Source organism: Streptomyces zaehneri (assembly GCF_032248645.1).
Taxonomy (GTDB): Bacteria; Actinomycetota; Actinomycetes; order Streptomycetales; family Streptomycetaceae; genus Streptomyces; species Streptomyces coriariae.
Map to the genome: position 1 here is coordinate 288,358 of NZ_JASTTJ010000004.1, position 57,671 is coordinate 346,028.

General features: G+C 74.4%; 32 protein-coding genes, 1 pseudogene and 1 riboswitch (2 of these 34 only partly in view). Of the genes and pseudogenes, 17 read left to right on the top strand and 16 right to left on the bottom strand.

The window, feature by feature from the left end; genetic code table 11:
- The 4 genes from QQM72_RS09635 to QQM72_RS09650 all read right to left on the bottom strand — a co-directional run.
- Positions 1-2,036, bottom strand: partial view of a DEAD/DEAH box helicase gene (locus QQM72_RS09635; protein WP_314220482.1) — the 5' portion only. Its footprint begins 799 nt before the window's first position; 2,036 of the gene's 2,835 nt are visible here — the first part of the coding sequence; it begins with the start codon at positions 2,034-2,036; its stop codon lies off the left edge, out of view.
- A 148-nt stretch (positions 2,037-2,184) separates the two neighbouring features.
- The gene (locus QQM72_RS09640) at positions 2,185-2,778 is read right to left on the bottom strand and encodes a sugar kinase (RefSeq protein ID WP_314220382.1); all 594 of its coding nucleotides are present in this window, start codon (positions 2,776-2,778) and stop codon (positions 2,185-2,187) included.
- A 72-nt stretch (positions 2,779-2,850) separates the two neighbouring features.
- Positions 2,851-3,999: an ROK family glucokinase gene (locus QQM72_RS09645; protein ID WP_314220383.1), complete on the bottom strand. Its 1,149-nt coding sequence runs from the start codon at positions 3,997-3,999 to the stop codon at positions 2,851-2,853.
- Positions 4,000-4,255: 256 nt separating this feature from the next.
- Complete coding sequence (locus tag QQM72_RS09650; RefSeq protein ID WP_199876132.1) at positions 4,256-4,993, bottom strand: GntR family transcriptional regulator; 738 nt, start codon at positions 4,991-4,993, stop codon at positions 4,256-4,258.
- A 128-nt stretch (positions 4,994-5,121) separates the two neighbouring features.
- Between QQM72_RS09650 and QQM72_RS09655 the strand changes: the two genes are divergently transcribed.
- Positions 5,122-6,138: a Gfo/Idh/MocA family protein gene (locus QQM72_RS09655; RefSeq protein ID WP_314220384.1), complete on the top strand. Its 1,017-nt coding sequence runs from the start codon at positions 5,122-5,124 to the stop codon at positions 6,136-6,138.
- A 406-nt stretch (positions 6,139-6,544) separates the two neighbouring features.
- Positions 6,545-6,931, top strand: a complete 387-nt coding sequence (locus QQM72_RS09660; RefSeq protein ID WP_057606037.1) for a ribonuclease domain-containing protein — start codon at positions 6,545-6,547, stop codon at positions 6,929-6,931.
- 183 nt (positions 6,932-7,114) lie between these two features.
- On the opposite strand, the pseudogene QQM72_RS09665 reads toward QQM72_RS09660, so the two are convergent.
- Positions 7,115-7,341, bottom strand: a pseudogene (locus tag QQM72_RS09665) (AIM24 family protein); the annotation flags it as partial.
- 216 nt (positions 7,342-7,557) lie between these two features.
- On the opposite strand from QQM72_RS09665, the gene QQM72_RS09670 reads away from it, so the two are divergent.
- Complete coding sequence (locus QQM72_RS09670) at positions 7,558-8,304, top strand: 3-oxoacyl-ACP reductase family protein (protein ID WP_314220385.1); 747 nt, start codon at positions 7,558-7,560, stop codon at positions 8,302-8,304.
- A gap of 474 nt (positions 8,305-8,778) precedes the next feature.
- Here QQM72_RS09670 and alc read toward each other — a convergent pair whose 3' ends face one another.
- Together alc and allB are read right to left on the bottom strand one after the other, a co-directional pair.
- A complete protein-coding gene (alc, locus tag QQM72_RS09675; RefSeq protein ID WP_314220386.1) occupies positions 8,779-9,894 on the bottom strand; it encodes an allantoicase in 1,116 nt (371 codons plus the stop codon).
- Between the two features lie 77 nt (positions 9,895-9,971).
- A complete protein-coding gene (gene allB, locus QQM72_RS09680) occupies positions 9,972-11,309 on the bottom strand; it encodes an allantoinase AllB (RefSeq protein ID WP_314220387.1) in 1,338 nt (445 codons plus the stop codon).
- A 267-nt stretch (positions 11,310-11,576) separates the two neighbouring features.
- On the opposite strand from allB, the gene QQM72_RS09685 reads away from it, so the two are divergent.
- The gene (locus tag QQM72_RS09685) at positions 11,577-12,386 is read left to right on the top strand and encodes an IclR family transcriptional regulator (RefSeq protein WP_314220388.1); all 810 of its coding nucleotides are present in this window, start codon (positions 11,577-11,579) and stop codon (positions 12,384-12,386) included.
- Between the two features lie 29 nt (positions 12,387-12,415).
- Here the strand turns inward: QQM72_RS09685 and QQM72_RS09690 are convergent, their stop codons facing one another.
- The gene (locus QQM72_RS09690; protein WP_314220389.1) at positions 12,416-12,730 is read right to left on the bottom strand and encodes a DUF5955 family protein; all 315 of its coding nucleotides are present in this window, start codon (positions 12,728-12,730) and stop codon (positions 12,416-12,418) included.
- A 192-nt stretch (positions 12,731-12,922) separates the two neighbouring features.
- On the opposite strand from QQM72_RS09690, the gene QQM72_RS09695 reads away from it, so the two are divergent.
- Positions 12,923-13,534, top strand: a complete 612-nt coding sequence (locus QQM72_RS09695; protein ID WP_314220390.1) for a nucleotidyltransferase family protein — start codon at positions 12,923-12,925, stop codon at positions 13,532-13,534.
- A gap of 183 nt (positions 13,535-13,717) precedes the next feature.
- Positions 13,718-15,352, top strand: coding sequence for a malate synthase A (gene aceB / locus QQM72_RS09700; protein WP_314220391.1), 1,635 nt, complete (start codon positions 13,718-13,720; stop codon positions 15,350-15,352).
- 22 nt (positions 15,353-15,374) lie between these two features.
- Here the strand turns inward: aceB and QQM72_RS09705 are convergent, their stop codons facing one another.
- Complete coding sequence (locus QQM72_RS09705) at positions 15,375-15,662, bottom strand: SelT/SelW/SelH family protein (RefSeq protein WP_314220392.1); 288 nt, start codon at positions 15,660-15,662, stop codon at positions 15,375-15,377.
- On the bottom strand, positions 15,659-16,573 hold the full coding sequence (locus tag QQM72_RS09710) for a HipA family kinase (RefSeq protein ID WP_314220393.1): 915 nt from the start codon (positions 16,571-16,573) through the stop codon (positions 15,659-15,661). Before QQM72_RS09710 ends, QQM72_RS09705 begins: the two co-directional genes overlap by 4 nt.
- 104 nt (positions 16,574-16,677) lie before the next feature.
- A riboswitch (cobalamin riboswitch) is annotated at positions 16,678-16,878 on the top strand.
- 68 nt (positions 16,879-16,946) lie between these two features.
- On the opposite strand from QQM72_RS09710, the gene QQM72_RS09715 reads away from it, so the two are divergent.
- From QQM72_RS09715 to QQM72_RS09725, 3 genes are read left to right on the top strand one after another with little or no spacing between them, the layout of a single operon-like run.
- Positions 16,947-18,017 (top strand): ABC transporter substrate-binding protein, encoded by a 1,071-nt coding sequence (locus QQM72_RS09715; RefSeq protein WP_314220394.1) that lies wholly within the window; start codon positions 16,947-16,949, stop codon positions 18,015-18,017.
- On the top strand, positions 18,014-19,093 hold the full coding sequence (locus tag QQM72_RS09720) for a FecCD family ABC transporter permease (protein WP_314220395.1): 1,080 nt from the start codon (positions 18,014-18,016) through the stop codon (positions 19,091-19,093). The genes QQM72_RS09715 and QQM72_RS09720 overlap by 4 nt, the downstream gene beginning before the upstream one ends.
- Positions 19,090-19,923, top strand: a complete 834-nt coding sequence (locus tag QQM72_RS09725) for an ABC transporter ATP-binding protein (protein WP_314220396.1) — start codon at positions 19,090-19,092, stop codon at positions 19,921-19,923. The genes QQM72_RS09720 and QQM72_RS09725 overlap by 4 nt, the downstream gene beginning before the upstream one ends.
- A 17-nt stretch (positions 19,924-19,940) precedes the next feature.
- Here QQM72_RS09725 and QQM72_RS09730 read toward each other — a convergent pair whose 3' ends face one another.
- Positions 19,941-20,696: a cobalt-precorrin-6A reductase gene (locus QQM72_RS09730; RefSeq protein WP_314220483.1), complete on the bottom strand. Its 756-nt coding sequence runs from the start codon at positions 20,694-20,696 to the stop codon at positions 19,941-19,943.
- A 212-nt stretch (positions 20,697-20,908) separates the two neighbouring features.
- On the opposite strand from QQM72_RS09730, the gene QQM72_RS09735 reads away from it, so the two are divergent.
- From QQM72_RS09735 to QQM72_RS09745, 3 genes are all read left to right on the top strand, one after another.
- Entirely contained in the window at positions 20,909-22,675 is a 1,767-nt protein-coding gene (locus QQM72_RS09735; protein WP_314220397.1) for an ABC transporter ATP-binding protein, read from the top strand.
- A gap of 134 nt (positions 22,676-22,809) precedes the next feature.
- Positions 22,810-24,564: an ABC transporter ATP-binding protein gene (locus QQM72_RS09740; RefSeq protein ID WP_449657427.1), complete on the top strand. Its 1,755-nt coding sequence runs from the start codon at positions 22,810-22,812 to the stop codon at positions 24,562-24,564.
- Between the two features lie 82 nt (positions 24,565-24,646).
- Entirely contained in the window at positions 24,647-25,717 is a 1,071-nt protein-coding gene (locus QQM72_RS09745) for an iron-siderophore ABC transporter substrate-binding protein (RefSeq protein WP_314220398.1), read from the top strand.
- Between the two features lie 92 nt (positions 25,718-25,809).
- On the opposite strand, the gene QQM72_RS09750 is transcribed toward QQM72_RS09745, so the two are convergent.
- Positions 25,810-26,013 carry an MbtH family protein gene (locus tag QQM72_RS09750; RefSeq protein ID WP_314220399.1) on the bottom strand — a complete coding sequence of 68 codons (204 nt, stop codon included), beginning with the start codon at positions 26,011-26,013 and terminating at the stop codon, positions 25,810-25,812.
- Between the two features lie 67 nt (positions 26,014-26,080).
- On the bottom strand, positions 26,081-48,157 hold the full coding sequence (locus QQM72_RS09755; RefSeq protein ID WP_314220400.1) for a non-ribosomal peptide synthase/polyketide synthase: 22,077 nt from the start codon (positions 48,155-48,157) through the stop codon (positions 26,081-26,083).
- Positions 48,158-48,409: 252 nt separating this feature from the next.
- Here QQM72_RS09755 and QQM72_RS09760 point away from each other — a divergent pair, with 252 nt between their 5' ends.
- The 3 genes from QQM72_RS09760 (at position 48,410) to QQM72_RS09770 (ending at position 51,607) form a co-directional block, all read left to right on the top strand.
- Positions 48,410-49,435, top strand: a complete 1,026-nt coding sequence (locus QQM72_RS09760) for a FecCD family ABC transporter permease (RefSeq protein WP_314220401.1) — start codon at positions 48,410-48,412, stop codon at positions 49,433-49,435.
- Between the two features lie 176 nt (positions 49,436-49,611).
- Entirely contained in the window at positions 49,612-50,607 is a 996-nt protein-coding gene (locus QQM72_RS09765; RefSeq protein ID WP_314220485.1) for a FecCD family ABC transporter permease, read from the top strand.
- A gap of 4 nt (positions 50,608-50,611) precedes the next feature.
- Complete coding sequence (locus tag QQM72_RS09770; RefSeq protein WP_314220402.1) at positions 50,612-51,607, top strand: ABC transporter ATP-binding protein; 996 nt, start codon at positions 50,612-50,614, stop codon at positions 51,605-51,607.
- Positions 51,608-51,757: 150 nt separating this feature from the next.
- Here QQM72_RS09770 and QQM72_RS09775 read toward each other — a convergent pair whose 3' ends face one another.
- Positions 51,758-52,711 (bottom strand): methionyl-tRNA formyltransferase, encoded by a 954-nt coding sequence (locus QQM72_RS09775; RefSeq protein ID WP_314220403.1) that lies wholly within the window; start codon positions 52,709-52,711, stop codon positions 51,758-51,760.
- A 96-nt stretch (positions 52,712-52,807) separates the two neighbouring features.
- Here QQM72_RS09775 and QQM72_RS09780 point away from each other — a divergent pair, with 96 nt between their 5' ends.
- Positions 52,808-54,115 (top strand): SidA/IucD/PvdA family monooxygenase, encoded by a 1,308-nt coding sequence (locus QQM72_RS09780; RefSeq protein WP_399076654.1) that lies wholly within the window; start codon positions 52,808-52,810, stop codon positions 54,113-54,115.
- 171 nt (positions 54,116-54,286) lie between these two features.
- Entirely contained in the window at positions 54,287-54,958 is a 672-nt protein-coding gene (locus tag QQM72_RS09785; RefSeq protein ID WP_314220405.1) for a formylglycine-generating enzyme family protein, read from the top strand.
- Between the two features lie 9 nt (positions 54,959-54,967).
- Here QQM72_RS09785 and QQM72_RS09790 read toward each other — a convergent pair whose 3' ends face one another.
- Both QQM72_RS09790 and QQM72_RS09795 read right to left on the bottom strand, forming a co-directional pair.
- The gene (locus QQM72_RS09790) at positions 54,968-56,470 is read right to left on the bottom strand and encodes an amidohydrolase (RefSeq protein ID WP_314220406.1); all 1,503 of its coding nucleotides are present in this window, start codon (positions 56,468-56,470) and stop codon (positions 54,968-54,970) included.
- 118 nt (positions 56,471-56,588) lie between these two features.
- Positions 56,589-57,671, bottom strand: partial view of an IucA/IucC family protein gene (locus QQM72_RS09795; RefSeq protein ID WP_399076588.1) — the 3' portion only. 483 nt of this gene lie beyond the right edge of the window; only the last 1,083 of its 1,566 coding nucleotides appear in the window; the start codon falls outside the window, past its right edge — the gene reads right to left on this strand; it ends in the stop codon at positions 56,589-56,591.

Here is a 57,671-nt window from a genome sequence, read left to right on the forward strand (position 1 = left end):
GGGCGGACCAGCCGGGCCAGGCGCTCCACCGCCTGGTCGTCCTCGCCGTTCTCGACCGCGCGCGCGTGCCGGGCGCGGAAGGACTTCAGGGGGCCGAGGAGTCCGGGTGTCGTCCAGTCGAGCAGGGCCCAGAGCTCGGAGAGGTTGTTCTCGACCGGGGTGCCGGTCAGGGCCACGCGCGCGGAGGTCGGGATCGTGCGCAGGGCCTTCGCCGTCGCCGAGTAGGGGTTCTTCACGTGCTGGGCCTCGTCGGCGACGACCATGCCCCAGGGCTGCCCGGCGAGGGTGGGCGCCGCCGAGCGCATCGTGCCGTACGTGGTGAGGACGAAGCCGCCGCCGAGGTCCGCCAGGCTGCGGTCGGGGCCGTGGAAGCGGCGGACCGGGACGCCGGGCGCGAAGCGGTCGATCTCGCGCTGCCAGTTGCCCAGCAGGGAGGCCGGGCAGACCACCAGGGTCGGTTCGGTGCGGGCCCGCTTCAGGTGCAGGGCGATGACGGTGATCGTCTTGCCGAGGCCCATGTCGTCGGCGAGGCAGCCGCCGAGGCCGAGGGAGGTCATGAGATCCAGCCAGGCCAGTCCGCGCAGCTGGTAGTCGCGCAGGGTGGCGTGCAGACCGGCGGGCGGATCGGCGGGGTGCACGCCGGTGGTGAGGCGGTCGCGCAGGGCGGCCAGCGCCCCGACGGGGACCGCCTCGACGCTCTCGCCGTCGACCTCCGCGGTGCCGCTGAGGGCGACGGACAGGGCGTCGACCGGGTCGAGCAGGCCCAGTTCCCGCCTGCGGGCCTTGCGCACGAGCGCCGGGTCGACCAGGACCCACTGGTCACGGAGCCGGACCACCGGGCGGTGGGCCTCCGCAAGGGTGTCCATCTCGGCCTCGCTGAGCGGATCGCCGCCGAGCGCCAGCTGCCAGCGGAACTGGAGCAGTTCCTCGCTCTCGAAGAAGCCGGTGCCGTCGGTCGCCGAGCCGGGTGCGGTCCTGACCACAGCGGCCGCGCTGAGGTCCTGCGCCAGGTCCCTCGGCCAGTGCACGGCGACCCCGGCCGTCGCGAGCCGGGTGGCCGCCACCCCGAGCAGATCGCTCAGCTCGTCCTCGGACAGGGCCAGGACGTCCGGCGCGTCCTGCTCGGCGAGCCGGGCGAGCGGCGGCCAGACGCGGGCCGCGCGCCGTACGGCGAGGGCGGCGTCCACGCGTGCGCGTGCCCCGAAGGCGGCGTCGGCCTCGCCCGCCCACAGGGACGCGGCGTCGGTCATCAGGGTGGGGTCGGCGAGGCTGTGCACCTGGACGATCGCGGCGCCCGCCCGGCGCGCCCGCTCGCCGTCGTCGAGCCGGTCGAACATGTCGTAGGCGGACAGGTCGAGGCGGAGCGAGATCCGCACGCCCGCGTCCATGCCGGCGGCGACCTCGGCGGCCCAGTCGTGCGCGCCGGGCAGCCGCTGGGGCCGGCGGTCGGCGAAGGGCTTCCCGCACGCGTGCGGCGCGGCCGGGGTGCGGGGCAGGGTGTCCGCCACGGCGTCCAGGAAGGACCGCATCAGGGCCTCGGGCCGCGGCAGCAGGAGCGGCCCGGGGCCGGGGAGCGGCACCGCGTGGCCCTCGTGCGGGAGCGCGGCGGCGACCGCGCGCAGATGGGCGATGTCCTCCGGGTCCAGCGGGCCCGCCCGCCAGGCGTCGTGCCCCGTGGGCGTCAGGCCGGGCAGCAGACGGCCGCGGGCGGTGAGCCGCAGCGCGTGCAGCGCGGCCGCGCCCCAGCAGGCGGTCGCCGGGTGGGCGGCGGGGTCGCGGCGGGCCCGTACGAGCAGCGGGAGCGCCTTGTCGAGCGGCAGGGACAGGGCGGGGGCCTGCCCGCGGCGGATGGCGGAGCCGTGGCGCCGGACGACGGTGAGCTCCGTGTGCTCCGCGTCCGCCGTGGTGGGCAGCGGGCCGTTCGCCGGGTCCCAGAAGGCGACGCGGCCCTCGCGCGGGAGGGCCGCGGGCAGGAAGACTGCGGCGAGCCGCACGGAGACGGAGCCGGGCTCCGCCGCGGCCGTGCCGTCGGCCATGACGCTCATGCCGTGTGTCCACCTCCCGCCCGCATGTCGGATCAGTCGTCTTCGACTCTACGGGCGGGGTCTGACAATCGGTCCCGGCGGCCGGCCGGGTCACGGCCTTGCGGCCCGGTCACGGCCTTGCGGCCGGGGGCGGGACCGGTCAGGGGACCGTGCGGGAGACCACGTAGACGAAGGGGTAGATCGCGTTGCCGGTGTTCACCACCACGTCCAGTGTCGGCATGGGCTTCTTCTGTTCGTGGACGATGCCGAAGTCGTCCCCGGGGCGCGAGCCGGGGCCGGTGAACTTCCAGCCCGTGACCTGCTGGTCGCGGGCGCTGATGGTGATCTCGCCCTTCTTCAGGTCGGCCCTGGTGACGCCGATGCCGGCGAGGAACTCGTCGAGTCCCACCTGTGTGGTCTGGAACTGCGCGTACAGACGGCTGGTCTTCCAGTTGTTCGTCTCGTAGTACGCGACCTGGTTCGACGGGTGCGGGATCGGCACCTGGTACAGGCGGCGCTGGACCTTCGACGGCCAGCCCTCGGTGAGGCCGGTCGCCGAGTACTTCGCCTCTTTGTCCTTGCCGCTGTCGCGGCTCTGGTTGGCGGAGATCACCAGGTAGCCGGCCGGGACGCCGATGAGCAGCACGATGATCAGCAGGGTGAGCGCCCTGCGGCGGATCACGTGCCGGCGGTCCTCCGGCGGGCGGTGCGGCTCGTCGGGGGGCGCGGCCTGGCGGGGCAGCGATGCTGTCATGCGGTGTCCCGGGTCGTGCGGGGCGGTACGGCGGTCATGCGGTGTCCTGGGTGGTGCGGGGCGGTACGGCGCTCACGCCGTGTCCTGGGTACGGCGGGCCGCCTCGGTGAACCGTTCGAAGCGCTCGTAGCGCTCCACGCGGCGGCGCTTCGCGCGCCGGAAGCGGCGGGCGACCAGGCGGGCCAGGTCGGCAGCGCCGACCATACCGGCCTCGGGGCCCAGCTGGGCGCGGACGATACGGGCCTCGGGGCGGTAGCCGCGGCCGGTGAGCTGGCGCTTGAACGCGTCCCGCGCGGGGCCGATCAGCAGGTCGTCGGCGGCCGAGACGCCGCCGCCGATCACGAAGCAGGACGGGTCGAGGGCGGCGGCCAGGTTGGCGATGCCGACGCCGAGCCACTGGCCGATGTCCTGGAGCAGCTCGATGCACATGGCGTCGCCCTCGCGGGCCAGCTCGGTGATCATCGGGCCGGTGATGTCGCCGATGTTGCCCTTGACGTGCTCGATGATCCCGTACGCCACCGGCGAGTCGGCGGCGGCCAGTTCGCGGGCCTCCCGGACCAGCGCGTTGCCCGAGCTGTACTGCTCCCAGCAGCCGCGGTTGCCGCACGGGCAGCGGTGGCCGCCGGGCACGACCTGCATATGGCCGAACTCGCCGGCGACGCCGTACTTGCCGCGCTTGACCTGGCCGTCCTCCAGGATCGCGCCGCCGATGCCGGTACCGAGCGTGATCATGACGAGGTGGTCCTCGCCACGGCCCGCGCCGAAGCGCCACTCCGCCCAGGCGGCGGTGTTGGCGTCGTTGTCCACCAGGACGGGAACCGCGAGACGGCCGGAGAGGCGGTCGCGCAGCGGCTCGTTGCGCCACGACAGGTGGGGCGCGAACAGGACGCGGTTGCGGTCCGCGTCCACCCACCCCGCCGCGCCGACGCCGACCGCGTGCACGTCGTGGCGGTCGGACAGGTCCAGGACCAGCTCGACGATCGTGTCCTCGACGACCTTCGGGCTCTTGGACTTGTCCGGAGTCTCCGCGCGGATCTTCTCCAGGATGTTGCCGTCGGCGTCGACCACCCCCGCCATCACCTTGGTGCCACCGATGTCGATGCCGACCGTCGGCACACGGGGCGCGGTGAGGTGCGATCGGCGCTCCCTCGTGCCCACGGTGCGGAGTGCGGGCGCGCGGCGGGAGCCGATGGGGGCGGTGAAGTTGCCGTAGGTGCTCATCGCCGCCGATTCTGCCTCACCCTCCCGCCGGGCGCCGAGCCGGGCGACGGCGGGGGCGGGCGGCCTGTGGCGTTGCCGGGCGCGTCGTGGCCGGTCTCACCGGGTACGGCCGCGCGTCGGCGCGGTCTCCTCACCGTCGGGACGCAGCACCCCTGCGTCGTGCCGGTGGAGTCCGGCCCATCGCTCACCTTGTCCGGATATCCGGTCACATTGTCTGGACAATGCGACCGAGGTCGGCCGGTCGCACAGACGGGCCTCAGGGGCGGACGAGCAGCTGGAACTCGAAGGAGTAGCGGGTCGGCCGGTAGATGTGGTCGCCGAACTCCACCGCCCGGCCGGTGTCGTCGAAGGTGGTGCGCTGCATCGTCAGCAGGGGGGCGCCCTCCTCCTCGGCGAGCCGCTCGGCCTCGGCGGTGGTGGCGGCGCGGGCGCCGATGGACTGGCGGGCGCTGTGCAGGGTGATCCCGGCGGCCCGCATCAGCCGGTACAGGCCGGTGGCCTGGAGCTGCCCGGTGTCCAGGTCGAGCAGGCCGGAGGGCAGATGGTTGCAGAGGTACGCCATCGGCTCCCCGTGCGCCAGGCGCAGCCGCTCCACCCGGTGCACGTCGCTGCCCTCGGCCACCGCGAGCGCGGCCGCGACCTCGGCGGACGCCGGGACCATGGTGTTGACCAGCACCGTCGTCGCCGGACGCTGCCCGGCGGCCTCCAGGTCGTCGTAGAGGCTGCTGAGCTCCAGCGGACGCTTGACCTGGCTGTGCACGACCTGTGTCCCGACGCCCCTGCGACGGACCAGCAGGCCCTTGTCGACGAGCGACTGGATCGCCTGGCGGACGGTCGGCCGGGACAGGCCGAGCCGGGCGGCGAGCTCGATCTCGTTGCCCAGCAGGCTGCCGGGGGTCAGCGATCCGTGCTCGATCGCGGCCTCCAGCTGCTGGGCGAGCTGGAAGTACAAAGGCACCGGGGAACTTCGGTCCACACGCAGTTCTAGCTGCACGGTCGGGTCCACTTCTGGTTTCGGCACGGCCCGAGCGTAGCCCCGCGACCGGTTGACGGGAAGTTGTGTAGTTCGGTTGTCCGGACATACGCATTGACAGCGCCCGGCCCGCAACGCACCTTTGTCTCATGCGCATCGGGGTCATCGGGACGGGCCGCATAGGCACCATTCATGCGAACACACTCAGCCGTCACCGCGAGGTCGGATCCCTGATCCTGACGGACGCGGACCACGCGCGGGCCCAGGAGCTCGCGCATCGGCTGGGCGAGACGGCCGCCCCAGGGGTGGACGAGATCTTCCGCTGGGGCGTGGACGCCGTGGTGATCACGACGGCCACGTCGGCCCACGCCGAACTGATCGGTCGGGCAGCACGCTCCGGGCTCCCGGTCTTCTGCGAGAAGCCGATCGCCCTGGATCTGGCGGGCACCTTGGCGGCGATCGCCGAGGTCGAGAGCGCCGGAACGATCCTTCACATGGGGTTCCAGCGCCGCTTCGACGCGGGGTACACCGGGGCCCGCGAGGCGGTGCTCTCGGGGCGGCTCGGGCGGCTGCACACCGTGCGGGCGCTGACCTCCGACCAGTCGGCGCCGCCGGCCGCCTGGCTGCCGGTGTCCGGCGGGATCTACCGGGACGCGCTCCTGCACGACTTCGACTGTCTGCGCTGGGTGACCGGCCGCGAGGTGACGGAGGTGTACGCCGCCGGCTCCGACGCCGGGCCCGCGATGTTCCGCGAGGCGGGGGACGTGGACACGGCGGCCGCGGTCCTCACCCTCGACGACGGCACCCTCGCCACGGCGACGGCGACGCGGTTGAACGGGGCGGGCTACGACGTCCGCATGGAACTGGCCGGAGAGCTCGACCAGATCGTCGTGGGTCTGGACGACCGCACCCCGATCGCGTCCACCGAACCCACCGGTCCACCGGCCGCCGACAAGCCGTGGACCGGGTTCCTTGAGCGGTTCGAGCCCGCCTACGCGGCGGAGCTGAACGCCTTCGTGGACGTGGTGCGGGGCGAGCGGGCCAACCCCTGCGACGGCCGTGAGGCACTCGAGGCCCTCCGGATAGCCGAAGCCTGCGAGGTGTCCCGGCGGGACCGCAGGGCGGTGTGGCTCTCGGAGATCCCGGCGACCTCCGCGACGGACTGAGCGGGGCCGGCCTCGCAGACACCGGGGCCCGCCGGCAGGTGGGGTGGCGCTGCCGCCGCGCCGGCAGGTGGGGTGGCGCTGCCGCCGCGCCGGCAGGTGGGGTGGCGCTGCCGCCGCGCCGGCAGGTGGGGTGGCGCTGCCGCCGCGCCGGCAGCGGACCGGGAGGCTGCGCATCCCGCGCGTCAGGGGGCCGGGCAGCCAGTAGCCGGCCGGGCCGTCGAGGGCCGGACGTCGCCGCGGAGCTGTTCATGAGCGTCGCCACCGTCAAGGCCCACGTCCGGCCGGGAACCGGGCTGAGCGCAGCGGGCCGGTCTCCGGTTAACGCCGTGAAAACTTCCCGGACCAGAAGATGAATTCCGCGCCTTGTCATTGACATGACACTATCTACGCGCGTCATCATAAGGCCATGAGATTCCCCCCACGGATCACTCGTACGGTCACGTCGGCGGCTGTCCTGTCCGCCCTCCTCGTCGGCGGCACCGTCTCCGCCACCACGGCCCACGCCGCCGTCGGCAGCGTCTGCTACACGAAACTGCCCTCACAGGCGTACGACACGCTCGACCTGATCGATGCGGGCGGGCCGTTCCCGTACTCGCAGGACGGAGCGGTCTTCCAGAACCGGGAAGGCGTCCTGCCCAGCCAGACGTCCGGCTACTACCACGAGTACACGGTGAAGACCCCGGGCTCCTCGACGCGCGGCGCGCGCCGCATCGTGACCGGGAAGAAGTCCGCCGAGGACTACTACACCGCGGACCACTACGTCACCTTCAACCTGATCAACTACGGCTGCTGACCGACTGCACCGTTCGCCCGTCCGATCGCCAGACCCTCGCCCCGCGGACCCCCCACGTCTCCAGGCCGCGGGGCGAGGCACGTCCGGACGGAGCCGCCCGGCGCGGTGAGCGGGCCGCCGGTGTGCCGGCACCGTTCCTCGAACCGCACCGGCACCACCCCGGCGGCACCCGCAGTCGTCGGCTCAGCCCGCGTTCGTCGAGAACAGTCCGCCGGTCGGCCCCTGCTTGTCGCCGCCCTGGGCCTTCCTCAGGGCGTTGGCGAGACTCTCGATGGTGAGGGACTGGAGGATGACGCGGCCACTGCCCTCCAGGGTGGCCAGGGACAGGCCCTCGCCGCCGAACACCGCGTAATGACGCCCTGGCGGTCGAGACCGCCGACCCACTGGACGCCGTACCGCTTCCGGTCTTCCCGGCTTCCTGCCTTCCGGGCTTCCGGGCTTCCTGCCTCCCCGGCTGCCGGGCTGCCGGGCTGCCGGGCTTCCGGGCTTCCGGGCTTCCGGGCTTCCGGGCTTCCGGGCTTCCGCGGAACGCACGATCCGCGCGTCCGTCACCGTCCTGTCGCCCCGGCGATCTCGACGTCCGTTGGCCGCCAGCGCGCGGGGGCGCCGGCCGCTGGGATGGACCCATGACAACGACCGAGAAACCCCTGAACGGCAAGGTGGCCCTCGTGACCGGCGGCAGCCGCGGCATCGGAGCGGCCACCGCGCTGCGGCTCGCCCGTGAGGGCGCTGACGTGGCGGTGACCTACGTGAACGGCAAGGAGGCGGCCGAGGACGTCGTGGCGGCCGTGGAGGCGCTGGGACGGCGGGCGGTGGCGCTGCGCGCGGACTCCGCGGACCCCGGGGAGGCGTCCGGGGCGGTGGACCGTACGGTCCGGGCGCTGGGCAGCCTCGACGTACTGGTGAACAACGCGGGCGTCGGTGTCCTCGGACCGCTGGAGGGGCTCGGCCTCTCCGACGTCGACCGGGTGCTCGCGGTGAACGTGCGCGGGGTGTTCCTGGCCTCGCAGGCGGCCGCCGGGCGGATGGCGGACGGCGGACGGATCATCACGATCGGCAGTTGCATGGCCCAGCGGGTGCCCGGCCCCGGCGGGACCCTCTACGCGATGAGCAAGTCGGCCCTGATCGGTCTGACCAAGGCCCTCGCCCGGGAGCTGGGCCCGCGCGGGATCACCGCGAACCTCGTCCACCCCGGCCCGATCGACACGGACATGAACCCGGCGGACGGCCCGTACGCGGCCGGTCAGGCGACGACGACCGCGCTGGGCCGCTTCGGCACGGCCCAGGAGGTGGCCGCGACGGTCGCGCACCTGGCGGGGGCCGCGTACGTCACGGGCGCCGAGTTCGCCGTGGACGGCGGGCACGCGGCCTAGGGAACGGGGACCCGGATCGGGACGGGATTCCGCACCGGGTCGGGAACCGCATCGGTACCGGCATCGGGAGCGAGACCGGGACCGGGGACCCGGACCGGGACCGGGGCCAGGGGCCGGGACCGGGGCCAGGGGCCGGGACCGGGACCGGGACCGGGACCGGGACCGGGGACCCGGACCGGGGCCGGGGACCCGGACCGGGGCCGGGGACCCGGACCGGGGCCGGGGACCCGGACCGGGGCCGGGGACCCGGACCGGGGCCGGGAACCCGGACCGGGGCCGGGAACCCGGACCGCGACCGGGGCCGGGGACCCGGACCGCGACCGCGAGGGGCCAGGGGCCGGGCACCCGGACCAGGACCAGGACCAGGACCAGGCAAGGCTGGAACGGGAGGGCGGGGCCGCCAACGCGTCGTCAGCGCCGTGAACACCCCTCTCGTGCGCGGGGTGTTCACGGCGGTGGCGGTCGGTTCAGCCGTCAGCCGCCGAGCTCCTGGTGGCGGGCCGTCAGGGCCGCCGTGCCGGCTTCCGTGAGGGAGCCGAACAGGCGCAGGCGGGAGATGCCGCCGTCGGGATAGATGTCCACGCGCGCGTGCGTGCCGAGCGCCGGGGCCGGCAGGACGAAGCGGTGGTTGGTGTCGGGCTGGAGACGGGTGCGCGGGAGGATCTCCGTCCACTCGCCGCTCTCGCCGTCCCTGACCGACACCGAGGCCCAGCCCGCGCTGTTGCCCTTCAGATAGGCCGTGTCGATCTCCAGCGCGCGGATCCGCGCCTGGGCCGCCAGGCGGTAGCGGATCCAGTCGTGGCCCCGGTCGCGGCGGCGGCGGGTCTCCCAGCCGTCGTCCATCTTGCGGGAGCGGCCCGGCTGGATGGTGTTGCTCGCCGGCGAGTAGAAGAGGTTGGAGGCGTCCTCGGCGCGGCCGCCGTTCTCCAGGGCGACGACGTCGAAGGTGCCGAGCACCGACAGCCACTCGGGATCGGGCACGACCTCCCCGTGCACGCGCAGGCGGGCGATGCCGCCGTCGGGGTGCTGGTTGACCCGCAGGTGGGTGGAGCGCTGCTCCAGCGACACGGAGAAGCCGTTCGCCGCGTGTCCGCCGACCGGCGTGCGCGGGACCAGCGTCGTCCACTTCACATGGTCGCCGAGGAGCTCCTCGGCGGACGGCGAGCCCGGCACCGAGGCGCCCTCGACCGACACCGCCTGCGGGTAGTTGCCGCGGAAGTGCGCGGTGTCGACGACGATGCCCCGGATCACCCCGGGCGCGCCGAGGCGGACGAGCGCCCAGTCGTGGTCCTCGGCGGTCGGCCACGGGTGGTCGGCGCGGGCACCGCGGCGGCGGCGGGTCTCCCAGCCGTCCATGACCTTGCCCTTGTGCCCGAAGTGCTCCGGGTCGAACTCGGCGGGTCCGGGCACCAGCAGGTTCTCGCGCTGGGCGAAGAACTCGTCGTTGGCGGCGACGACCGCGGCTCCGAGCTGCCGGTCGGCGAGGTCGACGAACCGGGTGAAGGGGAAGTCGGCGGTGCGGTAGTCCGCGTACGGGTCGCCGCCGCCGTAGGGGTTCGCGTCGCCGGTGAAGCTCTCTATCGCCGTCACGGTGATCAGGTCTGCCTTTCGGGAGTCGGCCGGTGCGGGTGCGGGTGGGGAACGGGCAGGTCGGACACTCCTTCGGCTCAGGGGGTACGGGTGAGGAGCCGGCCCTTCGGCTCGGTGAACTCCCCGTCCGAGACGATGCGTTCGCCGCGCAGCCAGGTGGACTTCACGACGCCGTACAGGGTCCTCCCGGCGTACGCCGTGACACGGTTGCGGTGCTGGAGCGCCGCCGGGTCGACGGTGAAGGTCTCGTCGGGGGCGAGGACGGCGAAGTCGGCGTCGCGGCCCGCCTCGATCGCGCCCTTGTGGGAGAGGCCCGCCAGGGCGGCCGTGCGTGCGGACATCCAGCGGACGACGTCCTCGAGGCCGTGGCCCCGTCGGCGGGCCTCGGTCCACACGGCCGCCAGGCTCAGCTGGAGGCCCGAGATGCCGCCCCAGGCCGTCGCGAAGTCGTCGGTCTTGAGATCGGCCGTGGACGGGGAGTGGTCGGTGACCACGCAGTCGATCGTGCCGTCCGCCAGGGCCTGCCAGAGCAGATCCTGGTTGGCGGACTCCCGGATGGGCGGGCAGCACTTGAACTCGCTGGCGCCGTCGGGGACTTCCTCGGCGGTCAGGGTCAGGTAGTGCGGGCAGGTCTCGGCCGTGACGCGGACGCCCTCCGCCTTGGCCGCGGCGATCAGCGGCAGCGCGTCGGCGGAGGAGAGGTGCAGCACGTGCACGCGCGCGTGGAGGCGCTTCGCCTGCGCGACGAGGTGCGCGACGGCGGTGTCCTCGGCCTCGCGGGGACGGCTGGCCAGGAAGTCGGCGTACCGGGGGCCGCCCCGCTGCGGTGCGGCGTCGAGGTGGCGCGGGTCCTCGGCGTGCACGATCAGCAGCCCGTCGAATCCGGCGATCTCGGCGAGGGAGCGGGCGAGCCGGTCCTGGTCGAGGTGCGGGAACTCGTCCACGCCCGAAGGGGAGAGGAACGCCTTGAAGCCGAAGACGCCGGACTCGTGCAGCGGGCGCAGGTCCTTGACGTTGTCGGGCAGGGCGCCGCCCCAGAAGCCGACGTCGATGTGCGCCTTGTCGGCGGCGACCTCCCGCTTGACGCGGAGGTGGTCGACCGTGGTGGTCGGCGGCAGGGAGTTGAGGGGCATGTCGACGAGGGTGGTGATGCCGCCGGCCGCCGCCGCGCGGGTGGCGGTCCAGAAGCCCTCCCAGTGAGTGCGGCCGGGGTCGTTGACATGCACATGAGTGTCGACCAGACCGGGCAGCAGCACGTCGTCGCCGAAGTCCTCCAGCCGGGCTCCCTCCGGGACGGGGGCGTCGTACGGCAGTACCGCCGTGATCCGGCCGGCGGCGACCGCGACAGCGGCGGGCCGCGACCCCTCGGGAGTGATGACGCGCGTCGAACGCAGCACCAGTTCAGCCTCGGACACCCGGGCCCCTCTCTTCCGTTCTCCTCCGGTTACGCCGGAGAAACTTCCACGTAACGGAATTCAACGTTCTGTTGAAGGAGTCTTCCCCTCCCGCCCTCGCGCCGTCAAGGGCCACTCCCCCAGAGTGCCCCCACCTCCGGCACTCTGGACGTTTCCACATAATGGAATTATTATTCCGGCCAGCAGAATCTAACTACGCGCAAGCGAGGAGTCAACCGACCGCCGGGTAGGCTTCAGCCCTTCCGCCAGTTTCGAAAGGAACGCGCCGTGCCGACGTCCAGCGCCAGCACCACCGACTCCGCCCGGTCCGCCGGCGGCGGGGTCCAGTCCCTCGAGCGCGCCTTCGATCTCCTCGAGCGGATGGCGGACGCGGGCGGCGAGGTCGGCCTGAGCGAGCTGTCCGCGAGCAGCGGGCTGCCGCTGCCCACCATCCACCGCCTGATGCGCACCCTGGTGGCCTGCGGTTACGTCCGCCAGCAGCCCAACCGCCGCTACGCGCTGGGCCCTCGGCTGATCAGGCTCGGCGAGTCCGCCGCCCGCCTGCTGGGCACCTGGGCCCGCCCCTACCTGGCCCGCCTGGTCGAGGAGACCGGCGAGACGGCCAACATGGCGCTGCTCGACGGCGACGAGATCGTGTACGTGGCGCAGGTGCCGTCCAAGCACTCGATGCGGATGTTCACCGAGGTCGGCCGCCGCGTCCTGCCGCACTCCACGGGGGTCGGCAAGGCGCTGCTCGCGGGCTTCCCGGACGACGAGGTGCGCGCCCTGCTCGCCCGCACCGGCATGCCCGCCGCCACGGACAAGACGATCATCACCCCGGACGGTTTCCTCGCGGCCCTCGCGGAGGTCCGGCGGGCCGGTTACGCGGTCGACGACAACGAGCAGGAGATCGGCGTGCGCTGCCTGGCGGTGCCGGTGCCGGACTCGCCCACCCCCGCGGCCATCTCCATCTCCGGCCCGGCGGGCCGCGTCACGGAACCGGCCACGGAGAGGATCGTGCCGGTACTGCGCCAGGTCGCGGTGGAGCTGTCACAGGCGCTGACGAGCCCCGGCCCCGCGGCCCAGGGCGGGCTGTAGCGGCACCGCGTCCGGCCGCGCCCGCCGGGTCAGGGGCGCGGCGCCTCTCCGAACAGTTCCACGGCGTGCCGTACCTCCGACAGGCTCCGGGCCAGTGCGCTCACCGAGCCGATCGCTCCCGCGATCAGCAGCAACGAGCTTCTCAACCGGGGGAGTTCGGGGATGCCGTAGGTCACCATCGCGGCAAGCGCGGCGAGTTCGTCCTCGGCGATCGCCCGGTCCGGGAACTCGACCGGATACGTGGCGAGTTCGCGGCGCAGCCGGGACACCGCGGTCCGCAGTTCCGCCACCCTCGGATCCTCGTAGCTGCCGGTCACTGCCCTCTGCCTCAAGCTCCGCAACACAGCTCCCCCCACGCGCGCTCCGCCGAGCGCGCGTGCGCGCCCATCCGTCCCGCAGCCCCGCGGTACCGGCACCGGGCACCGAAGGACGCGCGGGTCAGTAAACGCCACCCGGCGCGGCGCGCGCCACTGCGCGCACCGAAATTCAGCCCCGCAAGGCCGCACGGCCGACGCCGCGTCAGGTATGCAGGACGCATGACGCACACGGAAGACCGGGCCACGGACCAGGTGACCGGCCTGCTCCTCGCGGCGGGCGGCGGCCGGCGGCTCGGCGGACGCCCCAAGGCCCTGCTCGAACACCGGGGACGGCCGCTCGTCGAACACGCGGTGGAGGTGCTGCGCACGGCGGGCTGCGTTCGGGTGCACGTGGTGCTCGGGGCCGCCGCCGACACCGTACGGGAGCGGGCGCGGCTCGAGGGGTGTGTGATCGTGCCGAACCCGGCCTGGGAGCAGGGCATGGGCACATCACTGCGGGCCGGGCTCGGCTCGCTCGCCGGGACGGGGGCGCGGGCCGCGCTGGTCTCCCTGGTCGATCAGCCCGGCATCGGACCGCAGGCCGTGGCCCGGGTGCTGGCCGCGTACGAGGACGAGTCCTCGCTGGTCTGCGCCGCCTACGACGGCGTACGCGGCCATCCCGTCCTGTTCGGAGCCGGCCACTGGGCGGACATCGCCGCGACTGCCACCGGCGACCGGGGGGCACGCGCCTATCTGAAGGAGCACGAGGAGGCGATCACGCTCGTCGAGTGCGGGGACGTGGCCCGCCCCTTCGACATCGACACCCCGCAGGATCTCGCGCACCTCGAGTGAGGAGCCTGGCACTGGGCGCCACCTTGCCTCGACGCGGAGAATCTCGACATCAACAAATCATTGAAGTTCCACGATGAGGAAACTAGTATCCACTTTTCAGAAGGACCCGGCCCGTCCGGGGCCCCGCCCGCCGTACTCGGTTCGACTGGCACCCGGTGCCACCGCTGAAGGAAGTGACCGCTCATGTCCGCACCAGCGCCGTCCCCGCTGGCCATCGTCGACGCCGAGCCCCTGCCGCGGCAGGAGGAGGTCCTCACCGAGGCGGCCCTCGCCTTCGTGGCCGAGCTGCACCGGCGGTTCACCCCGCGCCGCGACGAGCTCCTCGCCCGGCGCGCGGAGCGCCGCGCCGAGATCGCCCGCACCTCCACCCTGGACTTCCTCCCGGAGACCGCGGCGATCCGCGCGGACGACTCCTGGCGGGTCGCCCCCTCCCCCGCGGCCCTGGACGACCGCCGGGTCGAGATCACCGGCCCGACCGACCGCAAGATGACCATCAACGCCCTGAACTCGGGCGCCCGGGTCTGGCTCGCCGACTTCGAGGACGCCTCCGCGCCGACCTGGGAGAACGTCGTCCTCGGCCAGATCAACCTGGCCGACGCCTACACCCGCAGCATCGACTTCACCGACCCGGGGTCGGGCAAGTCGTACGCCCTGAAGGACGCGGACGAGCTCGCCACGGTCGTGATGCGCCCGCGCGGCTGGCACCTGAACGAGCGTCACCTCGTCGACGCGGACGGCCGTCAGGTCCCCGGCGCCCTGGTCGACTTCGGCCTCTACTTCTTCCACAACGCCCAGCGTCTGCTCGACCTCGGCAAGGGGCCGTACTTCTACCTGCCGAAGACGGAGTCACACCTGGAGGCCCGCCTCTGGAACGAGGTGTTCGTCTTCGCGCAGGACCACGTCGGCATCCCGCAGGGCAGCGTCCGCGCCACCGTGCTCATCGAGACGATCACCGCCGCGTACGAGATGGACGAGATCCTGTACGAACTGCGCGACCACGCCTCCGGGTTGAACGCCGGCCGCTGGGACTACCTGTTCTCCATCGTCAAGAACTTCCGTGACGGCGGGACCAGGTTCGTCCTCCCGGACCGCAACGCGGTCACGATGACCGCCCCGTTCATGCGGGCGTACACCGAACTCCTCGTCCGCACCTGCCACAAGCGCGGCGCGCACGCCATCGGCGGCATGGCGGCCTTCATCCCGTCCCGCCGCGACGAGGAGGTCAACAAGGTCGCCTTCGAGAAGGTCAAGGCGGACAAGGACCGCGAGGCGAACGACGGTTTCGACGGGTCGTGGGTGGCCCACCCGGACCTGGTGCCGATCGCCATGGCCTCCTTCGACGCGGTGCTCGGCGACCGGCCGAACCAGAAGGACCGGCTGCGCGAGGACGTCGACGTCAAGGCGGGCGACCTGATCGCCGTCGACTCGCTGGAGGCCCGGCCGACCTACCCGGGCCTGGTCAACGCCGTTCAGGTCGGCATCCGTTACATCGAGGCCTGGCTGCGCGGCCTGGGCGCGGTCGCCATCTTCAACCTGATGGAGGACGCGGCCACCGCCGAGATCTCCCGCTCGCAGATCTGGCAGTGGATCAACGCGGGAGTGGAGTTCGAGCGCGACGGGAGCACGGTGAAGGCCACGCCCGAGCTGGCCCGCGAGGTCGCCGCCGCGGAACTGGCCGCGATCCGCGCGGAGATCGGCGAGGAGGCCTTCGCGGCCGGCCACTGGCAGCAGGCGCACGACCTGCTGCTGACCGTCGCCCTCGACGACGACTACGCGGACTTCCTCACCCTGCCGGCGTACGAGCAGCTCAAGGGCTGAGCACCGGCACCGGCCGGAAGGCTCACCTGTCCGAGTGGCCCAGGGACCGTCCCGGGGCCACTCGGTCACGTACGAGCTTCTTCACCGCGGTCGGCTCCGGGAAGCCCTGTTCGCGGCGGTCCCAGATCACCTCGTCGTCCACCCGGACGACGAAGACGCCGCCCCTGCCGGGCTTCAGGGCGAGCTCCGTCAGCTCGGCCTCGAAGGTCGTGAGCAGCTCCTGCGCCAGCCAGGCCGCGCGCGGCAGCCAGCGGCACTGGGTGCAGTACTCGATCTCGACCCGCCCGCCCACGTCGCTCGGTTCGCTCATCCGAGGTGCACCGACCAATCCTGTTCCGCGGCCGGCTTGCCGTGCAGGTCGGGGACCCGCTTGAGCCAGTCGGGCCGTCCTTGCCGTGTCCGCGCCGCACGCCGTGCCTCGTCGGCGGCGAGCTCCTGCGGGCCGGGGAAGTCGGTGGGCAGCCAGGCCGCCGAGGCCCGCACGCGCGCGTGGAGGTAGCGCACGTACGCCTCCCGGACCGCGTCCGGGGTCGCGAACCCCGCTTCGCCGGTCAGCCAGGCGTCCGGTACCTCCGCCACGATCGTGCGCAGCAGCTCCTCGGTCACCCTGGGCGCCAGTTCGGCGTCGGCGGCCCGGGTGTCCGGGGCGCAGCGGCCGAGGGCGTGGTGGCGGAAGTCGTAGCGCTTCTCGGGGTCGGCGCCGTCCCAGCGGTGGTGGAAGACGAGGGCGGCACCGTGGTCGATGAGCCACAGCCGGGGCGCGGCGATGCCGAGGGTCGGCCAGACCATCAGGTTGGAGCTGTGGACCGTCCGGTCGACGTTGACGGTCAGGGCGTCCAGCCAGACGATCCTCCCGGCCTCCAGCGGCTCCACCGGGAAGGCCTCGGCGACCTCCGGCGTGAAGTCCTCCGCACCCGGCAGGAAGTCCATCCCGAGGTTGAGCCCCGCGCTCGCGGCGTGCAGCTCCCGCACCTCCTGGTGCGGTTCCCGCTCCGCGATCGCCGGGTCGAACCGGACCAGGACCAGTTCGGGAAAGCGCAGCCCGAGGGCGCGGGCCAGCTCGCCCACGATCACCTCGGCGACGAGCGCCTTGCGGCCCTGCGCCGAGCCCGTGAACTTCACGACGTAGGTGCCCAGGTCGTCGGCCTCGACGACGGCGGGCACGGAGCCGCCCGCCCGCAGCGGAGCGAGGTAGCGGGTCGCCGTGACCTCGGTCAGCATGGCTCTCTCCCTCTGGCCTGAAGGAGCATAGTAACCAGGCCCGACAGCCGGCGAGAGGGCCCGAGCCGGCGCGCGGAAGGGCCCGCGGGCGGCCTCCGCGGCTGTGGTAGCTTGCCCAGGCCAGTCGAACCCATGTGCGCACGTGAGTGTGTACGGGTCAGGGAATCCGGTGCGAATCCGGAGCTGACGCGCAGCGGTGAGGGCGACGGGCGGGGCAACGGCCACTGGACGGCGTACGCGGTCCGGGAAGGCGCCTCGTCCGGGTGACCCCGAGTCCGAAGACCTGCTGGCCGCCCCCGCCGCCCGCATACGGCCGGGGGAGCACCGTACGACCGGGCTTCGCGCTTGAGCCCTCGACGCCGAAGGAAACCCTGTGCCGCTCGCACGTCCCCTCCGTTCTGCCCGGCCCGCCGTTCTGTTCCTGGCCGGTGCCCTGCTGCTGGCCGGCTGCGGCTCCTCGGGCCCGGCGGGCTCCTCCGGCTCGGCGGGCTCCGGCTCGGCGGGCAGGAGCGGGGCCGCCGACCGTCCGGTCCGGCTCGACAACTGCGGGCGGCGGGTCGTTGTCGACAGCCCTCCGCGGCGGGCCGTCTCGCTCAACCAGGGCACGACCGAGATCATGCTCTCCCTCGGGCTGGCCGACCGCATGGCGGGGACCGCCACCTGGACCGACCCGGTGGCAAAGGGCCTGGAGAAGGCGAACGCGAAGGTGAAGCGCCTCGCCGACAACGCCCCCTCCTTCGAGACGGTGCTGGACACCGAACCCGACTTCGTCGCCGCCTCCTTCGCCTCCACCCTCGGCAAGGGCGGGGTCGCCCCGCGCGAGCAGTTCGAGAAGCTCGGCGTGCCCACGTACCTCTCCCCCTCCGACTGTGTCGGCAAGGACAACAGCGGTGACGGCGACGGCGTCCGCACCGAGCCGCTGACCATGGACGCGGTCTACGGCGAAGTCCGCGACCTGGCCGCGGTCTTCGGCGTCCGGGAGCGCGGCGAGAAGCTCGTCGCCGAACTGAGGAACCGCGTGACCAGGGCCACCGCCGGCCTGGACGCCCGGGGCGTGACCCTCATGTACTGGTTCGCCAACTCCCAGTCCCCGTACCTCGCGGGCTGCTGCGGCGCGCCGGGCGTCGTCACGAACGAGCTCGGCGCGAAGAACGCCTTCGACGACACCGATCAGGAGTGGCCCCAGGTCAACTGGGAGACGGTCGCCGACCGCGACCCGGACCTCCTCGTCATCGGCGACCTGACCCGCAGGCAGCAGACGGCCGAGACCGCCGCCAAGAAGATCGAGTTCCTGGAGTCGAACCCGGTCACCAGGAACATGACCGCGGTGAAGGAGAAGCGGTACGTGCTGCTGTCCGGACAGGCCATGAACCCGACCGTCAGGACCGTCGAGGGCATCGAGAAGCTGGCGGCGGCGCTGCGCGGCCACGGCCTCGCGGGATGACCGGCGCTCCGTCGGCGTCCACGGCGGCTGCCGGGGCGCCGGCGTCCCGGGCGGCGGCAGTGGGCCGGCTGCGCCGGGCGCTGCTGTGGGCGTCCGGTCTCGCGCTGCTGTGCGCCTCGGTCGCCGTGGCCATCACCATCGGCCCGGCGGACATCGCCGTCGGTGACGTGTGGTCCGCGGTCGCGGCCCATCTCGGCTGGGGACAGGCGCAGTTCACTCCGCTGCGGGACGGCATCGTGTGGAACCTGCGGCTGCCGCGCACCCTGCTCGCCGCGGTGTGCGGCGCCGGCCTCGCGGTGTGCGGGGCGGTGATGCAGTCCCTGCTGCGCAATCCGCTCGCCGACCCCTTCGTCCTCGGCGTCTCCTCCGGCGCCTCGACCGGCGCGGTGCTGGTCGTCGTCCTCGGCGCGGGCGGCGGTCTCCTGTCGGTCTCCGCAGGCGCGTTCCTCGGCGCGCTGGTCTCCTTCGCGCTGGTGCTGCTGCTCAGCCACACCCTCGGCGGCACCACGGACCGGGTGGTCCTCGCCGGAGTCGCCGCCATGCAGCTGTTCTCCGCGCTCACCTCCTTCGTCGTGATGACGGCCGCCGACGCGGAGACCACCCGCGGCATCCTGTTCTGGCTGCTCGGCTCGCTCAGCGGCGCCGACTGGACGGACGTGACCGCCGGCGCGGCCGCGCTGGTCGTGGCGCTGACGGTCTGCCTGGGTCACGCCAGGACCCTGGACGCGTTCGCCTTCGGGCAGGACGCGGCCCTCTCCCTCGGCGTCTGCGTGGCCCGCACCCGTCTGGTGCTGCTGTGCACGACCGCGCTGCTCACCGCCGCCCTGGTGAGTTCGGCCGGGGCGATCGGCTTCGTCGGCCTGGTGCTCCCGCACGCCGCACGCGTCCTCACCGGCCCCGGCCACACCCGGCTGCTGCCCGCCACCGCCCTGACCGGCGCGGTGTTCCTGGTCTGGGTCGACACCCTCGCCCGCACCGTGCTCGACCCGCAGGAGGTGCCGGTGGGCGTGGTGACCTCCCTCATCGGCGTCCCGGCCTTCGTCACCGTCCTGTACCGCGCGAGGGGCACCCGATGACCGGCTCGGAGACGGCCGCCTCGAAGACCACCGGCACGAAGACGACCGGTTCCGAGGGGCTGCGTGCCGACCGGGTCGGCCGTGCCGCCGGCGGCACCCTGATCCTCGACGGGGTCAGCCTGACGCCCCGCCCCGGCTCCGTCACCGGCCTGCTCGGCCCGAACGGCTCGGGCAAGTCCACCCTGCTGCGGCTGCTCGCCGGTGTGCTCGCCCCGGACTTCGGCGTCGTCACCCTCGACGACCGCCCGCTGGCCCGGGTGAGCCGCCGCGCCGTCGCCCGGCGCATCGCCGTCGTCGAGCAACAGGCCGACACACAGCTCGCGCTGAGCGTCCACGACGTCGTACGCCTCGGCCGCATCCCGCACCGCCGCGCCTGGGCGGCCGCCACCGCCGCCGACGAGGAGGCCGTCCGGTCCGCGCTGGCGCGCACCGGGCTCGCCGACAAGTCCCACCGGCCCTGGCACTCCCTGTCGGGCGGCGAACGCCAGCGCGTCCAGATCGCCCGCGCCCTCGCCCAGGAACCGCGCGAGCTCCTCCTGGACGAGCCCACCAACCACCTCGACATCCGGCACCAGCTGGCCCTGCTGGCTCTGATCACCGAACTGCGGGTCACCAGCGTCGTCGCGCTGCACGACCTCAACCTGGCCGCGATGTACTGCGACCGGCTCGTCGTCCTCAGGCAGGGGCGCGTGGTGGCCTGCGGCAGCCCGCACGAGGTCCTCACCGAGGCGCTCATCGCCGACGTCTACGGCGTCCGGGCAACAATCACCGCCGACGGCCCCGACGGCCGCCCGCACATACGCTTCCTGGGCGCCGCACCGACTCCCTGACGTGGCGTCAGCGACCTTTACCCTCGTCTCCGTTCGGCGTTCCCGATCCATTCCAGGGCCTGCTCCGGCCCTGCCGCGACCCGGACGCCCGCGGGGACCGGCGGTCGGCGCACCACGACCACGGGGAGTCCCGCCGCACGGGCGGCGGCCAGTTTCGGGGCGGTGGCCGCTCCCCCGCTGTCCTTGGTCACGACGACGTCGATCCGGTGACGGCGCAGCAGTTCGCGCTCCCCGTCGAGCGTGAAGGGCCCGCGGTCGAGCAGCAGCTCCATGCGGGACGGGACCGGCGCCCCGGGTGCGTCGACGGACCGTACGAGGAACCACAGGTCGTCCAGGGCGGCGAAGGCGGCCAGCCCCAGGCGCCCGGTGGTGAGGAACACCCGTCGGCCGAGCGAGGGCAGCAGGTCTGCGGCCTCCGCCAGGGAACCGGTCTCGTGCCAGACGTCGCCCGCCACCGGGACCCAGCCCGGGCGGCGCAGCGCGAGCAGCGGCACACGGGTGCCGGCCGCGGCCTTCGCCGCGTTGAGACTGATGGTCCCGGCGAAGGGGTGGGTGGCGTCGACGAGCGCGTCGACCCCCTGCTCGTCCAGCCACGCGGCGAGCCCCTCGGCCCCGCCGAAGCCGCCCACGCGCACCTCGCCGGGCGGCAGCCGGGGCGCGGCCACCCGTCCGGCCAGGGAGGTCGTCACGCGGAGTCCGGGGCCGGCGTCGGCCGCCAGGAGTTCGGCGAGCCGGCGGGCCTCGGTGGTCCCGCCCAGGATCAGTACGTGCACGGCGGTCCGGTCCCTTCCGGAGAGCGGGGCCCGGGCGGCGCGGCCGGGGATGGTCACGGCGCCCACTGAAGCACACCGGCCGCGGACCGGCCGGGCCGGCGTCGTGTCCCGGGAGCGCGCCACGCGGTGCGCCGGGCCGCCGGGGCATTGACTCGCCCGCCATCACTTAGAGTAGCCTTGCCTAAGTTGAACCGGTTTCCGGAGGGTGGCTGGTGGGATCAGGGGAACAGTCGGGGCGGGACGTCCTGACGCGCTCGGTCAGGGGGCAGGCGCGTCGCGTCGGCCTCGGCGCGGCGCTCGGGTGTGTGCACCAACTGGGGGAAGCCCTGGTACCGGTGCTCATCGGTGTCGTCATCGACCAGGCCGTGGCCGGGCAGGACGCCGGGCGGCTCGCCCTCTGGCTGGTCGTCCTGGCCGTGATGTACGTGGCGCTGTCGTGGAGTTTCCGGCTGGGCGCGCGGGCCGGTGAGCGCGGTGCCGAAGAGGCCGCGCACACCCTTCGCCTGGCGATCGTGCGCCGGGTGCTCGACGCCCGCGGCGGCGCCGAGGAGGGACGGCTGCCCGGCGAGCTGGCCAACGTCGCCACCGAGGACGCCAAGCGCGTCGGCGCGGTGAACATGGCGCTGATGAGCGGGATATGGGCGGTCGCGGGCATCACCGCAGGCGCCGTGTGGCTGCTGCTGACGTCCGTGCCGCTCGGGCTGATCGTGCTGCTGGGCACGCCGGTGCTGCTGTGGCTGGGGCATCTGCTGAGCAAGCCGCTGGAGCGCCGCAGCGAGGCCGAGCAGGACCGGGCCGCCCACGCCTCGGGAGTGGCCGCGGACCTGGTGGCCGGGCTTCGGGTGCTGAAGGGGCTGGGCGCCCAGCAGGCGGCCGTCGAGCGGTACCGCCGCACCAGCCGTGCCTCGCTCGCGGCAACCCTGCGCGCGGCACGGGCCGAGTCCTGGCAGACCGGGCTCGTCCTCGCCCTGACCGGTGGGTTCATCGCGCTGATAGCGCTGGTCGGCGGGCGGCTGGCGCTCGACGGCTCGCTCACGCTGGGGCAGTTGGTGTCGGCGGTGGGTCTCGCGCTGTTCCTGCTGGGGCCGTTGGAGACGTTCGCCTGGGTCAACGCCGAACTGGCGCAGGGCCGGGCCTCGGCCGCCCGGGTCGCGGAGGTCCTCGCCGCGCAGCCCGCCGTGGTGGGCGGCCAGGACCCGGTGGCGGACCCGGTGCGCGGGGAGCTGCGGCTGCGCGGGGTGCGGCTCGGCGGTCCGGACGGCGTCGACCTCGATCTGACGGCCGGGCGGCTGACCGGGATCGCCGTGACGGATCCGGCGTGCGCCGAGGCCCTGTTGCGCTGCCTGGGCCGGGAGACCGACCCGGAGTCGGGTTCGGTCGAACTGGACGGTGTGCCGTTGACCCGACTCGATCCGGCGGGGCTGCGGGCGGCGGTGCTGGTGGCCGCCCATGACGCCGTGCTGTTCGACGGCTCGCTGGCCGCGAACGTGACTCCGCAAGCGGAAGCCGAGGCGCGGAGCGGCCCGGCGCACAACGGTGAGGCGGACGGGGCGGCGGACGGAACGGCGGAGGGCGCGGCGGATCTCCGGACGGAGCGCGCCATGGCCGCCGCCCACGCCGACGAGGTGGCCCGTTCCCTGCCGCACGGCGCCGCGACCGGCGTCGGCGAGGGCGGCCGGTCCCTGTCGGGCGGGCAGCGCCAGCGCGTCCTGCTGGCGCGTGCCCTGCGCGCCGGGCCGCCCGTCCTGGTCGTGCACGATCCGACGACGGCCGTGGACGCGGTCACCGAGGCACGCATCGCCGAGGGGCTGCGCGAGATCCGGCGCGGCCGCACCACGGTCGTGGTGACCAACAGCCCGGCGCTGCTCGCCGTCGCCGACCGGGTGGTCCTCCTCGACGGCGGCCGGGTCGGCGCCGAGGGCACCCACGCCGAACTCGTACAGGCCGACGCGACCTACCGGACGGCGGTGCTGGCGTGACGACGGAACAGACGAGAGCCGCGCAGACGGAAGCCGCGCGGACAGCGGCAGAGCAGACGGAGGCAGGACAGACGGCGGCAGAGCGGACAGCGGCAGAGCGGACAGCGGCCGGGCCGGCGGAAGCCGACCGGACCCTGCTGCCGACGGCGAGTCCCGCCCGCACCCGGGCCGCGGTGCGCGAGTTGTTGCGGCCGCATCGGGGGCTGGCCTGGGCCGGATTCGGGCTGATGGTGCTCGCCACCTCCGTCGGGCTGCTCACCCAGCCCCTGCTCGGTCACATCGTCGACGTGGTCACCGAGCGGCGCTCCCCCGACGCGCTCACCGTGCCCGTCCTCGCGCTGGCCGGGGTCGCCGTGGTGCAGGGCGTCACGACCGCGCTGGGCATGTCACTGGTGTCCCGGCTCGGCGAGACCGTGCTCGCCCGGCTGCGCGAGCTGTTCGTGGAGCGTGCGCTCTCCCTGCCGCTGGGGCGGCTGGAGAAGGCGGGCTCCGGCGACCTCAACGCCCGGGTCACCCGGGACGTGTCCCGGGTCGCCGACGCGGTTCGCGGCGCCCTGCCGGAGCTGGCGCGCTCCGCGCTGTCGATCGTGCTGACCCTGGGCGCCCTCGCCCTGCTGGACTGGCGGTTCCTGCTGGCCGCGCTCGTCGCCCTGCCCGTACAGGCGCACACCGCGCGGTGGTACGTGCGCAACGCCGTGCCCCTGTACGCCAGGGAGCGCATCGCCACCGGGGCCCAGCAGCAGCAGCTGCTGGACACCATCGGCGGGGCGCGGACCGTACGGGCGTACCGGCTCCAGGCCGGCCACACCCGGCGGGTCACCGACCGCTCGCGGGCGTCGGTGGAACTGACGATGCGCGGGGTGCGGCTGGTGCTGCGCTTCTACAGCCGTCTGCACATCGCCGAGTACGCGGGCCTCAGCGCCGTCCTGGTCACCGGGTTCCTGCTGGTGCGCTCCGGCTCCGCCTCGGTCGGCACCGCCACGGCCGCCGCGCTGTACTTCCACAGCCTCTTCGGACCGGTGAACACCGCGCTCGTGCTGCTCGACGACGCCCAGTCGGCGACGGCGGGACTGGCCCGGCTGGTCGGGGTGGTGGACGAGCCGGCGCCCGTGTTCGCCCAGCACGCGCAGGAGCGTTCGAACGCCGCCGGCGCCCCGTCCGTGACACTGACCGCCGTCTCCCACGCGTATGTGCCCGGACGCCCGGTGCTGCACGGCGTCGATCTGGAGATCCGGCCCGAGGAACGCGTCGCGCTGGTCGGGACGACCGGGGCGGGCAAGACGACGCTCGCGAAGCTGGTGGCGGGGCTGCACCGGCCGGAGAGCGGGCGGATCGACGTCGGCGGCGCCGAACCGGACGAGTCCGGCCGCCTGGTGGGGCTCGTCACGCAGGAGGTGCACGTCTTCGCCGGACCCCTCGCCGACGACCTGCGGCTGGCCCGCCCCCGGGCGGACGACGAGGAGCTGCGGGAGGCGCTGGCCACGGTGGGCGCGCTCGGCTGGGCCGAGGCGCTGCCCGAAGGCCTGGAGACCGTCGTCGGCGACGGCGGACACCGGCTCACCGCCGACCGGGCCCAGCAACTCGCTCTGGCCCGGCTTCTGTTGGCCGACCCGCCGGTCGTGGTCCTCGACGAGGCGACCGCCGAGGCGGGCAGCTCGGGCGCCCGCCTGCTCGACGAGGCCGCCGAGCAGGCCCTGCGGGGCCGTACGGCGCTGGTCGTGGCGCACCGGCTCAGCCAGGCCGCCACCGCCGACCGGGTGGTCGTCCTCGGTGACGGCCGGGTCGTGGAGAGCGGCACGCACGACGAACTACTCACCGCCGACGGCGCGTACGCCGCCCTGTGGCACGCCTGGTCCGGCAGCCGCTCCCCCGCCCCGGAAGGCCCCTGACGCGCCCCCTGTCCGCCATCGCCCCGCCCCGGAACCGGCCACCCCCCGCCGAACGCACCGCGACGAACAGAAGGATCATCCGATGCCCCGCGCCCTCAGAGCCTCACGGCTGTCCGGCCTGCTCGCCTCCGTAGTCCTGCTCGCCGTCGCGGCGGTCGGCTGCGGCGACTCCGACTCCGGTTCCTCGTCCTCCGGCGCCAAGGGGCCGGACTCCTCGTCCGCCGCCGGCGCCTTCCCCGTGACCCTCGACCACAAGTACGGCAGCACCACGATCGAGTCCGAGCCGAAGCGGATCGTCACCGTCGGTCTCACCGACCAGGACGCCGTCCTCGCGCTGGGCAAGGTGCCGGTCGGCACGACCGAGTGGCTCGGCGGCTACAAGGGCGCCGTCGGCCCGTGGGCGAAGGACAGGCTGGGCGGCGCGGCGGCGCCGACCGTCCTCACCGACACCGGCACCGGCCCCCAGGTGGAGAGGATCGCCGCGCTCAAGCCCGATCTCATCCTCGCCGTGTACTCGGGCCTGACCAAGGCCCAGTACGAGAGCCTGTCGAAGTTCGCGCCGGTCGTGGCCCAGCCGAAGGCGTACAACGACTACGGCGTGCCGTGGCAGCAGCAGACCGAGGAGATCGGCAAGGCGCTCGGCAAGGAGAGCGAGGCCAAGGCGCTCGTGTCGGGCGTCGAGGAGAAGTTCGCGGCGGCCAGGAAGGCCAACCCCGCCTTCGCCGGGGCGACGGCCGTCATGGCGACCCCGTACGAGGGCACGTTCGTCTACGGCAGCCAGGACACCCGCTCGCGGATCCTGTCCGGCCTCGGCTTCTCGCTGCCGAAGGACCTCGACAAGGTGATCGGGGACGCCTTCGGCGCCAACATCAGCAAGGAGCGCTTCGACCTGCTCGACCAGGACGTCGCCGTGTGGATCGTGCCGGACCTCACCACGGCGGTCACCAAGCTGCACGGCGACAGGATCTACTCCGACCTGGACGTGGTGAAGCAGGGCCGTGAGGTCTTCGTCCAGGAGACCGGCGACTACGGCAACGCGGTGTCGCTGTCGACCGTGCTGAGCCTCCCCTACGTCATCGACCGCCTGGTGCCGCAGCTCGCCGCGGCGGTGGACGGCAGGACCGGCACCAAGGTGGCGCAGCCGGCGTCCTGACCGGTTCCACGGCAGGACGAAGCGGCAGGACGCAACGCGTGACGAAGGGGGCGGCCCGTGCGGGCCGCCCCCTTCGTCATGTCCCGCCGGGCTCAGGCGCCGTCGACGAGGCTCTTGGGCCGCAGGTCGGTCCAGTGGGTCTCGATGTGGTCCAGGCACTCCTGGCGGGCGGCCGGGCCGTGCGCGACGGTCCAGCCGGCCGGGACGTCCACGAAGTCGGGCCACAGGCTGTACTGGCCCTCGTCGTTGACGAGGACGCGGTAGACGCCGTCGGGGTTCTCGAACGGGTTGCTCATGCCGGGGTCCCTGTCTCTCTGGGGGTCTGTCTGATCTGGTCGGTACTCGTGGGCAAGTGCCCTTCGGTCAGGGCTTGTTCAGGGTGGACGCCCGCCGTACCAGCGCCTCCAGCGCCCGGAACCAGGTCCGCGCCAGGTCCCGTACGGCGTCCTCGGTGAGGAGTCCGGCCGCGTACGCCCAGTGGGCGCTCAGCTCCGGCCCCTCGGGACGGTCCTCGGTGAGGGCGTCGAGGGTGAGGGCGTGGGACATCGGCATGCCGGGGTCCGCGTCGAGGTCGGCGGCGTCGTCCTCGGGGGCGTAGGACCAGTCGGCGGCCTCCGGGTACTCGAAGCGGCCCATGTAGTTGAACTCGATCTGCGGCTCGCCGAGTCGGGCCAGTCCGGGGCCGGTCCGGGGGTTGAGCCGGCGCAGCAGGCCGTGTCCGATCCCGGAGGCGGGCAGCGCCGCGAGGTGGGCGCGGATCCGGGCCAGCGCCTCGTCCAGCGCGGGGCCGCCCGTGAAGGCGTCCGTCAGGTCGGCCTCGCCCGGGTCGAGCCGGACGGGCACGACGCTGGTGAACCAGCCGACCGTACGGGACAGGTCGGCGCCGCCCGCGAGTTCCTCCTCGCGGCCGTGGCCCTCCAGGTCGACCAGGACGGGTCCGCCCGGTCCCCGCGCGCCGGGGGTCCGGGCCCGCCAGTCGGCGACCGCGAGGGCGAACGCGGTGAGCAGGACGTCGTTGACGGTGGCGCCGAAGGCGGCCGGGACCCGGCTCAGCAGGGGGCCGGTCAGGTCGGCGGGCAGGGTCAGCGAGAGGTGGCGGGTGGTGGCGACCGTGTCCCGGGCCGGGTCCAGCGGGCGGGCCAGGGGGAGGCCGGCGCCGTCGGCGAGGGCGGAGGTCCACCAGGGCAGCTCGTCCTCGGCCGCCGGATCGCCGGCGCGGGTCCCGAGCAGCCGTGACCAGCGGGCGAACGACAGCTCCACGGGGGCCAGTTCGGCCGGGCGGCCGGTGCGCACGGCGGCCCAGGCGGTGGCGAGGTCGGGCAGCAGGACACGCCAGGAGACGCCGTCGATCACCAGGTGGTGGACGAGGATCAGCAGCCGGCCGGGGTGCCCTGGCCCGGCGTCGAACCAGACCGCCCGCACCATCGCCCCGCCCTCCGGGTCCAGCCCGGCCCGTGCCGTCGCGGCGTGGGCGGAGATGGCGGCGCGCAGTGCGGCCTCGTCCGCGCCGCGCACGTCGGCCCGGGTGAGCCAGGTGCTGACGTCGGTCTCCCGCGCCGGGGGGACCCGCAGGGTCCGCTCCGGTTCGCGGACGAGCCGGGCGCGGAGCATGTCGTGCCGGGCGGCGAGCGCCGTGAGCACGGCCAGCAGTCCGGGCCCGGTCAGGTCGGCCGGGGTGCGGACCAGGGCCGCCTGGTGATAGGCCGCGATGGGGCCGCCGCGTTCGAGCAGGGCGCGCATGACCGGGGTGAGCACGACGGTGCCGGTGCCGTCGTCGTGGGCGGCGTGCCGTTCGTCGGCGCCGAGCGGGACGGCGACGGCGGTGAGCGCGGCGACGGTGCGGTGCCGGAAGACCTGACGGGGGGTGATCCGCAGGCCGCCGGCCCTGGCCCGGGCGACGAGCTGCATGGCGACGATGCTGTCGCCGCCGAAGGTGAAGAAGTCGTCGTCCGTGCCGACCGCCTCGGCGGGCAGCCCGAGGGCGTCCGCGAACAGGTCGCGCAGGGTGCGCTCGGCGTCGCTCGCGGGGGCCCGGCCGCCGCCCCCGGCGGTGAAGTCCGGTGCGGGCAGGGCGGCCCGGTCGAGCTTGCCGTTGGAGAGCAGCGGCAGCCGGTCCAGGGCGACCACGGCGGCCGGGACCATGTAGTCGGGCAGCGCGGCGGCGGCGTGGGCACGCAGGGCGGCCGCGTTCACCGGCGTTCCGTCGCCGTCCGGGACGACGGCGTACGCGATGAGCTGCCGTACGCCCGGCCGGTGTTCGCGGGCCACGACGACCGTCTGCGCGACGGCCGGGTGGGTGTCCAACGCGGCCTCGATCTCGGCGAGTTCGACCCGGAAGCCGCGGATCTTGACCTGGTCGTCGGTGCGGCCGGCGAACTCCAGCAGGCCGTCCTCGGTCCAGCGGGCCAGGTCACCGGTGCGGTACATGCGCTCCCCGGGTGGACCGAACGGGTCGGCCACGAAGCGCTCGGCGGTCAGGTCCGGCCGGCCGAGGTAGCCGCGGGCCAGGCCCGGCCCCGAGAGGTACAGCTCGCCGGTGACGCCGGGCGGGACCGGGCGCAGCGCGGTGTCCAGCACATAGGCGCGCGAGCCGTGGACGGGGCGTCCGACGACCGGGCTCGCGCTGTCGCGGACCCGGCCGACGAGGGCGTCCACGGTGGCCTCGGTGGGGCCGTACAGGTTGACCGCCTCGGTGTCCGGCAGCGCGGCCAGCCGGGCCCACAGCAACGGGGGTACGGCCTCGCCGCCGAAGCCGACCACGGAGAGCGGGCAGTCGCCCTCGGGGCCGATCAGCCCGCTGTCCGCCATCTGGGCCAGCAGCGACGGGGTGACCTCGATGAAGTCGATGCCCCGGTCGCGGACGAAGGCGGTGAGGAGCTCGGGGTCGCGGCGGGTCTCGTCGTCCGCGATGTGCAGGGCGTGCCCGTCCAGCAGCCACAGCTGCGGCTGCCAGGAGGCGTCGAAGGAGAAGGACCAGGCGTGCCCGACGCGCAGGTGCCGGCGTCCGGTGCGGCGCCGGGCCACTTCGTGCAGGTCGTGGCGGTGGCTGTGGAAGAGGTTGGCGATACCGCGCTGGGTGACGACGACACCCTTGGGGCGGCCCGTCGAGCCGGAGGTGTAGATGACGTAGGCGGGGTGGTCGGGAGCGGGAGGGGTGGGATCCGCCTCCGGCAGGGCGTCGGCCGGGGCGTCGAGGAGCAGTACCGGGATCCCGGTGGCGGGCAGCGCGCGGGCGCTCTCCTCGGTGGCCAGGACCAGGACCGGGCGGGCGTCGTCGAGCATGCCGGTGAGCCGCGACCCGGGCAGGTCGGGGTCGAGGGGCAGATAGGCGGCGCCCGACTTCATCACGGCGAGGATCGCGGCGATGTGGTCGGCGGTGCGGGGCAGGGCGAGGGCCACGATCCGCTCGGGGCCTGCGCCGTGTCCGGCGAGGGTGCGCGCCAACCGGTCGGTGCGGGCGTCGAGTTCGGCGAACGTCCAGGTCACCGAGCCATCGGTGACGGCGACCTCGTCCGGTGCGGCGGCCGCCCGGGCGGCGAACAGCGCGGGCACGGTGCCCGGCCGCTCGTCGGCCGGTTCGGGCAGCGCGGTGTCGTTCCAGGTCCGAAGGACGGTGTGCCGGTCGTCGGGGCCCAGCAGGTCGAGTCGTCCGACCGGGCGGTCGGGGTCGGCCGCCATGCCGGTGAGCAGGACGGTCAGGGCGGAGGTGATCCGCCGCACGGTGGCGGGCGTGAACAGCTCGGGGCGGAACTCGGCGGTCAGCCGGAGCCGCTCCGCGGGCTCGACGGCCCAGGCGAACGGATAGTGGGTGGAGTCCTCGTGGTCGCGGACCGTGACGCGCGCTCCGGTGCCTTCCCCGTCCGCCTCGGTCACCGGGTACGACTCGAACACCACGAGGGTGTCGAAGAGTTCGCCGAGTCCGGCGGCCCGCTGGATGTCGGCGAGGCCGAGGTGCTGATGGGCGATGAGCCGGGACTGCTCGTCCTGGAGCCGGGCCAGCAGGCCGGCCGTGCTCTCCCCCGGACGGATCCGCACCCGCACGGGCACGGTGTTGATGAACAGGCCGATCATCGACTCGGACCCGGCCAGCTCGGGCGAGCGGCCGGCGACGGTCGCGCCGAACACCACGTCCTCCCGTCCGGTGAGCCGGCCGAGGAGGACACCCCAGGCGGCCTGGACGAGGGTGTTGAGGGTGACGCCCCGGCGCCGGGCGAACGCCTCCAGCTCCGCCGTGCGGACGGCGTCCAGGGCGACGGTGTGGGTGTGCGGCACCGCGGCGCCGCGGTCGGCGTCGACGGGCGCGAGCCGGGTGGGTTCGGCGAGAGAGCCGAGGGCCTCGGCCCACGCGGCGGCCGAGGCGGCCGGGTCCTGGGCGGCCAGCAGCCGCAGATGCTCGCGGTACGGGGCCGGCGCGACGGGGGTGCGGCCCTCGTAGCGCGCCCACAGCTCGGCGGTGAGCAGCGGCAGTGACCAGCCGTCCAGCAGGAGGTGCTGGTGCGAGAGCACGAGCCGGTGCCGGTCCGGGCCGAGCCGGGCCAGCAGCAGCCTGAGCAACGGCGGGCGTTCGGGATCGAAGCGGCGCCGCTCCTGACCGAGCAGCCGGGTCCACGCGTGCGGGTCGTCGGTCCGGTCGGTGTCCGTGCCGCTGTCCGGGCCGGTGAGGTCGAGCCGGCGCCAGGGCAGTACGGCGGTGCGCGGTACGACGGCGACGGGCCGCCCGGAGCTCAGGTGCCGGAAGCCGCTGCGCAGGTTCTCGTGCGCGTCGAGCACCGCCTGCCCGGCGGCGCGCAGCCGGTCGGCGTCCAGTGGTCCCTCCAGGTCGTAGGAGACCTGGACGGTGTAGACGTCGGGGCCCTCCTCGCCGGAGTCGAGGGCGGCGTGGAAGAGCAGACCGGCCTGGAGCGGGGAGACGGGCAGGACCTCGGTTCCGGCGGGCAGGGCGGCGAGTTCGGCGCGCTCGTCGTCGGTGAGGTCGAGCAGGGGGGCGGTGTCGTGGTCCCCGCCGGCGGGGGCGGGGCCGGTGCCGGCGGCCACGGTGGCCAGGCCCGCGACGGACTTGTGCCGGAACACGTCACGCGGGCTGAACGCGAGCCCGGCGGCGCGGGCGCGGGCGACCAGCTGCATGGCGACGATGCTGTCGCCGCCCAGGGAGAAGAAGTCGTCCTCGACACCGACCCGTTCGAGGCCGAGGACGTCCGCGACGAGCGCGCCGAGGGTCTCCTCCAGCGCCGTGCGCGGCCGGGTGCCGGTCACCTCGGCGGCGAAGTCGGGGGCGGGCAGCGCCCGGCGGTCCAGCTTGCCGTTGGGGGTGAGCGGGAGGGCGTCGAGGGTGACGACGGCGGCCGGGACCATGTGGCCGGGCAGCACGGCGGCGGCGTGGGCGCGCAGCGCGGTCGCGTGCACCGGCGTGCCGTCCCCGGCCGGGACGACGTACGCGATCAGGTGCGCGTCGCGCAGGACGACGGTGGCGTGGTCGACGGACGGGTGCGCGGCGAGGACGGTCTCGATCTCGCCGAGCTCGATCCGCAGGCCGCGCAGCTTGATCTGGTCGTCGGAGCGGCCGAGGTACTCCAGCGTGCCGTCCCGGGTCCAGCGGGCCAGGTCCCCGGTGCGGTACATCCGGGCGCCGGGCCCGTCGGCGTGGGGGTCGGCGACGAACCGCTCGGCGGTCAGGCCGGCGCGGCCCAGGTAGCCGCGGGCCAACTGGACGCCCGCCAGGTACAGTTCGCCGGCCACGCCGGGCGGGACCGGGCGCAGCGCGGCGTCCAGGACGTAGGTGCGGGTGTTCCACACCGGGCGGCCGATCGGCACGGCGGCCGGGTCGGCGGGCACCTCGTGGGCGGTGACGTCGACGGACGCCTCCGTCGGGCCGTACAGGTTGTGCAGGCGGCTGCCCGGCAGGGTCCGGTGGAAGCGGGCGGCCAGCGCGGCGGGCAGCGCCTCACCGCTGCACATCACCTGGCGCAGTCCGGTGCACCCGGCCGCGGCCTGTTCGTCGAGGAAGGCACGCAGCATCGACGGCACGAAGTGGGCCGTGGTGATGTGCTGTCGCCGTATCAGGTCGGCGAGGTAGGCCGGGTCCTGGTGGCCCTCGGGGCGGGCCACGACCAGGGTGGCGCCGGTGACGAGCGGCCAGAAGAACTCCCACACCGACACGTCGAACCCGGCCGGGGTCTTCTGCAGGACCCGGTCACCTGAGTCGAGACGGTAGGTGTGCTGCATCCACAGGAGCCGGTTGGCGATGCCCTCGTGAGGCACCGTGACGCCCTTGGGGCGGCCGGTGGAGCCGGAGGTGTAGATGACGTAGGCGGGGTGGCGGGGGTCGTGGGCGGTGGGCAGCGGGGCGTGCGCCGGGCGGTCGGGGGCGCCGCCGGCGTCCACCGTGAGGGTGGGCACGCCGGTGTCCGGGAGGGTGACCCCTTCGGTGGTGACCAGGCAGACCGGGCGGGCGTCGGTGAGCGTGTACGCGAGCCGCTCGGCCGGGTAACCGGTGTCGAGGGGCAGGTGGGCGGCGCCCGCGCGGTGGACCGCGAGCAGCGCCACCACCAGGGCGAGGGAACGCGGCAGGGCGACGGCCACGATGGCCTCGGCCCGCGCCCCGTGCGCGGCGAGGGTGCGGGCGAGGGACTCCACCCGCAGGTCGAGTTCGGCGTAGGTGAGAGCGCCGTCCTCGAAGACGACCGCGGTGGCCCCGGGGGTGCGGGCGGCCTGCGCGCGGAACAGCTCGGGCAGGGTGAGGGCGGGGACGGGCCGCGCGGTGTCGTTCCACTCGGTGAGGACGAGGGCGCGTTCGTCGTCGCGCAGCACGTCGAGGCTGCCGACACGGCGGCCGGGGTCGGCGGCGACCTGCTCCAGCAGCGCGTCCAGCCGCTCGGCGAGGAGTTCGGCGGTCGACTCGTCGAAGAAGTCGGCGCTGTACTCGATCCAGCACCGCAGCCCTTCCTCGCCCTGCTCGACGAAGTCGAAGCTGAGGTCGAACTTGGCGCCCTGCTGGCCGAGCGGTTCGCGGTGCGCGCTCAGACCGGACAGGGCGGGGGTGGCGCCGGCGTTCTCCAGGTGCACGACCATCACCTGGAACAGCGGGTGCCGGGCCAGTGAGCGGGCCGGGTTGACTGCCTCCACCAGGCGTTCGAAGGGCAGGTCCTGGTGCTCGTAGGCGGCGAGGTCGGTCTCCCGGACGCGGGCGAGCAACTCGGCGAAGGTGGGGTCGCCGGACAGGTCGGTGCGCAGGACGAGCGTGTTGACGAAGAAGCCGACCAGGTCTTCGAGATGTTCGTCGGAGCGCCCCGAGACCGGTGCGCCCAGCGGGATGTCCGTTCCGGCGCCGAGCCGGTGCAGCAGCGCGGCGACGGCCGCCTGGGCGACCATGAACATGCTGACGCCATGACGGCGGGCCAGCGTGCGCAGGTCCCGGGTCCGTCGAGCGTCGACGGTCAGTCCGACGGCGCCACCGCGGTGGCTGCTCTCCGGCGGCCGGGGCCGGTCGGCGGGCAGTGCGAGTTCCTCCGGCAGGCCCGCGAGCGCGCCCTGCCAGTAGGTGAGCTGGCGGGACTGGCGGCTGTCCGGCGCGTCGGCGTCGCCGAGTGCCTCGCGGTGCCAGAGGGCGTAGTCGGCGTACTGCACGGGCAGCGGCGCCCACCCGGGCCGGTGTCCCGCACGGCGGGCCTCGTAGGCGAGGGCCAGGTCGCGCCAGAGGGGGCCGTCGGACCACTGGTCGCCGGCGATGTGGTGCAGCACCAGCAGCAGGACGTGTTCGTCCGGGTTCAGGGCGAACACGTGGGCGCGCAGCGGAAGGTCGCGGTCGAGCTCGAAGCCCCGCGCGGCGGCCTCGGCGAGCCGGCCGGGCAGTTCGCCCTCCGTGACCCGGCCGTGCTCGACGGGGACCGTGACGCGGGACGGGTCGAGCACGACCTGGCGGGCCCGGCCGTCGCTCTCGGGGAAGACGGTGCGCAGGCTCTCGTGGCGTACCGCGACGTCGTTCAGCGCGGCGGCCAGCGCGTCCGGGTCGAGGTGACCGGTCAGCCGCCAGGCCGCCGGGATGTGGTAGGTGGCGCCCGGCCCCTCGATGCGGTGCAGCAGCCAGAGCCGCTGCTGGGCGAAGGACAGCGGGAGTTCCTCGGGCCGGTCCGCGGGGACGAGGGCGGGCAGGCCGCCGGCCCGGTCGTCGAGCCGCGCGGCGAGCAGCGCGGGGGTGGGCGCCTCGAAGACGGTACGGACGGTGAGGTCCGCTCCGAGGACCGTGCGGGCGCGGCTGACCAGTCGCATGGCGAGCAGGGAGTGTCCGCCGAGGGTGAAGAAGTCGTCGTCGGCGCCGACCCGGTCGAGGCCGAGGACGTCGGCGAAGAGTGCGCCGAGGATCTCCTCGCGCGGGCCGCGCGGCGGGGCGCCCCGCGTGCCCGCGGACGTGAAGTCGGGTGCGGGCAGGGCCCGTCGGTCGAGCTTGCCGTTGGGGGTGAGGGGCAGCGCGGGGAGCGGGACGAAGGCCGCGGGCACCAGGTGCGCGGGGAGCGCGGCGGCCGTGTGGGCGCGCAGCGCCGTCGCGTCCACCGGTGCGGCGTCCGGGTCCGGCACCACATAGGCCACCAGCCGCTGGTCACGGACCACGACGACGGCGTGGGCGACGGCCGGGTGCCGGGTCAGGGCTGCCTCGATCTCGCCGGGTTCGACGCGGAAGCCGCGCACCTTCACCTGGTCGTCGGTGCGGCCCAGGTACTCGACCGTCCCGTCGGCCGTCCACCGGGCCAGGTCGCCCGTGCGGTACATGCGCCTTCCCGGCGCCCCGTACGGGTCGGCGACGAACCGCTCGGCGGTCAGCGCGGCCCGGCCGAGGTAGCCGCGGGCCAGCTGGACGCCCGCGAGGTACAGCTCGCCGGGGACGCCGGGGGGCACCGGGCGCAGCCCGGCGTCGAGGACGTACACCCGGGTGTTCCACACCGGGCGGCCGATCGGCACGCTCGGCGCGTCCGGCCCGATCTCGACGGCCGTCACGTCGACCGACGCCTCGGTCGGCCCGTAGAGGTTGTGCAGCCCGGCGGTCAGGACCTCGTGGAAGCGGTGGGCCAGGCCGACGGGCAGGGCCTCGCCGCTGCACAACACCCGGCGCAGGCCGACGCAGTGCGCGGCGGTGGGCTCCTCCAGGAACAGCTGGAGCATGGAGGGCACGAAGTGGACGGTGGTGACGTCCTGTTCACGGATCAGCCGGGCCAGGTAGGCCGGGTCGCGATGGCCCTCGGGCCGGGCGAGCACCAGGGCGGCGCCGGTGATCAGCGGCCAGAAGAACTCCCACACCGACACGTCGAAGCTGGACGGCGTCTTCTGCAGGATCCGGTCGGCGGCGGTCAGACCGTAGGTGTGCTGCATCCACAGCAGCCGGTTGACGATGCCCTCGTGCGGGACGACGACACCCTTGGGGCGGCCGGTGGAGCCGGAGGTGTAGATCACGTAAGCGGGGTGCGCCGGATCGAGGGCCGCGGGCAGGTCCGCCTCGGGGCCGGTCGGCAGGCCGTCGCGGATCACGCACACCGGACGGACGTCCTCGACCATCAGCGCGAGGCGTTCCTGCGGGTGGTCCGGGTCGAGGGGGAGATAGGCGGCTCCGGCGCGGTGGACGGCGAGCAGGGCGACGACCAGTTCGGGCGAGCGCGGGAGCGCGACGGCCACCGTCCGCTCGGGGCCCGCGCCCAGCCCGGCCAGCACCCGTGCGGTCCGCTCCACCCGGGCGTCCAGCTCCGCGTACGTCAGCCGCTCGCCCTCGAAGACGAGCGCCGTGGCCCGCGGGGTGCGCGCCGCCTGGGCGGAGAAGAGGCCGGGCAGGGTGGCGCAGGGGACGGGGTGTGCGGTGGCGTTCCACTCCTGAAGCACCTGCGCCCGTTCGGCCTCCGCCAGGATCCGCAGGTCGCGCACCGGGCGGTCAGGTTCGGCCGCGGCGTGTTCCAGCAGCCGGGCCGTACGGGCGGCGAGCCGCTCGGCCGTCCCGTGGTCGAAGAGGTCGCTCGCGTACTCCAGGAGCAGCACGACACGGTCGCGGCCGGTCTCGTCGACGAAGGTGAAGTGGAGGTCGAACTTGGCCATGCCGGTGTCCATGTCGAACCATTCGGTCCGCAGGCCGAGCACGTCCGGGTCGCCGTCGGGCCGGTGGTGGTAGCCCAGCATGACCTGGAAGAGGGGGTTGCGGCCGGCCACCCGGGGCGGGTTGAGGGTCTCCACGACCCGGTCGAAGGGCAGGTCCTGGTACTCGAAGGCCTTCAGGGACGACTCCCGCACCCGGCCCAGCAGCCGCCGGAACGTCAGGTCCTCGCCGGACAGGTCGGTGCGCAGGACCAGGGTGTTGACGAAGAAGCCGACGAGTTCGCCGAGCGCCTCGTCGGTGCGGCCCGCGATGGGCGCGCCGAGCGGGATGTCGTCCCCCGCGCCGAGCCGGTGCAGCAGCGCCGCGGTGGCGGCCTGGAACAGCATGAACATGCTGGTCCCGGTGGCCGCGGAGAGGTCACGCAGGGCGTGGCCGGTGGCGGTGGGCAGCTCCAGGCGGACCTTGCCGCCGCGCCCGGTCGGTTCGGCCGGACGCGGCCGGTCGGCGGGCAGGGCGAGCTCGTCGGGCAGGCCGCGCAGGGCGTCCGCCCAGTGGGCGAGCCGGCTCTCGCCGGTCCGGGCGAGCAGGTCGTCCTGCCAGAGGGTGTAGTCGGCGTACTGCACCGGCAGGGGCGCCCAGGCGGGCGGCCGTCCCTCGCAGCGGGCCGCGTAGGCGGCGTCGAGGTCGGCGAGGAAGGGGCGGTCGGACCACTCGTCGGTGGTGATGTGGTGCAGGACGACGGCCACCACGTGGTCGTCCGGGCCCAGCCGGAACACCTCGCAGCGCAGCGGGAGTTCGGTCGTCAGGTCGAAGGGGCGGCGCTGGGCCGCCTCGATCAGCGCGGGCAGCGCGTCCTCGGCGCAGTCGGTCACCGTGCAGTCGGGGAACGCCTCGGCGGCCGGGAGGATCCGCTGGTACGGCTCGCCCTCGTGCACGGGGAACACCGTCCGCAGCGCCTCGTGGCGCCCGGCGACGTCCCGCAGGGCGGTGCGCAGGGCTTCGGTGTCGAGGGCGCCGCGCAGCCGGAAGACCAGCGGGAAGTGGTAGGCGACGCCGCTTCCGGTGATCTGCTCGACCAGCAGGAGGCGGCGCTGCGCGGCGGACAGCGCAATGCGGGCCGGCCGGTCCGTGACGGGGGCGACGGCCGGCCGGGCCGGGCTCGCCTGGTCGGCGCGGCCCGCGAGCAGCGCCGGGGTGGGCGCCTCGAAGAGGTCGCGGATGGCGAGTTCGGCGCCCAGTTCGGTACGGGCGCGGCTGACCAGCCGGGTGGCGAGCAGCGAGTGTCCGCCCAGGTCGAAGAAGTCGTCCTCGGCGCCGGCCTCGGGCAGCCCCAGCACCTCGGCGAACAGCCGGCACAGCACCTCCTCCCGCGGGGTGCGCGGGCCGCGTCCGCCACCGAGGGCGACGGCGGGCTCGGCGTCGGGCAGGGCGCGCACGTCGAGCTTGCCGTTGGCGTTCATGGGCAGGCCGTCGACGGTGACGAAGGCGGCCGGGACCATGTAGTCGGGCAGTTCGCGGCCCAGGTCCTCGCGCAGCCGGCGCACCAGGGCGCTCGCCCCGCGGGCGGCGGTGGGGTCGTTGGCGTAGGGGTGGGTGCCGCCACCCGCGCGGAACAGGCCGCCGGTGAGGCGCGGTTCGGCGGTGGCGGTCGCCAGGAACACCGCGTCGAACGTTGCGGTCCGCGCCGACCAGGAGGTCAGCACCCGGTATCCGGCGGCCGCGCCGAGTTCGCACAGGTGCTCCGGGTCGACGCCCTCTGCGCAGGTACGGCCGTCGGGCACGCCGGTCAGCCGCAGGCCCGCGGGCCGTTCGCCGCGCGGGTGCCGGCCGGTGCCGCCGGTCGCGGACCAGTTGCCGCCCAGCAGTGCGCCGATGCTGTCGGCGCCGGACCAGTCCCCGCGCACGAGTTCGCCGACGGTGTCGGCCGTGGCCCAGTCGACCACCGGCACGTCGTCGAGCCGTACGTCCGGCTCGCCGGCGTACAGGACGACGTCGTAGCGGTGCCGGCTCAGCTCGTTGTGGTGGTGCCCGCGCTTGGTGCGCAGGTCGGCCCCGTAGCCGAGGGTGGTGAAGAAGTCGGGGTCGACGAGGAGTTCCTTCTCCAGCCGCAGGCCGCGCTCCACCGCCGCCTCCAGGTCGGCCTCGGCGGTGCCGCGGGCGCGCTGGACCTCGGTGTGGAAGGTGCGGGCCAGCCGCAGGTTGCGGACGTCTCCGACGAACAGGGCGCCGCCGGGCGCGAGCAGGTCCATCGCGCCGCGCAGTACGGCGGTGAGGTGGTCGACGCTCGGGAAGTACTGGATGACGGAGTTGATGACGATCGTGTCGAAGTAGCCGGTGGGCAGACCGCTCAGGTCCTCGGCCGGCCGGCAGCGCAGTTCGACCTTGGCGGCGAGGGCCGGGTCCCGCCGTACCTCCTCACCGATCTTGCGGATGACGGGGGCGGCGAAGTCGGTCGCCCAGTAGGCCTCCACGTCCGGGGCGAGCCGGGACAGCAGCAGGCCCGAGCCCACGCCGATCTCCAGGACACGGCGGGGGCGCAGCGCGCCGATGCGGGCGAGGGTGGCCTCGCGCCACTCGTGCATCTCCTCGAAGGGGATGGGCCGCCCGTCGTAGGAGCTGTCCCAGCCGTCGTAGCGCTCGGTGAAGACGGCGGTGCCGATCTCCTCGTACTCGTCGGAGTAGATCTCCTGCCACTCCCCGACCTGCGCGGCCTCGGCCGCGCGGCGCTCCTCGGAGTCGGCCCCGGAGGGCACGACATAGCCGACGAGGCGTTCGTCGCGGACCACCACGGCGGCCTGGGCGACCAGCGGGTGACGGCTGAGGGCGGTCTCGATCTCGCCGGGTTCGACGCGGTAGCCGCGGATCTTGACCTGGTCGTCGGTGCGGCCGAGGAAGTCGAGGTTGCCGTCGGAATTCCGGCGCACCAGGTCGCCGGTGCGGTACATGCGCTCGCCGGGCTCCCCGAACGGGTCGGCGACGAAGCGTTCCGCGGTCAGCGCGGGCCGGCCGAGGTAGCCGCGGGCCAGGCCGATGCCGGCGATGTACAGCTCACCGGGCACGCCGTCGGGCACCGGGCGCAGCCAGGCGTCGAGGAGGTGGACGCGGGTGCCGCGGATGGGGCGGCCGACGGTGGGCGTCTCGCTGTCGAGGGTGCCGCCGCCGAGGGTGTTGATGGTGTACTCGGTCGGCCCGTACAGGTTGTAGCCGTACGTCCCCCCGGTGTCGCGCAGGGCCGTCCACACCGTCTCCGGGACGGCCTCACCGCCCAGCAGCACCAGCGGCGGCACATGGCCCGTCAGCAGGCCCTGCTCGATCAGCAGCCGGGCGTAGGTCGGGGTGACGTTGACGACGTCCACGCGATGCCGCTCGCAGTAGGCGACCAGCGCCTCGGCGTCACGGCGCAACTCCTCGTCGCACACGTGCACCTCGTGGCCCTCGACCAGCCAGAGCAGTTCCTCCCACGACATGTCGAAGGCGAACGACACGGTGTGCGCGATGCGCAGCCGCCGCCCGCCGGCCGAGGCGATGGCCGGGGCGAAGATCTCCTTCTGGTGGTTGAGCTGCATGTTCGTCAGGCCCCGGTAGGGGGTGACGACGCCCTTGGGGCGGCCGGTGGAGCCGGAGGTGTAGATGACGTAGGCGGGGTGTTCGAGGCTGAAGCGGAGCCGGACCGGGGTGTCGGACAGCCCGGCCAGCTCGTTGCCGGTGCCGGGGTCGTCGAGCAGGACACGGGCCATGTCGCCGTCCAGCGTGGCGGAGACGGCCCGGGTGGTGAGCAGCAGGAGCGGGCGGGCGTCGGCCAGCATCAGGGACAGCCGGTCGGCCGGATGGTCCAGTTCCAGCGGCAGGTAGGCGGCGCCGGTGCGCAGGACCGCGAAGAGCGCGACCACCATGTCCAGGGAGCGCGGCAGGCCGAGCGCGACGACCCGCTCGGGGCCGGCGCCCCGGTCGGTCAGCAGCCGGGCCATGCGGTTCACGGCCGCGTCGAGCTCGGCGTACGTCAGGGTGCGCTCGCCGAAGACGAGGGCCCGCTCGTGCGGGGTGCGTGCGGCCTGCGCGGCCAGCAGGTCGGCGATGGTGTCCTCGGGGCCGGGCACCCGGCTCGCCGCCGACTCCGCGCGCAGCGCCTCGTGTTCGGCGGGCAGCAGCGGGTCGAGGGAGCCGACGGGCACCGTGAGGTCGGCGCTCAGGCGGTCGACGAGCAGCGCGAACCGGTCGAGAAGAGCGCGGGCCCGGTCGGCCGGCACGAGGTCGGGGCGGTGGGTGAGGGTGACGGCGATCCGGCGGCCCGGGGTGACGACGAGGTTGGCCGGGTAGTGGGTGGCGTCGACGTTGGCGACGGCCGTGGCGCCGTGCCGGGTGCGCAGGTCCGCCAGCCGTTCCTCGGTGTCGTTGTCGCGCAGCACGAACAGGGTGTCGAAGAGCCTGCGGTGTCCGGTCCCGGCCTGGAGCACGCCGAGGCTGAGGTGCTCGTACGGCATGAGGTCGAGGCGTTCGCCCTGGATGCGGCGGAGCAGTGCGAGGACCGGCTCGGCGGGGTCGAGGACGATCCGGGTGGGGACCGTGTTGAGGAAGAGCCCGATGATGTCGCCGACGTCACCGACCTCGCTGGGCCGGCCGGCCACGGTGGTGCCGAACACCACGTCGGGGCGTCCGGTGGCGGAGGCGAGGGTGAGCCCCCAGGCCGCGTTGAGGAGCGTGTTCAGGGTCAGACCGTGGGCGCGGCCCGTCTCCCGCAGCCGGTCGCCGAGTTCGGCGGACAGGCGGAGGTCGAGCTGGTCGGGGATGACCGGTTCGAGGCGGTCGGCCGCGGCCGGGGCCAGCAGCGTGGGCTCGTCGAGACCGGCCAGGGCGGCGCGCCAGGCGGCCGTGGCGACCGCGTCGTCCTGCTCCTCGAGCCAGGTCAGGTAGTCCCGGTAACTTCCGCGCTCGGCAAGGGCGTTCGCGTCGCCGCCGGTCTCGTAGAGCGCGAACAGCTCGTCGAGGAACAGCCAGGCCGACCAGCCGTCCCAGAGGATCAGATGACGGCCGATGACGAGCCGGTCGCCGCGCCGCGCGCCCGGGCGCAGCAGGAGCAGCCGGAACAGCGGGGGCGCCGAGAGGTCGAACCGCCGGCCGCGCTCCGCGTCCGTCAACTCCCGTAGACGAAGCTCCTGTTCGGCGGCGGGAAGGTGGGAGAGGTCGACCTCCTCGAGCGGGACCTCGGGGTCCCGGGCGATGAACTGCACGGGCCGGTCGAGGCCTTCGCTGGTGAAGCCGGCGCGCAGGCCCGGGTTGCGGGCGAGGAGGGTGCGGACGGCGGCGCGCAGCCGTCCGGTGTCGAGCCGGGTCGCGAAGTCGAACGTCTCGTGGACGGTGTAGACGTCCAGGGCGCCCTCGTCGTACGCCGAGTGGAAGAACAGGCCCTCCTGGAGGGGGGCCAGCGGCCATACGTCGGCGACGGCGGCCGGGGCGGCGAGGGCGCGGACGCGGGCGTGTTCGGCGGCGGTGAGGGTGAAGGGGGTGGCGGGGGCCCGGCCCGTGCCCGGGGCCGCCTTCGCGCTTCCGGCCGCCGTCGCCAGGGCCGCGGGGGTGCGGTGGGTGAACACGTCGCGGGGGCTCAGGTCCAGACCGGCCGCGCGGGCCCGGCCGGCGACGCCGATGGAGCTGATGCTGTCGCCGCCGAGCCGGAAGAAGTCGTCGTCGGGGCCGGCGTCCGCGGTGCCGAGGACGGCCGCGAAGATCTCGGTGAGCCGCCGTTCCAGCGGTCCTGCGGGTTCCCGGCGGGCGGCGCGCTCGGCCTCGGGGGCGGGCAGCGCGGCCCGGTCGAGCTTGCCGCTGGGGGTGAGCGGGAGGTCGGCGAGGACGACGTAAGCCTCCGGGACCAGGGGCGCGGGCAGCGCGTCCGCGAGGGCTGCGCGCAGTTCGGCGGGGTCGACGGCGGTTCCGGCCGCGGGGACCGCGTAGGCGACGAGGCGCTGGTCGCGGACGACGACCGCGCCCCGGGCGACGGCCGGGTGGCGGGTCAGCGCGGCCTCGATCTCGCCGGGTTCGACCCGGTTGCCGCGCAGCTTGACCTGCCGGTCGGTGCGGCCGAGGTAGTCGAGGGTGCCGTCGGCCCGGCGGCGCACCAGGTCACCGGTGCGGTACATGCGGGCGCCCGGTCCGGCGGCGTACGGGTCGGCGACGAACCGGCCGGCGGTGAGCGCGGGGCGCCGGTGGTAGCCGCGGGCCAGCTGGACGCCGGTCAGGTACAGCTCGCCTGGCACCCCGTCGGGGACCGGGCGCAGGCAGGAATCGAGGACGCGCAGGCCGGTGTTCCACACGGGCCGGCCGATGGGCACGGTGGTGGTGGCGCAGGCGCCGTCGTAGGCGTGGTACGTCACGTCGACGGCGGCCTCGGTGGGGCCGTACAGGTTGTGCAGCGGCACCCCGGTCAGGTCGTGCCAGCGGCGGGCCGCGGCTGCGGACAGGGCCTCGCCGCTGCTGAACACCCGGCGCAGGCCGCCCGCCCAGATGGGGTCGGCGGTGACCTCGCCGGAGGCGAGGAACGCCTCCAGCATGGACGGCACGAAATGCATCGTCGTGACGCCCTCGGCCCGGATCAGGCGGGCCAGATAGGCGGGGTCGCGGTGTCCGTCCGGCGCGGCGAGGACGACGGCGGCGCCCTCGCACAGCGCCCAGAAGAACTCCCAGACGCTCACGTCGAAGCTCGACGGCGTCTTCTGGAGCACCCGGTCGCCGGGGTCGAGGCCGTACTCGCCCTGCATCCAGGCCAGCCGGTTGACGATGGCGCGGTGGGTGACGACGACGCCCTTGGGGCGGCCGGTGGAGCCGGAGGTGTAGATGAGGTAGGCGGGGTCGTCGGGGCGGGCCGGGTCCACGGGGGCGGCCGGCGCGGCGGCCGGGCGGTCGCCCGCCGCCGCGGACCCGTCGGTCACACCGGTCACACCAGCCCCGTCGGTCACACCGTCGATTTCGATCACGTCGAGGCCCTCGACCGACGGCAGCCGTCCCGCGTCCCGTGCCGTCGTGAGAGCCGTGGTCGTCCCCGAGTCGGTCAGCATGTAGGCGAGCCGCTCGGCGGGGTAGTCCAGGTCGAGGGGCAGATAGGCGGCCCCCGACTTCAGGACGGCCAGCAGCGCCACCATCAGCTCGGCCGAGCGCGGTACGGCGACCGCGACGAACCGCTCGCGGCCCGCGCCCCGGGCCCGCAGACGGGCTGCCAACTCCTCTGCTCGCGAATCCAGTTCGGCGTAGGTGAGGGGGGCCGCGCCATCGGGGACGACGGCGGTGGCGTCCGGGGTGCGCGCGGCCTGCGCGGCGAACGCGGCGGCCAGTGTGGTGGCCGGGACCGGCCGGGACTCCCCCGCCGGGTGGGCGCCGGCCAGCTCGCGCGGCGTGAGCAGTTCGAGGGCGGCGACCGGCGCGTCGAGGTCGTCGGCCAGGGCGTTCAGGACGAGGGTGAGCCGGTCGGCGAGGGACTGCGCGGCGTCGGCGTCCAGGCGCCGCGCGTGGTGCTTCAGCCGCAGGTCGAGGCGGCGGCCGGGCTTGACGACGAGGGCCAGGGGGTAGTGCACGGCGTCGTGGAAGGCGTGCCCGGCGACGGCGATCGTGCCGGTGGGGTCGGTGATGCCCGGGGCGCCGTCGCCGCCGGGGTAGTTCTCGAACACCACCAGCGTGTCGAAGAGTTCGCCGCCCCCGGTGTGCCCGGCGGCCCGCTGGATGTCCGCGAGGCCGAGGTGCTGGTGGTCGAGCAGGGCGCTCTGCTCCTCCTGGAGCCGCTCCAGCAGAGCGCCGAGGGTGTCGCCCTGCGTCCAGCGCAGCCGGGTGGGCAGCGTGTTGATGAACAGGCCGATCATCGACTCGATGCCGTCGACGGCGGCGTCGCGGCCGGCCACGGTGGTGCCGAACAGCACGTCCTGACGGCCCGTCATGCGGCCGACGAGCAGTCCCCACGCGCCCTGCACGAGCGTACCGAGGGTCACCCCGCGTTCCCGGGCGCGGGCGGCGAGCCGGGCGGTGACCCGCTCGGACAGCTCCACGCGGATCTGCGCGGGCTCGACGGGTCCGGCGGGCGCCGGGACCTCGACCAGCCGGGTGGGCTCCTCGACGCCGGCGAGCGCGGTGCGCCAGGCGGCCCGGGCGGCCTCGCGGTCGGCACCGGCGATCCGGCGCAGATAGCCGCGGTACGGGGCGACCGCGGGCAGGGGCGCCGGGTCGTCGCCGTACAGGGCGAGCAGTTCGCGGTGCAGGATCGGCAGGGACCAGCCGTCCGCGACGATGTGGTGGAACGTCAGGACCAGTCGGCTGCGCTCGTCCCCGAAGCGGATCAGGGCACAGCGGACCAGCGGCGGCCGGGCGAGGTCGAAGCGGTGGGCCCGTTCGTCGGCGGCGACGGCCTCGGCGAGGGCTCCGCGGACCGCGAGGTCGTCCTGCGCGGCCAGGTCGACCTCGCGCCAGGGCAGTTCGAGACCGGTGGCGACGATCTGGACGGGGCGGCCGTCGGGCGTCTGCCGGAAGCAGGCGCGCAGCGGGGCGTGCCGGTCGAGGAGCCGCTGCGCCGCCCGGCGCAGCAGGGCGCCGTCGACCGGTCCGGACAGCTCGACGACCTGTTGCACCACATAGGCGTCGTGTTCGGCGCCGTCCATCAGGGCGTGGAAGAAGAAGCCCTCCTGGAGCGGACCGAGGGGCAGCGTCTCCTCGACGGTGACGGCGGACTCGCCCCGCAGGGAAGCGAGTTCGTCCTCGCTCAGCTGCCAGGAGGGGTCGTCCACGGGATCGGCCGCGGCGGTGCGGGCGGCGCCGGCGAGTTCCGCGACCGTGCGGTGGCGGAAGACGTCGCGCGGGGTCAGCTCCAGGCCGGCCCGGCGGGCCAGGACGAGGAGCTGGACGGCGACGATGCTGTCGCCGCCGAGCGCGAAGAAGTCGTCGTCGACGCCCACCGAGGGCACCCTCAGCGCCCGCGCGTACAGCTCGCACAGCAGCCGCTCGCGGTCCGTGCCGGGGGCCCGTCCGGCGCCGGTCCGGGTGGGGTCCGGCACGGGCAGGGCGGCGGCGTCGAGCTTGCCGCTGGGGGTGACGGGCAGCCGGTCCAGCGGGACGAAGGCGGCCGGGACCATGTAGTCGGGCAGGTACGCGGCGGCGTGCCGGCGCAGGGCCGTCATCAGCGCGGTGACGTTGCGGAAGGGTGCCGGACGGTTGGTGAGGGGCCGGCCGCCGCCGGGGCGGTACGGGGCCGCGAGGTCGTCACCGGCGGGCGCGAACACGGCGTCCAGGCTGCCGTCCTCGGCGTCCCCGTTCCAGGTGAGCGTCGCCTCGTAGCCGTGCCGGGCGGCGCTCTCGTGGAGGGACTCGGGGTCCACTCCGTGCGTCGCGCCGGCCGGTCTGCTGCTGTCCCGGAGGGCGTCGAGCGCCGCGAGGTCCTCGGCGAGGCGGGCGTTGGGGATGCCGGTGACGCGCAGCCGGTCCGGGCGCCCGGCGAGCAGGGTGTCGAGGGCGTGGACCGAACCGAGCGCGGGCCAGGGCGACCCGGGCGCCTCCGCGTCCGCGCCCGCGTCGGCGCGCGGCCGCAGGACCACGTCGTAGCGGTACCGGGTGAGTTCGTTGTGGTGCGTGCCGCGCTTGATCCGGATGTCGGCGGTGAGGCCGTCGAGGGTGGTGAAGTAGTCCGGGTCGACGAGGAGTTCGCCCTCCCAGGCGAGCGCCCGGTCCACGGCGGCGCGCAGGGCCTCCTTGTCCGCCTCCGCCTCGTCGCCCCGCTCCCGCGCCCGCCCGCCCTCGACGGCCGCGCTCAGGGTGCGCAGCAGCCGCAGGTTGCGTACGTCGCCGACGAAGAGGGCGCCGCCGGGCGCGAGCAGCGCGGCGGCGGCGCGCAGCACGCCGGTGAGGTAGTCGCCGCCGGGGAAGTACTGGGCGACGGAGTTGACGACGACCGTGTCGAAGTGGCCCTCGGGCAGCCCGGTGAGGTCGTGCGCGGGCCGGGCCAGCAGGGTGACCCGGCCCGCGAGGCCGGGGACGGCGGACACCTGGGCTTCCAGGGCCCGTACGGCTTCCTCGGACAGGTCGGTGCCCCAGTACGCCGCGCAGTCCGGGGCGAGCCGGGACAGCAGCAGGCCGGAGCCGACGCCGATCTCCAGGACGCGCCGGGGCCGCAGGGCGCGGATCCGGCCGAGGGTCGCCTCCCGCCACTCGCGCAGGTCGGCGAGGGGGATGGGCAGCCCGTCGTACATGCTGTTCCAGCCGGCGAAGTTCTCCTCGAAGCCCTCCGAACCCGCCGCGGAGTACAGCAGTTCGTGCAGGTCCTTCCAGTCGGCGACACCGGCCTCCGCGTCCGCCTGGGGGCCGGCGTCCAGCGCGGGCACGACGTAGGCGGCGAGGCGCCGTTCGCCGGGGCGGTCCTCGCGGACGACGACGGCGGCCTGGTCGACGGCCGGGTGGGAGCGCAGCACGGACTCGATCTCGCCGGGCTCGATGCGGAAGCCGCGGATCTTGACCTGGCTGTCCACCCGGCCGTGGAACTCCAGTCGTCCGTCGGCCTTCCAGCGCACCAGGTCGCCGGTGCGGTAGAGCCGGTCGCCGGGGCCCGCGGCGAGGGCGTCGGGGGCGGCGACGAAGCGTTCGGCGGTCAGGCCGGGGCGGCCCAGGTAGCCGCGGGCGAGGCCGGCGCCGCCGAGGTAGAGCTCTCCCGTCACACCGGCGGGGACCGGCCGCAGCCGGTCGTCGAGGACGTAGGCGCGGGTGCCGGGGTCGGGCACGCCGATCGGCACGATGGTGCCGGGCGGGGTGTCCGGATCGCACAGGCCCAGCGTGGAGTTGGTGGTCGCCTCGGTCGGACCGTAGGCGTTGAACATCATCCGGCCGCGCGCGTACCGGCCGACCAGCTCGGGGGACACCCGCTCGGTACCGGCCAGCAGCGTTGCCCGCGGCGGGAGTCGCACGTCGTCCGGCATCGCGGCGAGCAGGGCGGGCGGCAGGATCATGAAGGTGATGCCGTGCTCGTCGGCGTAGTCGGCGAGCGGCGCGCCGGGAAGGCGGCGGTCGGCGGGCACGACGACCAGCCGGCCGCCGGACAGCAGTCCGAGGCACAGGTCCCAGAACGCCACGTCGAAGCCGGGCGAGGCGAACTGCAGGACCCGGCTGTGCGGGCCGATCCCGAAGCGCTCCCGCTGCGTGGCGACCAGCCCCGCCACACCGGCGTGCGAGAGCACCGTGCCCTTGGGGCGGCCGGTGGAGCCGGAGGTGTAGATCACGTAGGCCGCGTGCGCGGCCGTCAACCCGTCGGCGGCCGAGGGGCCTTGCGCGGGGCGGGCGGCCAGCTCGGCGATCGTGTCCAGGGCGTCGAGCACCAGCAGATCGATGTCCGGGGGGAGGTCGGGCACGATCTCGGCGGTGGTGACGAGGCAGACCGGCCGGGCGTCGGCGAGCATGTAGGCGATGCGGTCGGCCGGGTAGTCGGTGTCGACCGGCAGATAGGCCGCGCCCGCCTTCAGGACGGCGACCTCCGCGACGATCATGTCGGCCGAGCGCGGTACGGCGAGGGCCACCACGGTCTCCGGACCGGCGCCCCGGGCCACCAGGGCGTGCGCCAGCCGGGCCGCGCGGGCGTCGAGTTCGGCGTAGGTGAGGCGGACGTCCTCGTGGACGAGGGCCACCTCGTCGGGGCGGGCGGCGACCTGTTCGGCGAACATCCGCGGCCAGGTGAGCGCGGGTACGTCGTGCGCGGTGTCGTTCCAGTCGTGCAGGATCCGGCGGCGTTCCCCGTCGTCGAGGAGTTCCAGGCCGGCGACCGGGGTGTCCGGGCGGGCGAGGGCGTCGGCGAGGAGCGTGCGGTAGTGGCCGAGGATCCGGTCGACGGTGGCGGGTTCGAAGAGGTCGGTCCGGTAGTCCGCCGACACCTCGCCGTCGGCCACGGTCAGCGCCAGGTCGAGCGGGCCGCCCTCGTCCCAGGGCGCGTCACCGAAGCCCGTGGCGCACAACAGCCCGCCGCCGCGGAAGGGTTCGGGGGCGAGGAGGTCCAGCAGTTCGGCGGTCGGCAGGCGGTTCTGCGCGGCCTCGCCGCACACCGCCCCGACCCGTTCGCGCAGTTCGGCGAACGGGGTGTCGCCGTCGACCGCGACGCGCAGCGGCAGCCCTTCGTGCGCCACCGCCGTCCCGGTCGCGGCGGCGCCGCCGTAGCGGTGCAGCAGGGCCACGAGGGCGGCGAGTCCGGTCACCCGGTCGGCGGTCGCGCCCAGCACGGCGGCGCGCCGGGCGCGCGGCGCCGTCCCCTCCTGGCGGGGCGGGTGCGGAAAGTCCAGCGGCAGTGCGGGCTGCGGTGCCGGTGCGGCGAACCGCCGCCGCCAGTAGTCCGTCGCCGTCGCCTGCGCAGAAGAACGCGTGTTGCCCGACACAGCTGCCCGTGCCTCCCAGGTGCGGTGTGGAACGGCTCAGCGGAGCCGCGACCGCTCGAATAGTAAGGTAAGCATTGCCTTACTTGATAGACCCCTTCCGGAACCACGGGTCCACGCCGCCGTGGCTGAGGTTATGCTCACCTAACCTGCTGACAGGATCGTCCGGTGTCCGCCAACAGGGGCCTGCGCGCGGGACGATGGCCCGACGGCGCCCCGGGCGGGACCCCCGGACCGCGACAGGGAGACCGGCACGTGGCTTCAGGCAGAAGGCTTCGCACCGCGGTGCTGGTGACATGCGTCGTCGCCCTCCTCATTGCCCTGTCCCTGCTGTCCGTGGCACTGGGCGCGCTGAACGTCCCGCTCGACCAGGTGGTCCGCGCGGTCCTGGGCCGTCCGCCCAGCCGCCTCGTCGACAACGTCGTCTGGTCGGTGCGGGTCCCCCGCACCCTGCTGGGCCTGACGACGGGCGCCGCGCTCGGCCTGTCCGGCGCGCTGATGCAGGCCCTCACCCGCAACCCGCTCGCGGACCCCGGCATCCTCGGCGTCAGCGCCGGGGCGTCCTTCGCGATCGTGCTGGCGGTCGCGGTGTTCGGGGTCGGATCGCTCTACGGCTACGTGTGGTTCGCGTTCGGCGGAGCGCTCGCCGCGAGCGTCCTGGTCTTCTCCCTCGGGCGGCTGGGCCGTTCCGGCGCCACGCCCGTGAAGCTGGCGCTCGCCGGGGTCGCCGTCACCTCGCTGCTGTCGTCGCTCACCAGCGCCGTGGTGCTGACCGACCAGGACGCCCTGGACCGCTACCGCTTCTGGTCGGCCGGCTCGCTGGCCGACCAGGACTCCGGCGAACTGCTGCGCATCCTGCCCTTCCTCGCCGTCGGCGCCGTCCTCGCGCTGTCCTGCGCGCCCGCCCTCAACAGCATGGCCCTCGGCGACGACGTGGCCGCCTCGCTGGGCCGGCGGCTCGGGCCGGTCCGCCTCCAGGGGGTCACCGCGGTGATGCTGCTGACCGGCGCGTCGGTCGCCGTCATCGGTCCCGTGGTCTTCCTCGGCCTGGTCGTGCCGCACATCGCGCGGGTCCTCGCCCAGTACGCCGGGATCGGCCCCGACCACCGCTGGCTGCTGCCGCTGTCCGCCGCCCTCGCGCCCGTACTGCTGCTGTCCGCCGACATCCTCGGCCGGACGCTGGCCCGGCCCACCGAGATCCAGGCCGGCGTCCTCGTCGCCTTCCTCGGCGGCCCGTTCTTCATCGCCCTGGTCCGCCGCCGCAAGCTCGCGGAGGTGTGAGCGTGCCCGCACAGCCCCCGGACACAACGCGGTCCCCGACCACAGCGCAGTCGCCCGCCCCGGCGCGGGGCCCGGCCGCACCGGCCGCACCGGCCGCAGAGGCGTCCCCCGCCGTCCCCGCGCACCCCGCGCTGCACGGCCGGCCGTTCCGGCTGGCCTTTCCCCCGGTCTCCGGCATGCTGCGCCCGCGTCTGGTGCTGACCGGCGCGCTCGTCGCCGCGGGCGCGTTCTGGCTGTTCTGCTGGGGCCTCACCCTCGGCGACTACCCCGTGCCCTTCACCGACGTCGTCAGGGCGCTCGGCGGCGCGGGCGACCCCGGCACGGTCGTCGTCGTACAGGATCTGCGGCTGCCGCGCGCGCTGACCGGACTGCTGGTCGGCATCGCGTTCGGCGTCTCGGGGGCCGTCTTCCAGACGATGACCCGCAACCCGCTGGCCAGCCCCGACATGATCGGGCTGACCGAGGGCGCCGGAACGGCCGTGGTGGCGGCCGTCGTTCTCGGCTGGACCGGCGGCCTCGGGCTGTCGACGCTGGGGCTGCTGGGCGCCCTGGCGACCGCGCTGCTCGTCTACGCGCTGGCATGGAAGGGCGGGACCACCGGGTACCGCGTCATCCTCGTCGGCATCGGCGTGTCCTGGATCTGCACCAGCGCCACCGACTTCCTCGTGGCGCGCGGCAGCCGGTTCCAGGCGCAGGAGGCCATCGGCTGGCTGGTCGGCAACCTCAACGGCCGGACCTGGGACCAGGTCGAGTCGCTGGCCCTCGCCATGGCCGTGCTGCTGCCGGTCACGCTGGCCATGGGCCGCTGGATGCGTACCCTCCAACTCGGCGACGACGTGGCCGCGGGGCTCGGCACGCCGGTCCAGCCGGTCCGCCTCGCCCTGCTGCTGGCCGGGGTGGGGCTGGTCGCCTTCGGCACGGCGGCGGCCGGTCCGGTGGCCTTCGTGGCCCTGGCCTGTCCGCAGATCGCGCAGCGGCTGGCGGGCACCGCGTCGCCGCCTCCGGTCGTCTCCGGTCTCACCGGCGCCTCGGTCGTCCTCGGCTCGGATCTCCTCGCCCGCGAGGCGATCCCCGGGACGGAACTGCCGGTCGGCATCGTCACCGGCGCCCTGGGCGCGCCGGTCCTGCTGTGGCTGCTCATCCGCGCCAACCGCGCGGGCTCTGGAGGCTGATCCCATGTCGACCACCGACCCGCGCACCCCGCGGCCGACCGAGCCGAAGACCGGCGCGGACACCCCGCGCCCGGCCGGCGCCGGCATCCCTCTCCCGGCCGGCGCCGGCGCGAGCGCCACGGGCCCGGAATCCGACCCGAGTGGCTCTCACCAGCCCTGTGCCGGACCGGAGTTGCGGGCCAGGAGCCTGCATCTCGCCTACGACGGACGGCCGGTCGTGGAGGATCTGGACCTCAGCGTGCCGACCGGCCGGATCACCGCCATCGTCGGGGCCAACGCCTGTGGCAAGTCGACCCTGTTGCGCGCGCTGGCCCGGCTGCTGACACCGCGCAGGGGCGTCGTGGAACTGGACGGCGTCGCCCTGCGGTCCGTGCCGACCCGCGAACTCGCGCGCACCCTGGGCATCCTGCCGCAGACGCCGGTGGCGCCCGAGGGGCTGACCGTCTTCGACCTGGTGGGCAGGGGCCGTTCACCGCACCAGACCTGGTGGCGGCAGTGGTCCGCGGCGGACGAGGAGGCCGTGCACGGGGCGCTGGCGGCGACCGGTCTGACCGGCCTCGCCGACCGTCCGGTCGACGAACTCTCCGGCGGCCAGCGGCAGCGCGCGTGGATCGCGATGGCGGTCGCCCAGGGCACCCCCGTCCTGCTCCTGGACGAGCCGACGACCTATCTCGACCTCGCCCACCAGATCGACGTGCTGGACCTGATCACGGACCTCAACCGGCGTGAGGGACGCACGGTGGTGATGGTCCTGCACGACCTCAACCAGGCGTGCCGGTACGCCGATCACGTCATCGCCATGAAGGCGGGCCGGATCGTCGCCGAGGGCCCGCCCGCCGAGGTGGTCACCGAGGCCACCGTCGAGGACGTCTTCGACCTGCGCTGCCGGATCACCCCCGACCCGGTCAGCGGGACCCCGCTGGTCATCCCGCTGGGCCGGCACCACCACGACGGCGAGGTCCCGGCCGAGGACGCGAGGCCTGCGGCGATCGTCGACTGATCCGGCGACCGACCCGGCGACCGACCCGGCGACGGGCCCCGCACGGCCGGGGACCCGTCCGGTTCAGCCGTTCGCCCTCCCGTTTCCCGGTGCGGTTCCGGTTCAGGTCTTCAGGCCCTCAGGTCTTCAGGGCCTCAGGGCCTCAGGGCCTCAGGGCCGGGACGTCAGGTACCCGCCCATGGTGCGGAACCAGTCGGTGGCCGCGTACTCGGTGCCGTCGTCGGTGCGCACCCGCCGCACCAGGAGACCCCGGCAGCGACCCGACCAGGACTCGGCGCCCGCCACCACGACGACGCCGTCCCCCTCCCGGATGAAGATCCGGCCCGGCGTGCCCCCGTAGCACCCCTGCGACACGGCCGCCGAGACGATCCTCAGCCGCTGACCCCGGTGGTAGGCGTACGCGTTCGGGTACGGGTCCGACTGGGCCCGCACGAGCCGTTCCAGCCGCTGCGCGGGCCAGCTCCAGTCGATCCGGCTGTCCTGCGCCGACCGCTTGTGGAAGAAGCTGGCCCGGGCACGGTCCTGCGGCACCCACTGGCCGGCGTCGCGGCCGGAGGCGATCAGGTCGAGCGACTCCCGCACGAGGGGCGCGATGAGGTCGACGGTCCGGTGGAACAGGTCGGTCGCCGTGTCGGTGGGGCCCACCGGCACCGAACGCTGCACCAGGACGTCCCCGGCGTCGAGTTCGGTGTTCATCCGGTGCGCGGTCACGCCGACGCGCTCCTCCCCGTTGAGCAGCGCCCAGATGATCGGCGAGAAGCCCGCGTACGAGGGCAGCAGCGAGTCGTGGATGTTGAGGGTGCCGTGCGGCGGCAGGTCGAACAGCTCGGGGGGCAGCCAGGTCCGCCAGTTGTTGGCGACGATGATGTCCGGCCGGGCGTCCGCCACCGCTGCCAGGAGGTCGGCGTCGTCGGGACGGCTGCGCAGCAGGACGGGGACGTCGTTCTTCTCCGCGAGTTCGGCGACGTTGTCGTCCCATATCTTCTCGTAGGCGTGCTCGCTCTTCGGATGGGTGACGACGAGGACGACCTCGTGGTCGGAGTCGAGCAGCGCCTGAAGCGTGCGGTGACCCCAGGTCTGGTAGCCGAGCATGACGACCCGCATGACGTCCTTCCCTTCAACGACTCATTGCAAGGTAAGCCTTACCTTATCTAGCATGGGCCTGCCTGAGGAGGCGATGCCAAGGTGAAGTCACCGCTCATGGGTACCGGCGTCATCCACGACGTCATCGGAATCGGATTCGGTCCATCAAATCTCGCTCTGTCCATAGCGGTCGAGGAGCACAACACCGGCCTTCCGGCAGACCGCCGCCTCAACGCCCTGTTCCTGGAGCGCCAGCCGCGCTTCGGCTGGCACCGCGGCATGCTCATCGACGACGCCACCATGCAGGTGTCCTTCCTCAAGGACCTTGTCACCCTGCGCAATCCGACCAGCGACTACAGCTTCCTCTGCTTCCTGCGCGAACGGGGCAGACTGATCGACTTCCTGAACCAGAAGACCCTCTTCCCGCTGCGGATGGAGTTCCACGAGTACTTCGAGTGGGCCGCCGCCCGCGTCTCCCACCTGGTCTCGTACGGCAGCGAGGTGGTCTGCGTCGACCCGGTGCGCGACGAGGACGGCGAGGTGGCCTTCTTCGACGTCACCTGCCGTGACAGCGCGGGTTCCGGCGGGTCCGTGACCCGCCGGACCCGCAACGTCAGCGTGGCCATGGGTCTGGAGCCGCATGTGCCGCCGGGTCTGGAACTCGCCGAACGCGTATGGCACAACAGCGAGTTGATACCGCGCGCCACGCGACTGGGCGAGGCGGGCGCACCGGTACGGCGGGCCGTCGTGCTCGGCGCCGGCCAGAGCGCCGCCGAGGCCGTGGACTACCTGCACCGCACCTTCCCCGAGGCCGAGGTGTGCTCGGTCTTCGCCAAGTACGGCTACACCCCGGCCGACGACAGCCCGTTCGCGAACCGCATCTTCGACCCGGAGGCGGTCGACGTCTACTTCTCGGCGCCCTCCGAGGTCAAGCAGTCGCTGATCGACTACCACCGCTCCACCAACTACTCCGTGGTCGACATGGAGTTGATCGAGGCCCTGTACGCCACCTCGTACCGGGAGAAGGTGGCGGGCCGGGAGCGGCTGCGCTTCCTCAACGTCTCGCGGGTCCGCGCCGTCGACCCCGGTGCGGACGGCGGTCTCGAGGTCGCCGTGGAGTTCCTGCCCACCGGTGAGCGGCAGGTGCTCACCGCCGACGTGCTGGTGCTCGCCACGGGTTACCGGCCGCGCGATCCGGCGTCGCTGCTCGGCGGCGCGGCCAAGCTCTGCCTCCGCGACGACGGGGACGCGGTCCGCGTGGGCCGGGACCACCGGGTGGAGACCGTGCCGGAGGTGACGGCCGGTCTCTATCTCCAGGGCGGAACCGAGCACACCCACGGGCTGACCAGCACCCTGCTGTCGACCGTCGCCGTCCGGGCGGAGGAGATCCACCGCTCCGTACTGGCCGGCCGGCCGGCGGCCTGACCCACCCGGGCTCCCCGGGCCCGGAGGGTACGGTCCCTTCCGGGCCCGGGGCCCGCCGGGGTTGCCGTGCCCCTGATCCGGTTCGGGGCGCTCGGCGCAGGGTGTCGTCCCGGTCGGCCTGATGCGGCTCTGCCGTTTCGCTCCGGCCGGGCTCGTTAGGATCTCCTGATCATGGACGTGATGACGGGAAACGAGATGATCGCCGTCCCGCCGGGGCAGGTGACACTGTCGGACCGGCGGACGCGGCGCAGTTGGCCGGTCGAGCTCGCGCCCTACGAGCTCGCGGCCGTCCCGGTCACCCAGGCGTTGTACGCGCGGATCACAGGCCGGCGGCCGAGCACCGCCCACGGGGACCGGCTGCCCGTCGAGAGCGTCTCCTGGTGGGACGCGGTGAGGTTCTGCAACTCCCTTTCCCTGCGCGAAGGGTTCACGCCCGCGTACCACTTCCGCGCCGACGACGAGGGCATCGAGTGGGTGGCGTCCGCCGACGGGTACCGGCTGCCGACCGAAGCCGAATGGGAGCACGCCTGCCGCGCCGGTACGACCGGACCGCGGTACGCGCCGCTCGACGAGATCGCCTGGTACCGCGGCAACTCGCACGAGCGCGTCCACGCCGTGGGCGGCAGACGCCCCAACCCATGGGGACTTCACGACATGCTCGGCAACGTCTGGGACTGGTGCTGGGACGTCTACGACGCCGAGGTCTACGGCACCTACCGGGTGCTCCGCGGCGGTGGCTGGTTCGACGCGCACTGGAGTTGCCGGGCCTCCGCGCGACGCCGCAGCCACCCGGCCTTCCAGGTCGACGACGTGGGCTTCCGCATCGCGCGCTCCCTCAGGTGACGACCGGTCTCAGTACGGTCCATGGGTCCAGCGGCCGTCCGTCATCGTGGCGTGCACGGGCATCGTGCGCAGGGCGTCCGGGCCGGCCCCCGACGGGTCCACGTCGACGACCACCAGGTCGGCCGGGTCGCCGACCCGGATGAGCCGGCGTCCGCGGGCCGCCGCGACCAGCGCGTCCTGGACGGACAGGCGCTGCTCCGGATGCCAGGCGGGGCGTTCGTCGTAGGTCCGGCCCACGGCCGACGCGATGGCGAGCCACGGGTCGAGAGCCGAGACGGGGGCGTCGGACCCGAACTCCAGCCGCGCCCCGGCGGCGAGCAGGTCGGCGTAGGCGAAGGCGCGTCCGGTGCGTCCGGCCCAGTGCCGGTCCGCCACGTCACGGTCGTCCGTCGCGTGCCGGGGCTGCGCCCCCGCCGTGACGCCCAGGGCGGCGAACCTCGGGAGGTCCTCGGGGCTCAGCAGCTGCGCGTGTTCGATCCGGCCCCGGCAGCGCACCGCCTCGAAGGCGTCCAGGGCCAGCGTGTTGGCGTGGTCGCCGATGGCGTGCACCGCGGGTTGGACGCCGTGCGCCGCGGCCCGCCGCATGAGCCGCACCAGCTCGTGGGGTGACGTCTCCTCGATGCCGTGGGAACCGTCCGTGCCCTCCAGCCCCGGATAGGGATCGCGGCACAGCGCGGTACGGGTGTTGAGCGAGCCGTCGGTGAAGAGCTTCAGCGGGCCCACCCGTACCAGGCCGCCGGGCGCGCCGGCCTCGTCCCCCGTGCGCAGCCCACGCCCGACGGCCGCGTCCAGGCGGCTCGGGTAGATCGCGGCCGACACCCGCACGGCCGGCCGGCCCGCGGCCGAACGCCGCTCCCAGTCCGCGACCGTGTCGCCGAACTGGAAGTCGATGACACCGGTGACCCCGCGTGCGGCGGCGGCCTCGCAGGCGTCCGCGATCCAGCCGTCGATCACCGCGGCCGGCGGCTTGGGGAGCGCGGACAGGACCTCGTGGCACTCGGTCTCCCTGACCAGGCCGGTGGGGTGGTCGCCCCGGCCGACGAGGGCGAGAGCGGCCGAGTTCAGCCACGCGGCGTGCAGGTCGGCGCTGACCAGGGCGACCGGCCGGTCGGGCAGGACCGCGTCGAGGAGCCGCTTGTGCGGGGCGTCGGGCCACAGCCCGTCCCGGAACCCGTATCCGAAGAGCACCGTGCCGTCGGGCGCCGCGGCGCCGCGTTCCCGGACCAGGTCGGCCACCGCCCGCGCGGAGGCGGTTCCGGCGAGGTCCAGGCGGTGCCGGGCGCTCGCCCACTCCGCCATGTGCACGTGGGCGTCCCACAGGCCCGGCAGCAGCACCCGTCCGTCCAGGTCGACGACCCGCCCGTCGTCGGCCTCCCCCGCCCGCCCGCCGGTCTCGGCCTCCGCGACGACATGCGTGACCTGGCCGTCCGCGATCCGCAGCCGGGCGAGCGGCCCGCCGGCGCCGAGCCGCACCCGGGCGAGCGTCAGCACGGCGCCTGCGTGGTCCGCCATAGGAGCCTCCTCCGCGACGGGCGTCTCTCGACGCCCCCGGAACCCGCCAACCAGAGCCCCGCCAACTAAAGTTAGGCTTACCTTATCCAATGATCGCGCATTCGTCCCCCGTCCGACCTCACCGAAGGAGCGGGTTGTGCAGCGGCAGATAGCGGGCGTCGGCGCCGTCCGCGCCCGTCCAGCGCAGCAGCAGGTTCGTCTTGCCGGGCAGGGTGGGCGCGGTCAGCAGGGCGGCGGCCTCGGGAAGGCGGTGGCGGCCCAGTTCACGGCGTACGGCGGGCCAGGGGTCGAAGCCCGGGCGGCCTTCGGCGAGCGCCGCCGCGACCTCCCACAGATGGTTCACCACCAGGCAGTACACCAGCCGCTCCCAGCCGGCCGCCCGTTCCACGTCCGGCAGCAGTTTCACGCCCTCGGCGTCCCGGAACAGGGCCTGCACGGGGGTGCCGTCGGCGTCCACGGCGATGAGCGTGTTCTGCAGATGCGCCTCGAGGACGACACCGTGGTCGGCGAAGGCCGTCAGCGCCGGGGGGACGACGACGCCGAGATAGGCCTCCCACCAGGCGGCCGGGTCCGCCGCGGCGGCCGGCGGGCTGCCGTCGAAGCCCTCCACGAGTCCCGCGGCGAGCAGCGGGGTCGCGCCGGGCGGCAGAGCGTCCGCCAGCCCGTCGCGGACCAGGACCGCGAGCGCCTCGAAGGCGAAGCCGGCGGTGCGGTAGCCGCGGTCGCTCAGCCAGACCGCCGGGGCCGGGCCGCGCGCCGCGGACCCGCCGCCCGCCGCGAAGGCCCGGACCACCGCCTCGTCGGTCCGGCGCAGTCTCAGCAGGTCGTGCCGCCACAACCGGCGGACGTCGTTGGTGATGCGGACGTCGAGACTGAACTTCAGACAGAGGTCCCGCTCGGGTGCGTAGACCGTCCGCACGGCGGCCGTCGGCCAGGCCTCGAAGTCGGTCGCGCCGAGCCGGACCAGGCGGCCGTCGGCGAAGGCCGGCGCGAGCTCCCGGCCGGCCAGCTCGAGCTGCCAGGGGTGGGCGGGCAGCAGCCGGTAGCCGGGCGGGGCGGTGCCGAGGGCGTCCAGCGCGGTGGTGTCGCCCTCCTCGACGACCGCGTCCTCGCGCAGCCCCAGCAGGACCAGCGGAAAGCGGGCGTGCGCCTCCGGGGCGTACGGCAGCCAGCCGGCCGGCGGACCGCCGCCGCGCGCCTT

Bases quoted from the DNA above. Each gene is read 5' to 3' on its own strand.
- QQM72_RS09640 (WP_314220382.1), bottom strand. From the start codon at position 2,778: ATGACAGCATCGCTGCCCCGCCAGGCCGCGCCCCCCGACGAGCCGCAC.
- QQM72_RS09645 (WP_314220383.1), bottom strand. From the start codon at position 3,999: ATGAGCACCTACGGCAACTTCACCGCCCCCATCGGCTCCCGCCGCGCG.
- QQM72_RS09655 (WP_314220384.1), top strand. From the start codon at position 5,122: ATGCGCATCGGGGTCATCGGGACGGGCCGCATAGGCACCATTCATGCG.
- QQM72_RS09660 (WP_057606037.1), top strand. From the start codon at position 6,545: ATGAGATTCCCCCCACGGATCACTCGTACGGTCACGTCGGCGGCTGTC.
- QQM72_RS09670 (WP_314220385.1), top strand. From the start codon at position 7,558: ATGACAACGACCGAGAAACCCCTGAACGGCAAGGTGGCCCTCGTGACC.
- QQM72_RS09695 (WP_314220390.1), top strand. From the start codon at position 12,923: ATGACGCACACGGAAGACCGGGCCACGGACCAGGTGACCGGCCTGCTC.
- aceB (WP_314220391.1), top strand. From the start codon at position 13,718: ATGTCCGCACCAGCGCCGTCCCCGCTGGCCATCGTCGACGCCGAGCCC.
- QQM72_RS09705 (WP_314220392.1), bottom strand. From the start codon at position 15,662: ATGAGCGAACCGAGCGACGTGGGCGGGCGGGTCGAGATCGAGTACTGC.
- QQM72_RS09710 (WP_314220393.1), bottom strand. From the start codon at position 16,573: ATGCTGACCGAGGTCACGGCGACCCGCTACCTCGCTCCGCTGCGGGCG.
- QQM72_RS09720 (WP_314220395.1), top strand. From the start codon at position 18,014: ATGACCGGCGCTCCGTCGGCGTCCACGGCGGCTGCCGGGGCGCCGGCG.
- QQM72_RS09725 (WP_314220396.1), top strand. From the start codon at position 19,090: ATGACCGGCTCGGAGACGGCCGCCTCGAAGACCACCGGCACGAAGACG.
- QQM72_RS09745 (WP_314220398.1), top strand. From the start codon at position 24,647: ATGCCCCGCGCCCTCAGAGCCTCACGGCTGTCCGGCCTGCTCGCCTCC.
- QQM72_RS09750 (WP_314220399.1), bottom strand. From the start codon at position 26,013: ATGAGCAACCCGTTCGAGAACCCCGACGGCGTCTACCGCGTCCTCGTC.
- QQM72_RS09765 (WP_314220485.1), top strand. From the start codon at position 49,612: ATGCTGCGCCCGCGTCTGGTGCTGACCGGCGCGCTCGTCGCCGCGGGC.
- QQM72_RS09770 (WP_314220402.1), top strand. From the start codon at position 50,612: ATGTCGACCACCGACCCGCGCACCCCGCGGCCGACCGAGCCGAAGACC.
- QQM72_RS09775 (WP_314220403.1), bottom strand. From the start codon at position 52,711: ATGCGGGTCGTCATGCTCGGCTACCAGACCTGGGGTCACCGCACGCTT.
- QQM72_RS09780 (WP_399076654.1), top strand. From the start codon at position 52,808: ATGGGTACCGGCGTCATCCACGACGTCATCGGAATCGGATTCGGTCCA.
- QQM72_RS09785 (WP_314220405.1), top strand. From the start codon at position 54,287: ATGGACGTGATGACGGGAAACGAGATGATCGCCGTCCCGCCGGGGCAG.
- QQM72_RS09790 (WP_314220406.1), bottom strand. From the start codon at position 56,470: ATGGCGGACCACGCAGGCGCCGTGCTGACGCTCGCCCGGGTGCGGCTC.